The 57,671-nt window shown below is 71.8% G+C and carries 45 protein-coding genes and 1 tRNA gene (1 of these 46 only partly in view); 30 read left to right on the top strand and 16 right to left on the bottom strand.

Annotation, left to right across the window (positions count from 1 at the left end; all coding sequences use genetic code 11):
• From eboE to ACIQFU_RS13025, 3 genes are all read left to right on the top strand, one after another.
• A protein-coding gene (gene eboE / locus ACIQFU_RS13035; RefSeq protein WP_402551058.1) for a metabolite traffic protein EboE crosses the window boundary here: on the top strand, positions 1 to 1,109 show its 3' portion. It extends 67 nt beyond the left edge of the window; 1,109 of the gene's 1,176 nt are visible here — the last part of the coding sequence; its start codon lies off the left edge, out of view; its stop codon occupies positions 1,107 to 1,109.
• Positions 1,106 to 2,503, top strand: coding sequence for a nucleotide pyrophosphatase/phosphodiesterase family protein (locus tag ACIQFU_RS13030; RefSeq protein WP_402551057.1), 1,398 nt, complete (start codon positions 1,106 to 1,108; stop codon positions 2,501 to 2,503). The genes eboE and ACIQFU_RS13030 overlap by 4 nt, the downstream gene beginning before the upstream one ends.
• Before the next feature lie 114 nt (positions 2,504 to 2,617).
• On the top strand, positions 2,618 to 3,838 hold the full coding sequence (locus tag ACIQFU_RS13025; RefSeq protein ID WP_402551055.1) for a sugar phosphate isomerase/epimerase family protein: 1,221 nt from the start codon (positions 2,618 to 2,620) through the stop codon (positions 3,836 to 3,838).
• A 79-nt stretch (positions 3,839 to 3,917) separates the two neighbouring features.
• On the opposite strand, the gene ACIQFU_RS13020 is transcribed toward ACIQFU_RS13025, so the two are convergent.
• From ACIQFU_RS13020 to ACIQFU_RS13005, 4 genes are all read right to left on the bottom strand, one after another.
• Positions 3,918 to 5,297: an OFA family MFS transporter gene (locus tag ACIQFU_RS13020; RefSeq protein WP_402551053.1), complete on the bottom strand. Its 1,380-nt coding sequence runs from the start codon at positions 5,295 to 5,297 to the stop codon at positions 3,918 to 3,920.
• A 123-nt stretch (positions 5,298 to 5,420) separates the two neighbouring features.
• A complete protein-coding gene (locus ACIQFU_RS13015; RefSeq protein WP_402551051.1) occupies positions 5,421 to 7,616 on the bottom strand; it encodes an acetate--CoA ligase family protein in 2,196 nt (731 codons plus the stop codon).
• A 4-nt stretch (positions 7,617 to 7,620) separates the two neighbouring features.
• On the bottom strand, positions 7,621 to 8,871 hold the full coding sequence (gene frc, locus ACIQFU_RS13010; RefSeq protein ID WP_402551049.1) for a formyl-CoA transferase: 1,251 nt from the start codon (positions 8,869 to 8,871) through the stop codon (positions 7,621 to 7,623).
• A gap of 10 nt (positions 8,872 to 8,881) precedes the next feature.
• On the bottom strand, positions 8,882 to 10,564 hold the full coding sequence (locus tag ACIQFU_RS13005) for a thiamine pyrophosphate-binding protein (RefSeq protein ID WP_402551047.1): 1,683 nt from the start codon (positions 10,562 to 10,564) through the stop codon (positions 8,882 to 8,884).
• A gap of 143 nt (positions 10,565 to 10,707) precedes the next feature.
• Between ACIQFU_RS13005 and sucC the strand changes: the two genes are divergently transcribed.
• The 3 genes from sucC to ACIQFU_RS12990 are packed head-to-tail and all read left to right on the top strand — an operon-like array spanning position 10,708 to position 14,341.
• Entirely contained in the window at positions 10,708 to 11,850 is a 1,143-nt protein-coding gene (sucC, locus tag ACIQFU_RS13000; protein WP_402551045.1) for an ADP-forming succinate--CoA ligase subunit beta, read from the top strand.
• A gap of 14 nt (positions 11,851 to 11,864) precedes the next feature.
• Complete coding sequence (gene sucD, locus ACIQFU_RS12995) at positions 11,865 to 12,782, top strand: succinate--CoA ligase subunit alpha (protein WP_402551043.1); 918 nt, start codon at positions 11,865 to 11,867, stop codon at positions 12,780 to 12,782.
• Positions 12,779 to 14,341 carry an aldehyde dehydrogenase family protein gene (locus ACIQFU_RS12990; RefSeq protein WP_402551042.1) on the top strand — a complete coding sequence of 521 codons (1,563 nt, stop codon included), beginning with the start codon at positions 12,779 to 12,781 and terminating at the stop codon, positions 14,339 to 14,341. Before sucD ends, ACIQFU_RS12990 begins: the two co-directional genes overlap by 4 nt.
• Before the next feature lie 24 nt (positions 14,342 to 14,365).
• Here the strand turns inward: ACIQFU_RS12990 and ACIQFU_RS12985 are convergent, their stop codons facing one another.
• A complete protein-coding gene (locus ACIQFU_RS12985; protein ID WP_402551040.1) occupies positions 14,366 to 15,697 on the bottom strand; it encodes a DUF2254 domain-containing protein in 1,332 nt (443 codons plus the stop codon).
• A gap of 151 nt (positions 15,698 to 15,848) precedes the next feature.
• Here ACIQFU_RS12985 and ACIQFU_RS12980 point away from each other — a divergent pair.
• Positions 15,849 to 15,933 (top strand) — tRNA-Leu (locus tag ACIQFU_RS12980).
• A gap of 408 nt (positions 15,934 to 16,341) precedes the next feature.
• Positions 16,342 to 18,426: an elongation factor G gene (gene fusA / locus ACIQFU_RS12975; protein WP_402551038.1), complete on the top strand. Its 2,085-nt coding sequence runs from the start codon at positions 16,342 to 16,344 to the stop codon at positions 18,424 to 18,426.
• A gap of 59 nt (positions 18,427 to 18,485) precedes the next feature.
• Here fusA and ACIQFU_RS12970 read toward each other — a convergent pair whose 3' ends face one another.
• Positions 18,486 to 20,306, bottom strand: a complete 1,821-nt coding sequence (locus ACIQFU_RS12970; protein WP_402551037.1) for a coagulation factor 5/8 type domain-containing protein — start codon at positions 20,304 to 20,306, stop codon at positions 18,486 to 18,488.
• 267 nt (positions 20,307 to 20,573) lie between these two features.
• Here ACIQFU_RS12970 and ACIQFU_RS12965 point away from each other — a divergent pair, with 267 nt between their 5' ends.
• From ACIQFU_RS12965 to ACIQFU_RS12950, 4 genes are all read left to right on the top strand, one after another.
• The gene (locus tag ACIQFU_RS12965; RefSeq protein ID WP_402551035.1) at positions 20,574 to 21,650 is read left to right on the top strand and encodes a DUF1996 domain-containing protein; all 1,077 of its coding nucleotides are present in this window, start codon (positions 20,574 to 20,576) and stop codon (positions 21,648 to 21,650) included.
• A 109-nt stretch (positions 21,651 to 21,759) separates the two neighbouring features.
• Complete coding sequence (locus ACIQFU_RS12960; RefSeq protein WP_402551033.1) at positions 21,760 to 23,529, top strand: discoidin domain-containing protein; 1,770 nt, start codon at positions 21,760 to 21,762, stop codon at positions 23,527 to 23,529.
• A gap of 33 nt (positions 23,530 to 23,562) precedes the next feature.
• A complete protein-coding gene (locus ACIQFU_RS12955; RefSeq protein ID WP_402551032.1) occupies positions 23,563 to 26,331 on the top strand; it encodes a glycoside hydrolase family 3 C-terminal domain-containing protein in 2,769 nt (922 codons plus the stop codon).
• A gap of 53 nt (positions 26,332 to 26,384) precedes the next feature.
• Positions 26,385 to 27,425 (top strand): LacI family DNA-binding transcriptional regulator, encoded by a 1,041-nt coding sequence (locus tag ACIQFU_RS12950; protein ID WP_402551030.1) that lies wholly within the window; start codon positions 26,385 to 26,387, stop codon positions 27,423 to 27,425.
• Positions 27,426 to 27,441: 16 nt separating this feature from the next.
• Here the strand turns inward: ACIQFU_RS12950 and ACIQFU_RS12945 are convergent, their stop codons facing one another.
• Positions 27,442 to 28,095, bottom strand: coding sequence for a TetR/AcrR family transcriptional regulator (locus ACIQFU_RS12945; RefSeq protein ID WP_402551028.1), 654 nt, complete (start codon positions 28,093 to 28,095; stop codon positions 27,442 to 27,444).
• A gap of 127 nt (positions 28,096 to 28,222) precedes the next feature.
• On the opposite strand from ACIQFU_RS12945, the gene ACIQFU_RS12940 reads away from it, so the two are divergent.
• The 3 genes from ACIQFU_RS12940 to ACIQFU_RS12930 are packed head-to-tail and all read left to right on the top strand — an operon-like array spanning position 28,223 to position 30,484.
• Positions 28,223 to 29,185, top strand: a complete 963-nt coding sequence (locus tag ACIQFU_RS12940) for an alpha/beta hydrolase (RefSeq protein ID WP_402551026.1) — start codon at positions 28,223 to 28,225, stop codon at positions 29,183 to 29,185.
• Positions 29,186 to 29,237: 52 nt separating this feature from the next.
• A complete protein-coding gene (locus ACIQFU_RS12935) occupies positions 29,238 to 29,687 on the top strand; it encodes a hypothetical protein (RefSeq protein WP_402551025.1) in 450 nt (149 codons plus the stop codon).
• Positions 29,684 to 30,484 (top strand): NAD(P)-binding domain-containing protein, encoded by an 801-nt coding sequence (locus tag ACIQFU_RS12930; protein ID WP_402551023.1) that lies wholly within the window; start codon positions 29,684 to 29,686, stop codon positions 30,482 to 30,484. The genes ACIQFU_RS12935 and ACIQFU_RS12930 overlap by 4 nt, the downstream gene beginning before the upstream one ends.
• 364 nt (positions 30,485 to 30,848) lie before the next feature.
• Here ACIQFU_RS12930 and ACIQFU_RS12925 read toward each other — a convergent pair whose 3' ends face one another.
• Positions 30,849 to 32,219 carry an ROK family protein gene (locus ACIQFU_RS12925; protein WP_402551022.1) on the bottom strand — a complete coding sequence of 457 codons (1,371 nt, stop codon included), beginning with the start codon at positions 32,217 to 32,219 and terminating at the stop codon, positions 30,849 to 30,851.
• Between the two features lie 178 nt (positions 32,220 to 32,397).
• On the opposite strand from ACIQFU_RS12925, the gene ACIQFU_RS12920 reads away from it, so the two are divergent.
• From ACIQFU_RS12920 to ACIQFU_RS12900, 5 genes are all read left to right on the top strand, one after another.
• Entirely contained in the window at positions 32,398 to 33,714 is a 1,317-nt protein-coding gene (locus ACIQFU_RS12920) for an ABC transporter substrate-binding protein (RefSeq protein WP_402551020.1), read from the top strand.
• A 55-nt stretch (positions 33,715 to 33,769) separates the two neighbouring features.
• Positions 33,770 to 34,807, top strand: a complete 1,038-nt coding sequence (locus tag ACIQFU_RS12915; RefSeq protein ID WP_402551019.1) for a carbohydrate ABC transporter permease — start codon at positions 33,770 to 33,772, stop codon at positions 34,805 to 34,807.
• Between the two features lie 7 nt (positions 34,808 to 34,814).
• The gene (locus ACIQFU_RS12910; protein WP_076977271.1) at positions 34,815 to 35,654 is read left to right on the top strand and encodes a carbohydrate ABC transporter permease; all 840 of its coding nucleotides are present in this window, start codon (positions 34,815 to 34,817) and stop codon (positions 35,652 to 35,654) included.
• A 44-nt stretch (positions 35,655 to 35,698) separates the two neighbouring features.
• Complete coding sequence (locus tag ACIQFU_RS12905; RefSeq protein ID WP_402551018.1) at positions 35,699 to 37,057, top strand: GH1 family beta-glucosidase; 1,359 nt, start codon at positions 35,699 to 35,701, stop codon at positions 37,055 to 37,057.
• Positions 37,058 to 37,167: 110 nt separating this feature from the next.
• Positions 37,168 to 39,063, top strand: a complete 1,896-nt coding sequence (locus ACIQFU_RS12900) for a discoidin domain-containing protein (protein ID WP_402551017.1) — start codon at positions 37,168 to 37,170, stop codon at positions 39,061 to 39,063.
• Between the two features lie 7 nt (positions 39,064 to 39,070).
• On the opposite strand, the gene ACIQFU_RS12895 is transcribed toward ACIQFU_RS12900, so the two are convergent.
• Positions 39,071 to 39,889 carry an SAM-dependent methyltransferase gene (locus ACIQFU_RS12895; protein ID WP_402551016.1) on the bottom strand — a complete coding sequence of 273 codons (819 nt, stop codon included), beginning with the start codon at positions 39,887 to 39,889 and terminating at the stop codon, positions 39,071 to 39,073.
• A gap of 234 nt (positions 39,890 to 40,123) precedes the next feature.
• On the opposite strand from ACIQFU_RS12895, the gene ACIQFU_RS12890 reads away from it, so the two are divergent.
• The 5 genes from ACIQFU_RS12890 (at position 40,124) to ACIQFU_RS12870 (ending at position 46,493) form a co-directional block, all read left to right on the top strand.
• Entirely contained in the window at positions 40,124 to 40,909 is a 786-nt protein-coding gene (locus ACIQFU_RS12890) for an SAM-dependent methyltransferase (RefSeq protein ID WP_402551015.1), read from the top strand.
• Between the two features lie 127 nt (positions 40,910 to 41,036).
• Positions 41,037 to 42,680 carry a phosphodiester glycosidase family protein gene (locus ACIQFU_RS12885; protein WP_402551014.1) on the top strand — a complete coding sequence of 548 codons (1,644 nt, stop codon included), beginning with the start codon at positions 41,037 to 41,039 and terminating at the stop codon, positions 42,678 to 42,680.
• An 86-nt stretch (positions 42,681 to 42,766) separates the two neighbouring features.
• Entirely contained in the window at positions 42,767 to 43,801 is a 1,035-nt protein-coding gene (locus ACIQFU_RS12880) for an alpha/beta hydrolase (RefSeq protein ID WP_402551012.1), read from the top strand.
• Between the two features lie 159 nt (positions 43,802 to 43,960).
• Positions 43,961 to 45,313, top strand: a complete 1,353-nt coding sequence (locus ACIQFU_RS12875; protein ID WP_402551011.1) for a M64 family metallopeptidase — start codon at positions 43,961 to 43,963, stop codon at positions 45,311 to 45,313.
• Between the two features lie 79 nt (positions 45,314 to 45,392).
• Positions 45,393 to 46,493, top strand: a complete 1,101-nt coding sequence (locus tag ACIQFU_RS12870; RefSeq protein WP_402551010.1) for an ADP-ribosylglycohydrolase family protein — start codon at positions 45,393 to 45,395, stop codon at positions 46,491 to 46,493.
• Between the two features lie 50 nt (positions 46,494 to 46,543).
• Here the strand turns inward: ACIQFU_RS12870 and ACIQFU_RS12865 are convergent, their stop codons facing one another.
• Positions 46,544 to 47,104: a pyridoxamine 5'-phosphate oxidase family protein gene (locus ACIQFU_RS12865; protein ID WP_402551008.1), complete on the bottom strand. Its 561-nt coding sequence runs from the start codon at positions 47,102 to 47,104 to the stop codon at positions 46,544 to 46,546.
• A gap of 254 nt (positions 47,105 to 47,358) precedes the next feature.
• On the opposite strand from ACIQFU_RS12865, the gene ACIQFU_RS12860 reads away from it, so the two are divergent.
• Entirely contained in the window at positions 47,359 to 48,105 is a 747-nt protein-coding gene (locus ACIQFU_RS12860; protein WP_402551007.1) for a Type 1 glutamine amidotransferase-like domain-containing protein, read from the top strand.
• On the opposite strand, the gene ACIQFU_RS12855 is transcribed toward ACIQFU_RS12860, so the two are convergent.
• Positions 48,080 to 48,580, bottom strand: a complete 501-nt coding sequence (locus ACIQFU_RS12855) for a hypothetical protein (protein ID WP_402551006.1) — start codon at positions 48,578 to 48,580, stop codon at positions 48,080 to 48,082. The two genes, ACIQFU_RS12860 and ACIQFU_RS12855, sit on opposite strands and share 26 nt — an antisense overlap.
• Before the next feature lie 169 nt (positions 48,581 to 48,749).
• Here ACIQFU_RS12855 and ACIQFU_RS12850 point away from each other — a divergent pair, with 169 nt between their 5' ends.
• Genes ACIQFU_RS12850 through ACIQFU_RS12840 form a run of 3 tightly spaced genes read left to right on the top strand, consistent with a single transcriptional unit; the run spans position 48,750 to position 52,222 of the window.
• A complete protein-coding gene (locus ACIQFU_RS12850; protein ID WP_402551004.1) occupies positions 48,750 to 50,153 on the top strand; it encodes a sporulation protein in 1,404 nt (467 codons plus the stop codon).
• A gap of 28 nt (positions 50,154 to 50,181) precedes the next feature.
• On the top strand, positions 50,182 to 51,231 hold the full coding sequence (locus tag ACIQFU_RS12845) for a sporulation protein (RefSeq protein ID WP_402551002.1): 1,050 nt from the start codon (positions 50,182 to 50,184) through the stop codon (positions 51,229 to 51,231).
• 46 nt (positions 51,232 to 51,277) lie between these two features.
• On the top strand, positions 51,278 to 52,222 hold the full coding sequence (locus tag ACIQFU_RS12840) for an alpha/beta fold hydrolase (RefSeq protein WP_402551000.1): 945 nt from the start codon (positions 51,278 to 51,280) through the stop codon (positions 52,220 to 52,222).
• On the opposite strand, the gene ACIQFU_RS12835 is transcribed toward ACIQFU_RS12840, so the two are convergent.
• The 5 genes from ACIQFU_RS12835 to ACIQFU_RS12815 all read right to left on the bottom strand — a co-directional run bounded on the left by ACIQFU_RS12835 (position 52,188) and on the right by ACIQFU_RS12815 (position 57,104).
• A complete protein-coding gene (locus ACIQFU_RS12835; RefSeq protein WP_402550999.1) occupies positions 52,188 to 53,588 on the bottom strand; it encodes an FAD-dependent oxidoreductase in 1,401 nt (466 codons plus the stop codon). The genes ACIQFU_RS12840 and ACIQFU_RS12835 overlap by 35 nt on opposite strands.
• Positions 53,581 to 54,777, bottom strand: coding sequence for an MAB_1171c family putative transporter (locus ACIQFU_RS12830; protein ID WP_402550997.1), 1,197 nt, complete (start codon positions 54,775 to 54,777; stop codon positions 53,581 to 53,583). The genes ACIQFU_RS12835 and ACIQFU_RS12830 overlap by 8 nt, the downstream gene beginning before the upstream one ends.
• Positions 54,774 to 55,394 carry a toxin gene (locus ACIQFU_RS12825; protein WP_402550995.1) on the bottom strand — a complete coding sequence of 207 codons (621 nt, stop codon included), beginning with the start codon at positions 55,392 to 55,394 and terminating at the stop codon, positions 54,774 to 54,776. The genes ACIQFU_RS12830 and ACIQFU_RS12825 overlap by 4 nt, the downstream gene beginning before the upstream one ends.
• The gene (locus ACIQFU_RS12820; protein ID WP_402550994.1) at positions 55,391 to 56,002 is read right to left on the bottom strand and encodes a hypothetical protein; all 612 of its coding nucleotides are present in this window, start codon (positions 56,000 to 56,002) and stop codon (positions 55,391 to 55,393) included. The genes ACIQFU_RS12825 and ACIQFU_RS12820 overlap by 4 nt, the downstream gene beginning before the upstream one ends.
• A 199-nt stretch (positions 56,003 to 56,201) precedes the next feature.
• Complete coding sequence (locus ACIQFU_RS12815; protein ID WP_402550992.1) at positions 56,202 to 57,104, bottom strand: alpha/beta fold hydrolase; 903 nt, start codon at positions 57,102 to 57,104, stop codon at positions 56,202 to 56,204.
• Positions 57,105 to 57,204: 100 nt separating this feature from the next.
• Between ACIQFU_RS12815 and ACIQFU_RS12810 the strand changes: the two genes are divergently transcribed.
• A complete protein-coding gene (locus ACIQFU_RS12810) occupies positions 57,205 to 57,609 on the top strand; it encodes a winged helix-turn-helix transcriptional regulator (protein ID WP_402550990.1) in 405 nt (134 codons plus the stop codon).
• Positions 57,610 to 57,671 lie beyond the last annotated feature (62 nt).

Genomic DNA, 57,671 nt, shown 5'->3' with positions numbered 1-57,671 from the left:
AGACCCTGGACGGCGTCCTCGCCCAGCTCCGTGACCACTGCGAACCGGTCCGCAAACGCCTGGGCCGCGACCGGCTCGGCATCGGGCTGTGGCTCGCGCGCGACGCGGCCCACGCCCTGGTCACCGACCCCGCCGCCCTGCGCGGCCTGCGCACCGAACTCGACCGGCGCGGCCTGGAGGTCGTCACCCTCAACGGGTTCCCCTACGAAGGCTTCGGCGCCGAAGAGGTCAAGTACCGCGTCTACAAGCCGGACTGGGCCGACCCCGAACGCCTCGACCACACCACCTCCCTGGCCCGTCTCCTCGCCGGACTGCTGCCCGACGACGTCACCGACGGCAGCATCTCCACGCTGCCGCTGGCCTGGCGCACCGCCTACGACGAGACCCGCGCCGACAAGGCCCGTACGGCTCTGGTCACCCTCGCCGAACGCCTCGACGCCCTCCACGAACTGACCGGCCGCTCCATCCGCATCGGCCTGGAACCCGAACCCGGCTGCGTCGTGGAGACCACCCACGACGCCCTCGCCCCACTGACCGCGATCGGCCACGAACGCATCGGCATCTGCGTCGACACCTGCCATCTCGCCACCTCCTTCGAAGACCCGGACACCGCCCTGGACGCCCTCACCGCCGCCGGTGTGCGGGTGGTCAAGTCCCAGCTGTCGGCCGCCCTGCACGCCGAACACCCCGCCGACCCCGCGGTCCGTGAGGCCCTGGCCGCGTTCGCCGAGCCGCGTTTCCTGCACCAGACCCGCACCACCACCCCCTCCGGCGGCCGGCAGGGCACCGACGACCTCGACGAGGCCCTCGCGGACGGCGGCCCGCTGCCCGCCACCGCGCCCTGGCGCGCCCACTTCCACGTCCCCCTGCACGCGGCCCCCGCCGCACCCCTCACCTCCACCCTTCCCGTACTCAAGGCCGCGCTGACCCGGCTCGTCGGCGGCCCGCACCCCCTCACCCGGCACCTGGAGGTGGAGACCTACACCTGGCAGGCCCTCCCGCCCGAGCTGCGGCCCCGCGGCCGTGCCCAGCTCACCGACGGCATCGCCGCCGAGCTGACCCTCGCCCGCGACCTGCTGACCGACCTCGGCCTGAAGGAACTGCCATGACCGCACCCACTCCTACCGGCAGGCCGACCCCGCTCCTCGTCCTGGACGTCGTCGGCCTCACCCCCCGTCTCCTGGACCACATGCCCCACCTCAAGCGGCTCGGCCAGTCCGGCTCCCGCGCGCCGCTGGGCACCGTCCTGCCCGCCGTCACCTGCGCCGCCCAGTCCACCTTCCTCACCGGCACCCACCCTGCCGAGCACGGCATCGTCGGCAACGGCTGGTACTTCCGCGAACTCGGCGACGTCCTCCTGTGGCGCCAGCACAACGGACTCGTCGCGGGCGACAAACTCTGGGACGCCGCCCGCCGCGCGCACCCCGGCTACACCGTCGCCAACATCTGCTGGTGGTACGCGATGGGCGCCGACACCGACATCACCGTCACCCCCCGTCCCGTCTACTACGCCGACGGCCGCAAGGAACCCGACTGCTACACCAGGCCCCCGGCCCTGCACGACGAACTCACCGACAAGCTCGGCACCTTCCCCCTCTTCCACTTCTGGGGACCCGGCGCGGACCTGGTCTCCAGCCAGTGGATCATCGACGCCACCCGGCACATCACGGCCACCCGCCATCCCGACCTGACGCTCTGCTACCTCCCTCACCTCGACTACGACCTGCAGCGCTTCGGTCCCGACGACCCGCGCTCCCTGAAGGCCGCCGCCGACCTGGACGCCGCCCTGGCCCCGCTGCTCGACGACGCCCGGGCCGAGGGCCGCACCGTCGTCGCGCTCTCCGAGTACGGCATCACCCCCGTCAGCCGGCCCGTGGACATCAACCGCGCCCTGCGCCGCGCCGGACTCCTCGAGGTGCACACCCAGGACGGCATGGAATACCTCGACCCGATGGCCTCACGCGCCTTCGCGGTCGCCGACCACCAGATCGCCCACGTGTACGTCCGGCGCCCCGAAGACCTCGACGCGACCCGTGCCGCCCTGGACGGGCTGCCCGGAATCGCCGAACTCCTCGACGACGAGGGCAAGAAGGCCCAGCACCTCGACCACCCCCGCGCTGGCGAGCTGGTCGCCGTGGCGGAGCCGGACGCCTGGTTCACGTACTACTACTGGCTCGACGACGACCGCGCGCCCGACTTCGCGCAGCTCGTCGAGATCCACCGCAAACCCGGCTACGACCCGGTCGAGCTGTTCATGGACCCGCTGGATCCCTACGTCAAGGTCAAGGCGGCCGGCGCCCTGGCCCGCAAGAAGCTCGGCATGCGCTACCGCATGGCGGTCGTGCCCCTGGACCCCTCACCTATTCGAGGCAGCCACGGCCGCCTGCCCGCGAGCGACGACGACGGTCCGCTCCTCATCTGCTCCACCCCCCGCGCTGTCGGAGACCGCGTCGCGGCCACCGACGTGAAACAACTCCTGCTCCGGCTGGCCGGACTCGGCTGACGCACCATCCTCGTACGCCCGCCGAAATCCGACTACTGAGAGTGAAACACACGGCACTGACAACGGCCCGCCCGAGCCGCATCGGCGCAGGCCACGACCCAGAAGGCAGGCACCGTGACCCCGTTCACCGACCCCTCCCGCACCGACGCCGGCACCGACCCGGCCGCCGACGGACCCGGCGAGAGCCTGCGCCGCACCCTCGGCGTGAGCCGGCGCCGCTTCCTCAGCACCTGCACCGCCGTGGCGGCCGGCGCCGTCGCGGCCCCCGTCTTCGGCGCCTCCCCGGCCCTCGCCCACGGCCGGGACAGAGACCACGACCACGGTCACGGCCATGGGCACGGCCACGACCACGGGCAGATCCTCGTCCCGGCGGACAAGCGCGGCATCATCCTCTACACCGTCCGTGACGCCACCGCCCGCGACCCCCTCGCCTCCGACCTGCCCTCGGGCTTTCGCGAGGTCTTCAGGCAACTGGCCCGCCACGGCTACCGCCAGGTCGAGTTCGCCGGATACAACCAGCACGCCAACGCGCCGGGCGGCGCGAGCCTGGAGTCCGTCAAGGGCGCCAGGCTGCTCCGCTCCTGGCTCGACGACTACGGCCTGCGCGCCCAGGGCAACCACGGCTTCATCCCGTCCTCCTGGCCGCTGACCAAGGAGGACAAGGACACCTTCAAGAAGCACCTGGAGATCGCCAACATCCTCGGCATGGACCACATGGGCACCGGCGGCGACCCCACCGGCAGCTCCTATCGCGCCGACTGGGACGTGGCCGCCGACAAGTGGAACGCCCTCGGTGCGATCGCCCACCGGGAGGGCATCAAGCTCTACACCCACAACCACGACGGCGCCTACGGCTTCCTGCTCGACGGCGGGCCGCTCGACGACCAGGGCCGGCCGACCCGCAGCTCGGGCATCCGGAAGCTGGAGTACTTCCTCAAGGTCACCGACCCGCGGGTCGTCTGGCTGGAGATGGACATCTTCTGGGCGCACGTCGCGCAGTACAAGTTCCACGAGTACACCGCCCACGACGGCAGCACCAGGAAGAACGTCTTCGACCCGGCCGGGCTGGTCGTCCGGTACAACCGGCGCTACCCGCTCTTCCACGCCAAGGACGGCGTCGTCGACACCACCAACGGCCAGGGCTACGACATGGTGCCCTTCGGGACGGGCGTCATCGACTACACGACGTTCTTCTCCCGGGTGGGGCAGCGCGACTACCACCACCCGATGATCGAGGACGACAACTCCCCGAGCGCCACCGACCCCGCGCAGTCACTGCGGGAGGCCAAGATCAGCTACGACAACCTGGCCGCCCTGCGCAAGCGGCGCCACTGACCCTGAGCACGGACCGGGCGGCCCCTCCCAAGTGCTGCGGGAGGGGCCGCCCGGTCCGTGCGGAGGAAGGCTCGGGTGATCACCCCTCCCCGAGCGGCTGGGGGTTGGGCGTGATGCGCTTGTCCTTCGAACGTCCCGGCGGGTGCAGGAACAGCGCCACGAACCCGGCGAAGATCGAGATGCTGCCCGCCAGGCTGAAGGCGCCGTTGTAGCCCCAGACGCCGACGACCACGGAACCCATGCCCGCGCCGAGACCGGAGACGAGCTTGGAGCTGTAGACCATCCCGTAGTTGGTGGCGTTGTTGTTCTCGCCGAAGTAGTCCGCCGTCAGCGCGGCGAACATCGGGAAGATGGCACCGCCGCCGAAGCCGGAGACGGCGGAGAAGATCAGGAACAACGGCAGGTTCTTGATCTCGGCCGACCAGATGATGCCGAACTGGGCGAGGCCCAGGATCGCGCACACGTAGAGCAGGCACTGCTTGCGGCCGTAGAGGTCGGAGAGCCAGCCGATGACGCCGCGGCCGGTGCCGTTGACGATCGCCTTCAGCGACATCGCGGCGGCCACGATCCCGGCCGCGAAGCCCGCCTCCTCGCCGATGTCGACCTGGAAGGCGATGCCGAAGATGTTCACACCGGAGGTGCAGGCGAGACAGAACCACATCAGCGCCACCCGACCGGTCCTCCAGGCCTCCATCGGGGAGTACTGCTTGACGGCCGGCGGGTTCTTCTCCAGCGAACGCCGGGCCCTCGGGTCGTCCGGCGGGTTCAGCGGGTCCACGGCCGCCGGCCACCAGTTCTTCGGCGGGTCGCGGAAGTAGAAGCCGGCGATCGCCACCATCGCGGCGAGGAGGAGACCGGCGGAGATGAGCACCCAGCGGAAGTTGGAGGTGTCCATGTAGCCGTGGAAGATGAAGACGAACGGCACCGAGCCGTAGGCGAAACCGCCGTTTACGAAGCCGGTCTTCCCGCCCCGGCGCTCCGGGTACCACTTGCCGACCATGTTGACGCACGTCGCGTACACCATGCCCGCGCCCATACCGCTGAACACGCCGAAGCCGATGAAGGCGAGTGAGACATGCGGCGCGAACGCCAGCGACAGATAGCCCAGCAGCGTGCCGGCCGACCCCAGCATCATCGCCCAGCGCGCCGGCAGCTTGCCGCTCTCACGCAGCCGCCCCGCCGGAAAGGCGACCGCGGCCTGGCAGAACACCCAGGCGGTCATCATCCAGTAGATGCTGCCGCTGGACCAGTGGTGGGCCTCGTGCAGCGTGTCCTCGGCGGACGCGAACGCGTACTCCGCGGAGGAGATGCCCATCATGCCGACCCAGGGCAGGATCACCATCCACTTGCGTTTGCGCCCCATGATGTCGATGTCGGACTCGCCCACGCGGTAGACGCGCCCGTTCCTGTCGGTCACCTCCCGGTAGGCGGCGACCCGTGTGACATCGGTGGTTGTCATGTCGTTTGCACCCCTAGCGTCGAAAGTTCTGGCCAGCGCCCCCTGTCCAATGCCTTTCGTGCGCGCGCGGGTCCCCGGGGCCGGCCGACGCGCACCCGTCGGCCGGCCCCTCGCCGTCTCACGTCATGAACCGCCCCCCGACTCCCGCCCGTCTCCCGCCACCGCCCCGACGGAGGGGCCTTCGGCCCCCAGCTTTGATGCGGCCCGCGCCCACCGGTACTTGGCGCCCAGCACCGCCACCGGCTTCTCGGTCGTGTACGGGTACGCCACGACGCCGCGCTCGAAGAGGTACTGGCACGCCTCCTCCACCTCCACGTCGCCCGCGAGGGATGCCACCACGGGCTTCTCGACGCCGCGTTCGCGGAACTCGGCCACCACGCGCGCGGTGAGTTCGGCGAACACCATGGGAGGTGTGACGATGGTGTGCCAGTAGCCGAGGACGAGCGCGTGGATGCGCGGGTCCTGAAGGCCGAGCCGGATCGTCGCCTCGTACGTCGACGGCGGCTCGCCCCCGGTGATGTCCACCGGGTTGCCCGCCGCACCGAAGGGCGGGATGAAGGCGCGGAAAGCCGTGTCCAGGTCGGGCGGTATCTCCATCAGCGACAGCCCGTTGTCCGTGACCGCGTCGGAGAGCAGCACCCCGCTGCCGCCGGCGCCGGTGATGACGACCACGTTGTCGCCCTGCGGAGCGGGAAGCACCGGCAACGCGCGCGCGTACTCCAGCATCTCGTTCAGCCCCGGCGCCCGGATGACGCCGGCCTGCCGCAGGACGTCGTCGTACACGGCGTCGTCCCCGGCGAGCGCCCCGGTGTGCGATCCGGCGGCCTTCGCGCCGGCCGCCGTACGTCCCGCCTTGAGCACCACGACCGGCTTCTTCGGCACGGTCGCCCGCGCGGCCTCCACGAAGGCACGGCCGTCCTTGAGGTCCTCCAGGTGCATGGCGATGCACTCGGTGTGCGGGTCCTCGCCGAACCAGGTCAGCAGGTCGTCCTCGTCCAGGTCCGACTTGTTGCCCAGGCCCACGATCGCCGACACGCCGGTCTTCGTCGTCCGCGCGAAGCCCAGGATGGCCATGCCGATGCCGCCCGACTGCGAGGTGAGCGCGACACCGCCCTTGACGTCGTACGGCGTGCAGAACGTGGCGCACAGGTCCTGCCAGGTGGAGTAGTAGCCGTAGATGTTCGGGCCGAGCAGCCGGATGCCGTGCCGTTCGGCGACCGCCACGACCTCGTCCTGGAGCGCCTGCTCACCGGTCTCCGCGAAGCCGGAGGGGATGAGGACGGCGTTGGGGATCCGCTTGCGCCCCACCTCCTCCAGGGCCGCCGCCACGAACCGCGCGGGGATCGCGAAGACCGCCACATCCACCTCACCGGGAACGTCGGTGACACTCTTGTACGCCTTGCGGCCCAAGATGTCATCGGCTTTGGGGTTCACCGGGTGGATCTCGCCCGCGAAACCGCCGTCGACGAGGTTGCGCATCACCGAGTTGCCGATCTTCCCCGGCTCGCCCGACGCGCCGATCACGGCCACCGAGGCGGGCTGCATCAGGCGGCGCATCGAGGTGAGGATCTCCTCGCGTGTGTACCGGCGCCGTTGCTTCGGCGTGCCGGTCGCCAGGATCACCCTGATGTCCGCGGCGACCGCGCCCCCGGGTGTGGCGATCACCGGGTTGAGGTCCACCTCCGCGATCTCCGGGAAGTCGGCGACCAGTTCGGAGACCCGGCGGATCTGCTCCGCCGCCGCCCACCGGTCCACGCCCGCCTGCCCGCGCACCCCGCGCAGCACCTCGGCCGCCCGGATCGAGTCCAGCATGGACAGCGCCTCGTCGGCGTCCACGGGCGCCAGCCGGAAGGTGACGTCCTTGAGGACCTCGACCAGCACCCCGCCGAGCCCGAACGCCACCACCTTCCCGAACGTCGGATCGGTGACCGCGCCGACGATGACCTCCTGCCCCTTCGGCAGCAGCTCCTGGATCTGCACGCCCTCGATCCGGGCGGAGGCGTCGTACGCGCGCGCGTTGTCGACGATCCGGCAGAACGCCGCCCGCACGTCCGCCGCGCCCTCCACCCCGACGACCACACCGCCGGCGTCGGTCTTGTGCAGGATGTCCGGCGAGACGATCTTCATCACGACGGGTCCGCCGAAGCGGGCGGCGCAGGCCACCGCCTCGTCGACGTCCCGCGCCAGCTCCTCGCCCGGTACTGCGATCCCGTAGGCGTCGGCCAGCACCTTGCCCTCGGGGGCGGTCAGCGCCGTGCGTCCCTCGCCCCGTACGGCGTCCAGGAGCCCGCGCACCCGCGCCCGGCGGTCCTCGGCCATCACGTCAGATCACCCCGTTCGACTTGAGCAGCCGCAGTTCCTCGTCGCCGAGACCCAGCTCGCCGACGTAGACCTCTTCGTTGTGCTCGCCGAGGAGCGGCGAACTGGTCACCCGCACGGGGGAGTCGGAGAGCTTGAGCGGGCTGCCCACGGTCACGAACTCGCCGCGCTCGGGGTGGGGGACGGTGACGACCATCTCGTTGGCGACCAGCGAGTCGTCCTCGATGATCTCCTTGGTGGACAGGATCGGCCCGCACGGGATGTTGTGGGCGTTGAGCCGTTCCAGCACCTCCCACTTGGGCAGGGTGGACGACCACTCCTCGATCAGCTGGAACATCTTGTTCAGCTTCGGCAGCCGGGCCCGCGGCGTCGCCCACTCGGGGTCGTCCGCGAGCTCGGGCCGGCCGATCAGCTCGCTCAGCGGCCGCCAGCCGACCGGCTGCACGATGACGTACACGTAGTCGTTGGGGCCGCCCGGCGCGCACTTGACCGCCCAGCCCGGCTGTCCGCCGCCGGACGCGTTGCCGGACCTGGGAACCTCGTCGCCGAAGTCCTCGTTGGGATATTCGGCGAGTGGACCGTGGCTCAGGCGCTGCTGGTCGCGCAGCTTCACCCGGCAGAGGTTGAGCACCGCGTGCTGCATGGCCACGTTCACCCGCTGACCGCGTCCGGTGTGCTCCCGCTGGTAGAGGGCGGCGAGGATGCCCGCCACGACGTGGACGCCCGTGCCCGAGTCCCCGATCTGGGCCCCCGTCGCCAACGGCGGCCCGTCCTCGAAACCGGTGGTGGACATCGATCCGCCCATGGCCTGCGCGACGACCTCGTACGCCTTGAACGCGGTGTACGGGCCCTCGCCGAACCCCTTGATGGAGGCGTAGACGATCCGTGGATTGATCTCCTTGATGCGGTCCCAGGTGAACCCCATCCGGTCGACCGCGCCCGGTCCGAAGTTCTCGACCATGACGTCCGAGCGCCGGATCAGCTCGGTGAGGATCTGCCTGCCGCGCTCGGTCTTGGTGTTGAGGGTGATGCTCCGCTTGTTGCAGTTGAGCATCGTGAAGTAGAGGGAGTCGACGTCCGGCAGATCGCGCAGCTGCCCGCGCGTGATGTCACCGCTCGGCGCCTCCAGCTTCACGACGTCGGCGCCGAGCCAGGCGAGCAGCTGGGTCGCCGAGGGCCCGGACTGCACATGCGTCATGTCCAGGACGCGGATGCCCTCAAGTGCCTTCGCCGACGTTCCCGTCGTGCCAGTCATGGGCGTCACCTCACTTGTACATCGTCTGGTTCATGGTTCCGGGGGCGTACGCGTCCGGGTCCACCCAGACGTTGATCAGGGACGGCTTGCCGGACTCGCGGGCCCGGCGCAGCGCGGGACCGATGTCGGCGGGGTCGCGGACCTCCTCGCCGTGGCCGCCCAGCATCCGCGCGAACTGGTCGTACGGGACGTCGCCGAGCGTGTTGCCGACCCGCTCGCGCTCCTTGCCGTACTTCACGGCCTGGCCGTAGCGGATCTGGTTCATCGAGGAGTTGTTGCCGACGATGCCGACGAAGGGGAGGCCGTAGCGGACCAGGGTCTCGAAGTCCCAGCCGGTGAGGGAGAAGGCGCCGTCGCCGAAGAGTGCGACGACCTCCTTGTCGGGCCGCGCCTGCTTGGCCGCCAGCACGAAGGGGACGCCGACGCCGAGCGTGCCGAGCGGCCCCGGATCCATCCAGTGGCCGGGCGACTTGGGCTGGACGACCTGCCCGGAGAAGGTGACGATGTCGCCGCCGTCGCCGATGTAGATCGAGTCCTCGGTGAGGAAGTCGTTGATCTCGCTGACCAGCCGGTACGGGTGGATGGGCGAGGCGTCCGACCTGAGCTGCGGCAGCCGCTTGTCCAGCGCCGTCTGCTCGGCGGCGCGCAGTTCGTCCAGCCACTCCTTGCGCTTCGACGCACCCCCGTTGATCCGCCCGGACGCCGCCTCGGTCACCGACTTCAGCACCAGCCCCGCGTCGCCGACGACGCCGAGGTCGATGTCGCGGTTCTTGCCGACGGTGCGGTAGTCGAGGTCGATCTGCACGACGGTCGCGTCCGGGGAGAGCCGCTTGCCGTAGCCCATGCGGAAGTCGAAGGGCGTGCCGACGATCACGATGACGTCGGCGTTGGAGAAGGCGTAGCGGCGCGAGAGCTGGAAGTGGTGCGGGTCGCCGGGCGGCAGGGTGCCGCGGCCGGCGCCGTTCATGTACGCCGGGACGTTGAGGGTGCGGACCAGTTCGACGGCGGCCTCGGTCGCGCGGGTCGTCCACACCTGGCTGCCGAGCAGGATGGCCGGCTTCTCGGCGTGCACCAGCAGGTCGGCGAGTTTCTCGACGGCCTCCGGGTCGCCGGCCGACCGGGTGGAGGCACGGTAGGCCCCGGCCCGCGGCACCCGCGCCTTGTCCGCCGGCACCTTGGCGTCCAGCACGTCGCGCGGGATCTCCAGGAAGGACGGCCCCGGAGCGCCGTGGTAGCACTCGCGGAACGCCATCGACACCATGTCGGCGGCGCGCGCGGTGTCCGGCACGGTCGCCGCGAACTTGGTGATCGGCGTCATCATGTCGACGTGCGGCAGGTCCTGCAGGGACCCCATCTTGTGCTGGCTGTGCGCGCCCTGACCGCCGATCAGCAGCATGGGCGACTCGGCGCGGAAGGCGTTGGCGACCCCGGTGACGGCGTCGGTGGTGCCCGGTCCCGCGGTGACCACCGCGCAGCCGGGCCTGCCGGTGATACGGGCGTATCCGTCGGCGGCGTGCGCGGCGACCTGCTCGTGGCGTACGTCGACGACCTCGATGCCCTCGTCGACGCAGCCGTCGTAGATGTCGATGATGTGGCCGCCGCACAGCGTGTAGATGCGGTCGACCCCCTCTGCCTTGAGTGCCTTGGCAACGAGGTGGCCGCCGGAGATGACGTCCTGGGTGTCGTCGGGCATGGCGAAGTCCTGTCCCTTCACGAGGGGTTGGGGCGCTCTCGCGGTACATTGCATACAGTCGACGAATACTGTATGAAGCTTGTTATCCCGCATCCGGTGGGTGGTGTCCAGGGGGCGTGCGGCACTTTCAGTCAGGAGCCGAGATGGACCTGTACGAACACCAGGCAAGGGAACTCTTCAAGGAACACGGCATCGTGGTCCCGAGGGCCGAGGTCACCGACTCGCCCGAACGGGCCCGGGAGATCGCCCGCGCACTCGGCGGACGCGCCGTCGTCAAGGCGCAGGTGAAGGCCGGCGGACGCGGCAAGGCGGGCGGCGTGCGGCTCGCCGCCGACCCCGCCGAGGCGGAGGAGGCGGCCCGGCGGATCCTCGGCATGGACATCAAGGGCCACACCGTCGACACCGTCATGCTCGCCGAACCCTGCGCGGTCGAGCGGGAGTTCTACGTCTCCTATGTCCTCGACCGGGCGTCCGGGGGCTTCCTCGCCATCGCCTCGGCGGAGGGCGGCATGGAGATCGAGGAGGTCGCCGCCCGGCGGCCCGAGGCCGTGGCACGCATCCCCGTCGACCCCGCGGTGGGCGTGCACACGGCCACCGCGGTGCGCATCGCCGACGCCGCGGGACTGCCCCCGCAGACCGTCGACACCCTGGTGCGGCTGTGGAAGGTACTGGTCCGCGAGGACGCCCTCCTCGTCGAGGTCAACCCGCTGGTCAGGACGGTCGAGGGCCGGATCGTGGCACTCGACGGCAAGGTCACCCTCGACGACAACGCCCGTTTCCGCCAGTCCCGTTGGGGGGAGGAGCGCCCGGCCTCCGCCGATTCCCCGGAGGCGCGCGCCGGCGCCAAGGGCCTCAACTACGTCAAGCTGGACGGCGAGGTCGGCGTCATCGGCAACGGCGCGGGCCTTGTCATGTCGACCCTCGACGTCGTCGCCGGCTGCGGCGCACACCCCGCCAACTTCCTCGACATCGGCGGTGGCGCCTCCGCCCGGGTCATGGCCGACGGGCTGTCGGTCGTCCTCTCCGACCCCGACGTGAAGTCCGTCCTCGTCAACGTCTTCGGCGGCATCACCGCCTGCGACGCGGTCGCCGACGGCATCGTCCGGGCCCTGGACGAGGTCCGGCTCACCAAACCCCTCGTCGTACGCCTCGACGGCAACAACGCCGCGCGGGGCCGGGCCCTGCTCGACGCACGCGCGCATCCCCTGGTCGAACAGGCCACCACCATGGACGGCGCCGCCCGCCGTGCCGCCCGACTCGCCACCGCGGCAGCCACCGCCGGATAAGGAGACAGGACGACATGGCGATCTACCTCACCAAGGAGAGCAAGGTCCTCGTCCAGGGCATGACCGGTGCCGAGGGCATGAAGCACACCCGCCGCATGCTGGCCGCCGGCACCGACGTCGTCGGCGGCGTCAACCCGCGCAAGGCCGGCCGCACCGTCGACCTCGACGACCGTGCCGTACCCGTCTTCGGGTCGGTCCGCGAGGGCATCGAGAGCACGGGCGCCGACGTCACCGTCGTCTTCGTGCCGCCCGCCTTCGCGAAGGCCGCGGTCGTCGAGGCCGCCGACGCCGGCATCGGCCTCGCGGTCGTCATCACCGAGGGCATCCCCGTCCACGACTCCGTCGCCCTCACCGCCCACGCCAGGGCCAAGGGCACCCGCGTCGTCGGCCCCAACTGCCCCGGTCTGATCACCCCCGGCCAGTCCAACGCGGGCATCATCCCGCCCGACATCACCAAACCGGGCCGCATCGGCCTGGTCTCCAAGTCGGGCACGCTCACGTACCAACTCATGTACGAGCTGCGCGACATCGGCTTCTCCACCTGCGTCGGCATCGGCGGCGACCCGGTCGTCGGCACCAGTCACATCGACTGCCTCAGCGCCTTCCAGGACGACCCCGACACCGAACTGATCGTCCTCATCGGCGAGATCGGCGGCGACGCGGAAGAGCGTGCGGCGGCACACATCCGCGAGCACGTCACCAAGCCGGTCATCGCCTACATCGCCGGTTTCACCGCGCCCGAGGGCAGGACCATGGGCCACGCCGGCGCGATCGTGTCCGGCTCCTCGGGCACGGCGCGGGCGAAGAAGGAGGCGCTGGAGGCGGTCGGCGTCCGGGTCGGGAGCACGCCGACCGAGACGGCACGGCACGTACTCGCCGTACTCGGAGGTGCCGCACCGGACGACGCGGCCCGCGACGGAGCCCGCGCATGACGGCGGCCGGCGCCCAGGGCACCGAGCCCCTCACCCTCAAGTCCGGCACCGCCTGGGCCGACGCCTGGCGCCGCTGCCGCACCGTCGCGCCCGAGGCGTTCCGCGACGACCGCGTCCTCAACCTCTGGGACGCCGGCTGGCGGGCGGACGGCCGGGTCCTGCCGGCCACCAGCCCGGTCGACGGCACCCCGATCGGCGGACCGCCCCGGCTCGACGCCGCCACCGCCCAGCACGCCGTACGCGCCTCGCTCGACCAGCACCGGGCCTGGCGCCACATCCCGCTGCCCGAACGCCGAGCCCGCGTCGCCGCCACCCTCGACGCCCTGACCCAGCACCGCGAACTCCTCGCGCTGCTGCTGGTCTGGGAGATCGGCAAACCCTGGGGGGCCGCCCGGGCCGACGTCGACCGGGCCGTCGACGGCGTGCGCTGGTACGTCGACGGCATCGACGGCATGCTCGACGGGCGTGCCCCGCTGGACGGACCGGTGTCCAACATCGCGAGCTGGAACTACCCCATGAGCGTGCTCGTTCACGCGATGCTGGTACAGGCGCTGGCGGGCAACGCGGTCATCGCCAAGACCCCGACCGACGGCGGTGTCGCCTGCCTGACGCTGGCCTGCGCGCTCGCCGCCCGTGAGGGGCTTCCCGTCACCCTCGTCAGCGGCAGCGGCGGCGAGCTGTCCCAGGCGCTGGTGCGGGCGCCCGAGACCGGCTGCGTCTCCTTCGTCGGCGGCCGGGACACGGGCGCCGCCGTCGCCACCGCCCTTGCCGACCTGGGCAAGCGGCACATCCTCGAACAGGAGGGACTCAACACCTGGGGCATCTGGAACTTCACGGACTGGGACGCGCTCACCCGAGTGATCCCGAAGCTCTTCGACTACGGCAAGCAGCGCTGCACCGCCTACCCGCGCTTCGTCGTCCAGCGGCAGCTGTTCGACGAATTCCTCGCGGCGTACCTCCCGGCGGTCCGCACCCTGCGCGTCGGCCACCCGCTCGGCGTCGCGGCACCGGACGACCCGTACCCCGCGCTCGACTTCGGCCCGGTGATCAACGCGGCCAAGGCCAAGGAACTCCAGGACCAGGTCGCCGAGGCCGTCGACCGCGGCGCCGTCCCGCTGCACCGCGGCAGTGCGGCCGACGCCCGGTTCCTGCCCGGCCAGGACACCTCGGCCTACGTCCAGCCGGTCACGCTGCTCAACCCGCCCCGCTCCTCACCGCTGCACCACGCCGAACCCTTCGGCCCGGTCGACACCATCGTCCTGGTCGACACCGAGGCCGAACTGCTCGCCGCGATGAACGCCTCCAACGGCGCGCTGGTGGCCACCCTGTCCACCGACGACCCGGCGACGTACGGCCGACTGGCCCCGCAGATCCGGGCGTTCAAGGTCGGCCACGGCGTCCCGCGTTCCCGCGGCGACCGCGACGAACTGTTCGGCGGGCACGGCGCGTCCTGGCGCGGCGCCTTCGTCGGCGGTGAGCTGCTGGTGCGGGCGGTGACGCGCGGCCCGGCGGCGGAGCGGCTGCCCGGGAACTTCCCGGAATACCACCTCATGCCGTGACGGTCCGAGCCGGGCCGGCCGGGCTCAGCCGATGCCCTGCCGGTCCGGCCGCAGCGCGAAGGCCCGGTCCGCCGGGGTCGGCGCGGTCCGCTCGACGGCCTGCCGCAACAGCTCGCGGTGGCGCAGCAGCGGCTCGCGCCGCTCCGGCGGCACGAGCCGCAGCAGGTCGTCGAAGCCGGCCAGCAGACGCCGCGTGACCTGCGGCGACCCGGCACCACAGGCCCGGACCTCGGCGAACCCGAGGTCCACCAGCTCCTCCCAGCCGGGCACGGGCTGCACCAGCCGGACCGCGCCGCGCCGGTCCCGGTGCGGCACGGCGTCGAGCGGCCGACGGGACAGCGTGGCCAGGATCTGCACGACCCGGTCCAGCGCCTGCACCGCGGTCGTGGGATCGTTCACCGCGGGGGACAGGGCGCGCAGCCCGATGTCGGACAGCTGGCGCAGCCCGAACGCCAGATCCTGGTGGAAGGTGCGCTCCACCCCCACGGACAGGGCGTACCGCAGCGCCCGGCGAGAGGGAGCCGGCCCGCCGTGCACCGCCAGGACGGGTGTGCCCGGCACCAGGAAGTCACCGGTCCGCGGGACCAGCCGCAGCACCACCCCGTGCCCCCGGGCCACCCGCACCAACCGGGCGACATGCACGTCCCGCAGCACACCGGCCTGCCCGTCGTGGGCGACCCACGCCGTCACCGGCCCGAGGCCGAGTGCGCCGTCCCCGCCCACCGGCACCGGCATCAGCGCCGCCACCCGGAAGGACTCGGCGGCGATCCGGGCGATCACATGACTGACCCGCATCAGCCGCAGCGTGGCGTTCACGTACATCACGAACAGCAGCAGGCTCAGCGCGACCATGCACAGCGTGAGCACCGACTGCACCAGCGGGACGGACGTGGCGGCACGCGGGTCGGGATTGCTGTCGTAGCTGGTCAGGACGAGCAGCGTCAGGACGAAGGTGGCGAGGAAGACGGCGAAGGTCGCCTTGGTGATCCGGCTGCGGACGAAGAGCCGCACCACCCGCGGGGAGAACTGTCCGCTCGCCATCTGCACCGCGACCAGCGAGATGCTGAACACCACGCCGATGAAGGTCATCATCGCCGAGCCGACCGCCGACACCACCGTCTTCGCGTCGTCGGCGAAGCGCAGCAGGTCGGCAAGCGTGTCGTAGTCACCGTCGTCCTGCAGCGAACGCACGAGGGCGGCATCGAGCTCCTGGGCCACCAGCCAGACCACGAAGACACCCACCATGGCTGCGGTGGGCGCGAACCAGAACGTGTCCCGCAGATGCTCCCTGAGAGGCGACAGCGCCCGCGGCCGACGACGAGGATGCGGGCCCTGCGTAACCGTCCAGTCACTCATGGTGCGACCCTAGGTGCACCGGAGCCGCCGCTCCCGGACCGCCGCTCAGGGAGTGCAGGGGGAAGGAAACGCAGGTGAAAGGCACCGCGAAACCTTGGTATGGTTGTCCATGTCGCCGCGGGGAACACCCCCGCACCGCGACAGGCACCTGGTCCGGGTGGCGGAATGGCAGACGCGCTAGCTTGAGGTGCTAGTGCCCTTTATCGGGCGTGGGGGTTCAAGTCCCCCCTCGGACACACGATCGGGCAGAGCGTGATGCCGGTCGGGAGAGATCCCGGCCGGCATTTCGCGTTCCGAGGGCTGCTGGAGAATGCGGGTCGCCGGAAAATGCGGTGCGCCTCCCGTCCCCGCCTCCCTACACTCACCACCACACCGAGATCGAGACCGAGTGAGGGGAGCCGGGCCGTGCGCATCCGCACCGCTGCCGTCGTTCCCCCGTCCCGGTACGAGGTGATCCTGGTGTCTTCGGCCGTCCGGTGTCCGCTGCGCGGCCGGCACCGGATGCCCGCGACCGGCATCTGACACCACGCCACTCCCGCCCCGCCCCCGTGGGGCCCGTGGCCCTGTCCCCGCACGTCCGGTCCCGGGAATCGCGCCGCCCTGTTCACAGATGAGCTCGACCGAGCAGCGAAAGGCCACAGGCCGTGCGCACCCACGTCAACACCCGCACCCGCACCAACCCGCTCACCGGCGTCCGCAACCTGGGCATCCTCGCCCACGTAGACGCGGGCAAGACCACCGTCACCGAGCGGATCCTCTACGCCACGGGCACCACGTACAAGCGCGGAGAGGTCCACGACGGCACCACCGTCACCGACTTCGACCCGCAGGAACGCGACCGCGGCATCACCATCTTCGCCGCGGCCGTCAGCTGCACCTGGGACGGTCACCGGATCAACCTCATCGACACCCCGGGACACGTCGACTTCGCCGACGAGGTCGAGCGCTCGCTGCGCGTACTGGACGGCGCGGTCGCCGTGTTCGACGCGGTCGCGGGAGTGGAGCCGCAGAGCGAGTCCGTGTGGCGGCAGGCCGACCGGCACGGCGTGCCCAGGATCGCGTTCGTCAACAAGATGGACCGGGCGGGCGCCGACCTCGACACCGCCGTCGCCTCCATCCGCGAACGGCTGCACCCCGTACCACTGGTCGTCCAGCTGCCCATCGGTACGGAGGAAGGCTTCACCGGCGTCGTCGACCTGCTGCGCATGCGTGCCCTCGTCCGGGCCGACGGCGCGGAGGCGGCCGAGGAGGGACCGGTGCCCGAGGCCCTGCGCGAGGAGGCGGTACGCAGGCGACGGCTGCTGGAGGAGGCGGTGGCCGAACGGCACCCGGCCGCGCTGGAGGAGTTCTGCGACCGGGAGACGCTCACCGCGGCCACCCTCGCCGCCGCCCTGCGCGACCTGACGCGCACCGGCGACGGCGTGGTCGTCCTGTGCGGCTCGGCCTACCGCGACCGCGGTGTCGAACCGCTGCTGGACGCCGTGGTGGCGTACCTGCCCTCGCCGCTCGACGTGCCCCCGGTGTGCGGCACCCACGACGGCACGGAGCAGGAACGGCACGCCGACCCGGCGGCACCGATGGCGGCACTGGCGTTCAAGGTGAACGCCACCCCGACGGGACGGCTGACGTACCTGAGGGTGTACTCGGGCACGATCGAGAGGGGAGACACCGTGTGGAACGCCGGCACCCGCCGCACCGAGCGCGTCGGCCGCATCCTGCGGGTACGGGCCGACCGGCACGACCCGCTGGAACGGGCGGTCGCCGGGGACATCGTCGCCGTGGTCGGGCTGAAGTCTGCCCGCGCCGGCTCGACCCTCTGCGCGCCGGGCGCCCCACTGCTCCTGGAACCCCCCGGCGTCGCCGAACCGGTCGTGCACGTGGCCGTGGAGGCCCGGCGCTCCACCGACACCGACCGGCTGGCCTCGGCGCTCGCCCGGCTGACCGAGGAGGACCCCTCACTGGTCGTGCGGACCGACCCGGAGAGCGGGCAGACCGTGCTGTCGGGCATGGGCGAACTCCACCTGGAGGTCGCCACCGAACGCGTCCGGCGCGAGCACGGGGTGGAGGTCACCGTCGGCCGGCCCGGCGTGGCGTACCGCGAGACGGTCGGCGAGGGAGTGACCGGCTTCGTCCACCGGCACGTCAAACAGGACGGCGGTGCCGGGCAGTTCGCCCACGTCGTGCTCGACGTGGAGCCGTGGGAGGAGGACACCGAAGGCGGCGGCGGCTTCGTGTTCCGTTCCGCCGTCGTCGGCGGACGCGTGCCGCAGGAGTACGTCCGGGCCGTCGAGGCGGGCTGCCGGGACGCCCTCGCCGAGGGGCCGCTCGGCGGCCACCCGGTGACCGGTCTCCGGGTCACGCTCACCGACGGCCGGACCCATGTGAAGGACTCCTCGGACACGGCCTTCCGCACCGCCGGCCGGTTCGGTCTCCGCGACGCCCTGCGCGCCTCGGCGATGGTCCTGCTCGAACCGGTCGTGGAGGTCACGGTCACCGTGCCCGAGGACGCGGTCGGCGGTGTGCTCGGCGACCTCGCCGCGCGCCGCGGCCGGGTCACCGGCTCCGACACGCGGGGCGGCGCGGCGACGCTCACCGCCACCGTGCCGCTGGCCGAGCTGTTCGGCTACGCGACCCGGCTGCGCAGCCGTACCCAGGGCCGCGGCACCTTCACCGCCCGGCCCACCGGCTACGCGCCGGCGCCGCCGACGGCCGTGACGCCCGCGCGATAGGCGCCCCGCCCCGTGCGCCGGGCTGCCCCCGCCCCAGCGGGCGGGGGCAGCCCCGGCACTCAGGGGTACTGCACCACCTGCGACGGCACGGTGTCCGTCCCCGACGTGGGCGAACCCGTGTCGTTGATGACGCACTCGTACTGTCCCTGACCGCCGAGCGACACCACGAGCAGTCCGTGGAAGCGCACCCCGGAACGGTTCGGTGCGGCGAAGCCGTGGTGCTGCACGATGGACGGGTTCACGTTGTAGTAGCAGTAGCTGCCCAGGCCCCAGCCCTCGTGCTCGGTGACGTCGTCCCCGACCTTGTAGGCGGCGTACCCCTTGATCGACCCGTTCTGGACGGCGGCCTGGTCGGGGGCGTCGTACGCCTTCTCGTTCTGGAAGAAGATCGTGCGGCCCCGCTCGCCGTTCCACTGCACGTCGTACTTGTTGAAGTGCTCGACGAACAGGCCGGTGATCAGTACGTCGTCGCCGTTCACGACCACGCCGTAGTCGGCGCGGTTGGTCTCCCAGCCGACGCCTTCGCCGTGGTCGGCGCGCCACACCCAGGTGTGGTCGACGATGGTGTGCCGGCTGTTGACCACCAGGCTGGTGGTCGCCTTCCCGGGGCCCGCCCCGCCGATGCGGACGAACACGTCCTGCACGGTGGTCGGGTTGGCCGAGTGGTCCGCGGACGCGCCCTCGGGCCCGATCTCCAGCAGGGCCGCCGAGTTGACCGGACCGGCGTCCACGAGGAAGCCGGCCAGTCGTACGCCGTCCACGTCGGCGACCTTGAGGGCGGTGACGCCGTTGTCGGGGATGAGGGTGGCGTAGCCGAGGCCGAGGACGACGGTGCCCGCGCGCTTCACGTCCACGGTCTGGCCGACGTGGTAGACGCCCGGCGTCAGCAGCAGGTGCAGGCCCTCCTCGAGTGCCTGGTTGAGGGTGGCCGCCGAGTCCTCCGGCTTGGCGACGTAGAACTGGGACAGCGGGAGCGAGGTGCCGCGCGGGGTGCCGTTGCCCCAGGAGACTCCTCGGGCGCCGGTGCGCTTCTCCGGCAGGAAGACCCGGTACTCGTCTCCGTCGAGGTACAGGAACGGCTTCTCGCGGGAGACGGGAGTCGTCTCCAGCGTGGTGTACGGCGGTTCGGGGAAGCTCTGCGCGGGCGCGCCCTCCACGCCGGAGAACACCATGTTCCACACGGCGTTGAGCCAGCCGCCGACCGAGCTGTCCCGGGTGTACCACTGCTGCTGGGAGTACGGGCCGACCTCGCCGTCGATCCGGCTGTCGGCGATGTAGCCGCCGCTGGCCCAGCCGTAGCCGTCGGGGGCGAGGTTGAGGCCGCCGCGCACGTGCATGCGCCGGAAGGGTGCCGCCTGCGAGACCGCCCAGCGGTTGGTGCCGCTGACCGGGACCAGGGCGAGGTTCTCCGCCGAACGCCAGAAGTTCTGCGTGGCGTTGCCGTCGAACCAGCCGGCGTCGACCGTGACGTCGCCGTTGATGGTGGTGTCGTCGGGGGAGAGGCCGAGGCCCGCGATCGAGGTGTAGAAGCCGAGCTGGGCGTTGAGCCCGTTGTAGGTGCCGGGCTTGAACAGCAGGGCGTAGCGGCCGGTGCCGAACTGGGCCGACTCCTGCTGCTTGAAGATCTCGTCCAGTCTGCCCTGGATGTTCGCCGTGGACGGTTCGAAGACGATGACGTTCGGCCCGAGGTCACCGCCGCCGGGCAGCGCACGAGGGCCGTCGGCGGAGTCGGAGGACGTGGACGCGGAGGCCGAGGCGACGGCCGGACCCGCGCCGGCCAGCGAGGCCAGCACCGGTGCCGCGGCGGCCGCTCCGAGGAGGCTGCGGCGCCGCACCCCGGAGGGTTCGGGCGTGGGGGAGTGCGTGGGGGAAGAGGGCATGCGGGCGGCTCTCCTTGTTCGGAAAATGAACGAAGTGGGGGTGGGGGAGCGCTCTCTGGGTGTGCATGCTTCATCTGCCCGCCACGGGACGTCAAGAGTTGCGACCGATTCCCGTGCGCTGTGTTCAACAAGTGGGGGCATAAAGCACGTTGGTCCCACCCGCCGCTTCTTCTGCCGCATCCCTTGACACCCTCCCCCCGCGCCCTCAACACTCCGAGTCGGGAGAGCGCTCTCCGAGAATTTCCCCGACCTTCCCAGGAGGTCTCCATGCCACGGAGATCGAAAGTTCTGTCCGGCGCCCTCGTCGCGAGCGCGTTACTGCTGACCTCGATCGGCATCGGCACGGTCGCCGCCAACGCGGACACCCCCGCCGCCCACGCCACGGCCGCGCACGCCGGGCACACCATGGCCGTCTCGACCGCCGCCTCGCCCGAGGACCCGGACGGCGACGGCTACATCCCCGCGAACCCGCCGGTCACCGGCGTCACCCCGTCCACGAAGGAGCCGCCGCACCGCTACTTCCACGAGTTCCAGGCCAACTGCGCGGTCAGCCACACGGCGCCCGACGACCCGATCGTCTTCCCGCAGCAGCCCGGCAAGTCGCACGACCACACGTTCATGGGCAACACGACGACCGACGCGAACAGCACCACGGCCTCGCTCGACGCCGGGGACACCACCTGTCTCGCACCCGGCGACCGCTCGGGCTACTGGATGCCGACCATGTTCGACGGCGACCGCCCGGTCCTCCCGGTCGGCGTGCAGACCATCTACTACAAGGCCGGCGTCACCGACTACACCAGCGTGCGGCCCTTCCCGAAGGGGCTGCGCTACGTCGTCGCCAGTCCGATGCAGAGCGCCCAGGACTTCCGCGACCATCCGGGCTTCGTCGAGGGCTGGGAGTGCGGCGACAGCTTCTTCAACGTCGACTTCCCGGCCGACTGCCCGGAGCGCCAGGACGTCCAGGTCAACATCCGCTTCCAGGCGCCCAGTTGCTGGGACGGCAAGAACCTGGACACGCCCGACCACCAGAGCCACATGGCGTATCCGGTGGTCAACCCGGGGACGAACAACAACGTCTGCCCCGCCGACCACCCCGTCGCGCTGCCGATGATCGAGTTCAAGATGGCCTTCCCGGTCAACGGCGACCTCTCCCAGGTGCGACTGGCCAGTGGCGCCGGCTACTCGTTCCACTACGACTTCTTCAACGCCTGGGACGAGGCGACGCTCGACGCCATGGTCGGCCACTGCATCGTCGGCGGACTGCAGTGCGACGCGCGCGGCTACGACCAGACCCACCCCGAGGCGGGAGCGGCACTGAACGAGGACTACGAACTGCCCTGACCCCGCCCCACGCCCGCTCCACCCCACCCCCACCGGACCGGCCCGGCCGTCCACGCCCCGCAACGGCCGGGCCTCTCCCACTCCCCCCCCAGACCGGAGACGCACCTTCATGAGCCGACCCCGCACCCCCACCCGCCGACTCGCACCGGCCCGCAGACTCACCGCCCCCCTGACCGCCGGCCTGCTCACCGTCGGCGCCCTCACCGCCCTGCCCGCGGCACAGGCACACGCCGCCGGCAGCGTCGTGAAAGTGAGCGGAAGCCAGGGCGACTGGCAGCTGACCGTGGACGGCAGCCCGTACACGGTCAAGGGCCTGACCTGGGGGCCGTCCCCCGCCGACGCCGACCGGTACATGCCCGACCTGGCATCCATGGGCGTCAACACCATCCGCACCTGGGGCACCGACGCGAGCAGCCGCCCGCTCCTCGACTCCGCCGCCGCCCACGGCGTCAAGGTCATCGCCGGCTTCTGGCTCCAGCCCGGCGGCGGTCCGGGCAGCGGCGGCTGCGTCGACTACCTGACCGACACGGCGTACAAGGACCAGATGCTCGCCGAGTTCCCGCGCTGGGTACAGGAGTACAAGGACCACCCGGGCGTCCTGATGTGGAACGTCGGGAACGAGTCGGTGCTCGGCCTCCAGAACTGCTACGGCGGCGACGAACTGGAGCGCCAGCGCGACGCCTACACCACCTTCGTCAACGACATCACCAAGAAGATCCACACCGTCGACCCGAACCATCCCGTCACCTCGACCGACGCCTGGGTCGGCGCCTGGCCCTACTACAAGAAGAACGCCCCCGACCTGGACCTGTACGCCGTCAACTCCTACGACGCCGTCTGCGACGTGCGCTCCGCCTGGGAACAGGGCGGCTACACCAAGCCGTACATCGTCACCGAGTCGGGACCGGCCGGCGAGTGGGAGGTGCCGGACGACGCCAACGGCGTCCCCGAGGAACCCACCGACCGGGCCAAGGCGCAGGGTTACACCGACGCCTGGAACTGCGTCACGGGGCACCGCGGCGTCGCCCTTGGCGCGACCCTGTTCCACTACGGCACCGAGTACGACTTCGGCGGCATCTGGTTCAACCTGCTGCCCGCCGGGCAGAAGCGGCTGTCGTACTACGCCGTGAAGGAGGCCTACGGCGGTGACACCTCCGCGGACAACACCCCGCCCGTCATCAGCGGCTTCGGCGTCGCGGGCGACGCGGGCGACGTGCAGGCGGGCAAGGACCTCGAACTGAGCGTGAACGCGACCGACCCCGACGGCGACCCGATCGCCTACGAGGTGCTGTCCAACAGCAACTACATCGACGAGAACAAGCAGTTGACCACGCTGCCCGCGACCGACCTCGGCGGCGGACGCCTCAAGGTGACCGCCCCCGACCGGCCCGGCGTCTGGAAGCTGTACGTGAAGGCCACCGACGGCAAGGGCAACGTCGGCGTCGAGACCCGCTCCGTGCGGGTCGTGCCGCCCGCCGTCGACGGCACGAACGTCGCCCTCGGCAAGCCGGCCACCGCGTCCTCCTTCCAGCCCAGCTACGGCGACTGCCCCTGCACCGCGGCCAACGCCGTGGACGGCAACCCGGACACCCGGTGGGCCAGCGACTGGAGCGACCCGCAGTGGCTCCAGGTGGACCTGGGCGCGCGCACCACGTTCCGGCACGTCCAGCTGTACTGGGAGTCCTCCTACGCCAGGGCCTACACCGTCCAGACCTCCGACGACGGGCAGAACTGGCAGACCGTGTCCACGGTGACCGACGGCAACGGCGGCGTCGACACCCTCGACGTGTCCGGTGCCGGCCGCTACGTGCGCGTCAACGGCACCGCACGCGGCACGGGCTACGGCTACTCGCTGTACGAGTTCGGCGTCTACAGCTGACGTCGCGGGACGAGAAGGAGGAGGGACGCCCGGGTGGGGACGAGTGACGAAGAGATCGACCGGCTGCTCGGCAAACTGACACCTCGCGCCCGCGCGCTGCTGCTGACCGGCGCCACGACCTGGCGCACGCAGGCTGAACCGGCCGTGGGACTGCGGGAGTTGGTCATGTCGGACGGTCCGGCGGGCGTACGGGGCGAGGCCTGGGACGAGCGGATCACCTCCGTGCTGCTCCCCTCGGCCTCGGCGCTCGCCGCCACCTGGGACGAGGCCCTTGTCGAACGCCTCGGTGGTCTGCTCGCCGCCGAGGCCCGGCGCAAGGGCGTGGACGTCCTCCTCGCCCCGACCCTGAACCTGCACCGCAGTCCGCTGGGCGGCCGGCACTTCGAGTGCCTCTCCGAGGACCCCGAGCTGACCGGCCGCACCGGTGCCGCGCTCGTCCGCGGGGTCCAGGCCCACGGTGTGGCCGCCACCGCCAAGCACTACGTGGCCAACGACTCCGAGACCGACCGCCTCACCGTCGACGTGAGGGTGGGCGAGCGGGCGCTGCGGGAGGTCTACCTCGCCCCCTTCGAGGCGGCGGTGGCCGCCGGGGTCCGGCTCGTCATGGCGGGGTACAACGCGGTCAACGGCACCAGCATGTCCGCGAACGCCCTGCTCACCGACCCGCTGAAGAGCGAGTGGGGCTTCGACGGCGTCGTCGTCTCCGACTGGGGCGCGGTGCGCGGCACCCTCGACACCGCCCGAGCCGGTCTCGACCTCGCCATGCCGGGACCCGGCGGCCCCTGGGGCGAGGCGCTGGCACAGGCGGTCACCGACGGCGACGTGCCCGAGGCGGCCGTCGACGACAAGGCACGTCGACTCCTGCGACTCGCGGCCTGGCTGGGCGCGCTGGGTGGGCACGACGCGCCCCGATCGGGGGCCCCGGGCGCGTCGCCTCGCCGGGCGGCCCCGGGCACGCCGTCCCGGGCGGAGGCTGCTTCGGGCCTGCCCCTGCCGGCCGGGACGGGGGTCTCGTCGGGGCCGGTTCCGTCGTGCGGCCAGGACCCGTCGTGCCGCCCGGTTCCGTCGTGCGGCCTGGAGGGTTCTTCGGCCCGGGATGTGCTGTCCGGCGCCGGGGGGTCGCCGGCTTCTGCCCCCTCGCCCGGTGCGGAGGGTGCGCCGGGCCCGGATCCCTCGATCCGCGCGGAGGGCACCCGGGGCCGGGACACGGTGTCCGGCACGGAACCGTCCGGCCCGGATCCCTCGCGCGTCGGCGACGTCCGTGCCCTGGCCCGCCGTGCCGTCGCCGCCGGTGCCGTCCTGCTGGCCAACAGGGACGTGCTGCCGCTCGACCCCGAAGGCGTCGGGACCGTCGCCGTGATCGGTGCGCATGCCGCGCGGACCCGTACCCAGGGCGGTGGCAGCGCGGGCGTGTTCCCGCAGGACGAGGTGTCAGTCCTCGACGGGATCCGGGCCGCCCTGCGTGGCCGCGCCCGCGTCGTCCACGTCCCGGGCCCCCGACCGGACGGCCCCGCACCCCCGCTGGACCAGGACGCCTGCACCGACCCGCGCTCCGGCCTGCCGGGGGTGCTGCTGCGGATGCTCGACGCGGACGGCCACGAGCTGTACGCCGAACGGCGGCGCGGCGGACGTCTGCTGGAGCCCCGCCTGGTGCCGGGCGCGCACACCGTCGAGATCGGCGCCCGGCTGCGCCCCCGCACCGCGGGCCGCTGGAACCTGGGCGTGGCCGGCTTCGGCCGGATGAGCCTGACCCTGGACGGACGCACCCTGCTGGAGGGCGACTTCCCGCCCCTCACCGACGACCCGGCGGTGGTGCACGTCAACCCGCCCGCCCAGTACGCCACCGCAGACCTCGCGGTCGGCCAGGACGCCCTGCTGGTGGCCCGCCGGGAGCTTGCGCCCGGCACCGGCCGGGCGACCGTCGTGGTCGCGGCCCCACCGGCTCCGGACGACGCCGCGTCGCTCTCCGAGGCCGCCCGCGCGGCGGGTGCGGCGGACGCGGCGATCGTGGTCGTCGGCACCACCGAGCACGGGGAGTCGGAGGGTTACGACCGTACGGGCCTGGCGCTCGGCGGCCCCCAGGACGCCCTGGTCCGCGCCGTCGCGGCCGCCAACCCGCGCACCGTCGCCGTCGTCAACAGCGGTGGCCCGGTGGAGATGCCCTGGCGAGAGGAGGCGGGCGCGGTGCTTCTGGCCTGGTTCCCCGGGCAGGAGGCCGGCGGCGGCCTCGCCGACGTGCTCTTCGGCCGCGCCGAGCCCGGCGGGCGGCTGCCCACCACCTGGCCGGCCGCCCTGGCCGACGCCCCGGTCACCCGTACCCGCCCGGCCGCCGGCCGTCTCGACTACGACGAGGGCCTGCACCTCGGTTACCGGGGCTGGCTGCGCCACCACCGCACGCCCGCCTACTGGTTCGGCCACGGACTCGGCTACACCACCTGGTCCTACGAGGAGCTGACCGTCCCGCCCGCGACCCGCGCGGGCGACGACCTCGCCGTGCAGGTGCGGGTCCGCAACACCGGTGCGCGGGCGGGCCGGGAGGTCGTGCAGGTGTACCTCGCCCGGCCCGCGTCGGCGCTCGACCGTCCCGTACGGTGGCTGGCCGGGTACGCGGCGGTGCGGGCGGACCCGGGGGAGACGGTGACGGCGACGGTGCGGGTACCGGCGCGGGCGCTGTGCCACTGGTCGGTGGCGGAGCACGCCTGGCGCACGGAGGAGGGGCGCTGGCGGGTGCTGGCCGGGAGATCGGCGGGGGACGTGCCGCTGGTCGCGGACCTGGAGGTGGTGCAGCCGGCCTCCGCGTGACGGCGGGGAGAGCGCTCTACCGTGCGCCGCACCCGGCCGGTTAGGGTGCGGGCATGAGCAGACAGGCCCCGACCCTGGAGGACGTGGCCCGGGAGGCCGGCGTCTCCCGGGCCACCGTCTCGCGGGTGGTCAACGGCGTCCGCAACGTGGACCCGGCCATCCAGGACCTGGTCCGCCGGGCCATCGAACGGACCGGGTACGCGCCCAACCAGGCCGCCAGGCAACTGGTCACCCGGCGCACCACGACCGTCGCCCTGGTCGTCTCGGGCGCGGGCGACGCCTCGGACACGGAGCAGAACGCGTTCGCCACACGGGTGTTCGCCGACCCGTTCTTCGGCCGCGTCGTCGGCGGCGTGGTCGGTCACCTCCGGCCGCGCAGGATGCATCCGGTGCTGATGTTCGCCGAGACGCCCGAGGCCCGCCAGGAGGTCGTGGCGTACCTCAGACAGGGCGGCGCCGACGGTGCGCTGGTGGTGTCCACCCACCCCGACGACCCGTTGCCCGCCCTGCTCGCCGGCGCCGGACTGCCGGCGGTGCTGTTCGCCCGTCCGGGCCGTCCGGTGCCGCTCAGCTACGTCGACCTCGCCCACCGCGACGGCGGCCGGCTCGCCGCCGAGCACCTGCTGGAGCGGGGCTGCCGGAGGATGGCCACCGTCGCCGGTCCGCTGGCCGTCGCGGCCAGCCAGGAGCGGCTGGCCGGTTTCCGCGACACCCTGGCCCGCCACGGGCATCCCCACGTGCCGGTGGCCGAGGGCGGCTTCACGGTGGACAGCGGCATGGCCGCCATGACCTCCCTGCTCGCCGAACACCCCGAAACCGACGGCGTGTTCACCGCCAACGACCTGATGGCCCAGGGCGCCGTCCAGGTGCTGCGCGACCACGGACGCCGGGTGCCGCAGGACGTCGCGGTCGTCGGCTTCGACGACTCCAGCGTGGCCGTGACCTGCCGGCCCCGGCTGACCACCGTCCGGCAGCCGGTGGAGGAGATGGCGGCCACGATGGCACGTCTCCTCGACGACCACATCAAGGGCGCCCGCACCGAACCCACGTCGGTGATCTTCGACCCGGAACTGGTGGTACGGGACTCGGCGTAGCGGCTCGGGGCCCGCGTCAGGGGGTCGCGGCCTCGACGTGTGCGAGGTGGGCCGCGAGGATCTCCTCGAACGCGGCGCGGCGGTCCGCACCGAGGGGGCGGATCTCCCGGGCGAAGTGGGCCAGGGTGGGGAAGCGGTCGGGATCGGCGCCCAGCACCGCGACCCGGAACTGCTCCATGCCCTGCTCGTACTCCTCGGCGCCGACGGCGCCGAAGCCGCCCTCGGCGGTGATCAGCGAGGCGATCAGGACCACGAGCCGGTGGTAGTGCGCCGGGATCCCGTCATCGGGCAGGCCCGAGGCGCGCAGGGCCCGCAGCACCTCCTCCATCACCAGCCGGGAACCGGCGCCGCCCGATCCGTGGCGACCCCAGACCGCGGCGAGCTGGGGCTGCTGCCCGAAAGCCTCGCGCAGGCGCAGGGCCACAGCGGTGAGGCGCTGCTTCCAGTCGCCCTCGGGCCGGTAGCCGTCCATGGCGGACAGCAGGATCCGGTCGGCGACCGCGCGCAGCAGCTCGGTTTTGTTGCGGAAGTGCCGGTAGAGACTGGAGGAGTCGGTCCCCAGCGCCGCGGCGAGCTTGCGCACGCTGAACGTCTCGGCGTCGCCCGTCAGCAGCAGCTCCGCCGCCGCGTCCAGGATCTGCTCGGTCGACCAACGCCTTCGGCCTGCCATCTCGCCCCTCTCGTCCGGGTCAGTCTAACCCATGCACTTGCCATTGCACGCACCGCGTGCATACTGAGTGCACATGCTTGCCGGGGAGAAGGACGCGGCAGGGGCGATGAAGGGGAGCGACGCGGACATGAGCGAGAACACCGCTGCGAAACGGCCACCGCTGCCGGACTTCGAGACGATCACGACCGGGGAACTGATCGCCTACCGCGAGGCGGAGAACCGCTACCGGGCTTCCGGCGCGGCGCGGGCGATCCTCGGGGAACCGGACCCCGGCGCCGCTGTCGAGTGGCGGAACGTCGCGCTGCCGGGCCGCGACCTCCCGGTGAGGGTGTACCGGCCGCTGCCGACGGAAGACGGAGGAGCCGCCGACCGGACCGGCCTGCCGCTCGTGGTCCACGTCCACGGAGGCGGCTTCGTGGGCACGGCGGTGCAGTGCGACTGGGCCAACAGTCACCTCGCCGCCCGACTGCCCGCGGTCGTCGTCTCGGTCGAGCACCGCCTCGTCGCCCCGGGCAGCCCGCTCGCGGACGCCGCCGACGACGGCTGGGACGTACTGCGGCACGTGCTGCGACACGCCGCGCGGTGGGGCGTCGACCGGGCGCGCACGGCGGTCTTCGGCGAGAGCCTCGGTGCACTGATCAGCGCCCTGACCGCGATCCGCGCCCGGGAGGCCGGCCTGCGACTGAAGGCTCAGGTGCTGGTCAACCCGGCCGTCGACATGACCGCGGCGATGTACGACTACCCGTCGGTCGCCGAGCACGTGGACACCCCGACCCTCGCCATGCCGCAACTCCGGCTGCTGGAACGGCTCGCCTTCCCGCCGGGAACCGACGCCCGTGCCTTCTCGCCGCTGTACGCCGACGACCTGGGCGGGCTCGCCCCCGCGCTGATCGTGGTGCCGGCCCACGACCCGCTCGCCGATCACGGACGCCGGTACGCCGAGCGGCTGCGAGCGAGCGGGACGTTGGTGCGGCTGGACGAACACCCGGGAGCGGGCCACGCGTTCCTCACCCTGCCCGGTGTGGAACCGCGGGCCGAGGCGGCCCGGTCCGAGATCCGGGAGTTCCTCCGCGCGGCCCTGACGGCGTGACGCCGAAAGCACCTTCGACCGTCTTCGACATGAGACAACGGAGAGCAGACCCGTGACCACGACAACCCATGGCCGAGGGGCACTCGGAGCGATGTACGCCGGGCTCGGGCTGACCGTCCTGGCGACGGCGGCCCCCTACGCGGACCTGGCCGACAGCCGTCTGCTGGCCGATCACATCAGGGCCGGTTATCCCGCGTACTCCCAGACGCGGATCGACTCGGCCGTCACCACCTACCTGGTCCTGCTGTCCGTCGTCGGAGCACTCGGCGTGCTCGCCTGGCTCTGGTCGATATGGAGCGTACGGGCGGACAAGCGGTGGGCCCGGCCCGTCGCGACCGTACTGTGCGCGCTCGGCGCGGGTACCGGTTTGACCGGACTGCTCATCAAGGACACCTCCGGGGCGACCGGCCTGCCGTCGGCGCTCGGCTGGGCCGGGACGGCACCCTGCCTGGCAGGCGTCCTGGCCGTCACCCTGTTGTGGAGAAGACCGCGACCGGCATGACATCGGAGGAGGACATGGTGAAGCACATCGGCATCATCGGGGTGGGCGAGATCGGCGGGGCCCTCGTGACGGGACTGCGTCACGGGGGCGGCGCCGCGCCGGAGGTGTTCCTCTCGCCGCGGGGAGCCCGCACGGCCGCGGAGCTGTCCGATCGCCACGAGGGCGTGCGGGTGTGCGCCGACAACCAGGAAGTGGTGGACCGCTCCGGGATCGTGATCCTCGCGATGCGCCGCGAGCAGTGCCGTGAGGCGATGACCGGAGTGCACGTGGGCGACGACAGGATCCTGGTCAACGTGATGGCCGGCATGGGCAACGACGAGCTGCGCCAGACGCTCGGCACCAGGGCCCCACTGGTCCGGGCCATTCCCCTGCCGACCGTCCGCGAACGCCGTTCCGTCACGGTGGTGCACCCCTCGCACCCGGAGGTGGACGCCCTCTTCGCACGGCTGGGCGGAGCGCTCCCCGTCACGGACGAGGCCGCCTTCGACGTCCTGTCCGCGCTGACCGGCACGCTCACCACCCACTACGCCTACCTCGCCACGCTCGCTTCGTGGGCCGTCGGCCACGGCATCGCCCCGGACGACGCGGACCACTACGTCCGCGGCCTCTTCCAGGGCGTCGGCCGCTCCCTGGGCGACGAGTCCCGCTCCCTGGACCGGCTCGCCGCCGACCACGAGACGCCGAACGGGAACAACGAACGCATCCGCACCACCTGGTTCGACCCGGCCAACGCGGAGGCTCTCGCGAAGGCCCTGGACGGCCTCCTCGCCGACCTCGGGCAGTCGCGCCGACGGTGACCGCGTGCGCCGGCGTCATGTCCGGCCGCCGGACCGGTGGTCCCGTCGGGTTCGGTGTCCAGTGCGGTCGCTCTGGCGGTGGCGGTGGCGGATGGCCGTGGACGGCCTTGCCGTTGGTCTCGGGTAGTCGCGTCGGTGGTGACGGTGTGCGTCGGTGTCATGTCCGGTCTTGGGGGGGGGCCGGGTGGCGGGCCGGTCGTCTTGTCGGGTTCGGTGTTCAGTGCGGTGGCTCTGTTGATGCCGATGCCGATGCCGATGCCGATGCCGGTGCCGGTGCCGGTGCCGGTGGCGGTGGCGGATGGCCGTGGACGGCCTTGCCGTCGGTCTCGGGTGGCTGCGTCGGCGGTGACGGTGTGCGCCGGTGTCATGTCCGGTCGCCGGAGGCAACGGGCGGCGGGCCGGTCGCGCCGTCGAGACCGGTGCCCTCACCCCGCTGTCCCGCCAGCCTTCCCCCGAGCGCCGCCCGCCACGCCGGCACCGGCGCGGGCGAGTCGACCGGCACCCGCCGGCCGCCGCGGGCGAAGAACGCCGCCAGGGGCAGGATCGCGGCGCCCACCGTCACCGCGTCGGGGCCGAGACGGCCCAGCGCGATGCCCACGCGGGCGGCGGGGTGGCGCAGGGCGTGGGCCAGGGTGTGGGCCCGCACGGACTCCAGGAAGGGCGGGCCGAGCTGGAGCCCGGCCCAGCCGCCCACCAGGATCCGCTCGGGCTGGAAGAGGTTGACGAGGTCGGCCAGCCCGGCGCCCAGGTACTCGGCGGTTTCGGCGAGGACCTCCGCCGCCACCGGATCGGGCTCGCCCCCGTCCGCGGGCCGGGCGGCGGACAGCAGGGCGGTGAGCGCGGCCTCCTCGTCGGCCCCGGGCGGCGGCTGACCGCCCGCCTCCCGCCACCGCGCGAGCAGCGCCTCCGCGCCGGCGTACGCCTCCAGGCACCCCCGCGCCCCGCACCGGCACCGGCGCCCCCGCACCTGCACGGTCAGGTGCCCCCACTCCACCGCACGTCCCTGCTCCACCTCGTCGGTGACGACGCACGCGCCGACCCCGGAGCCGAAGAGCACGACCACGGCGTTGTGCGCGCCGCGTCCGCCGCCGAACCACATCTCGGCCTGCCCCAGCGTCCGGGCGCCGTTCTCGATGAACAGCGGCACGTGCGCGGGCAGCCGGCCCGAGCCGCGCAGCAGGGCCTCCAGCGGGACCGCGTCCCAGCCGACGGTCTGGCCGTGCACCAGGGTGCCCGCGGCGGTGCGTTCGACGATGCCGGGGACGCCGATGCCGACGCCCAGCAGCTCACCGGGGCCCTGGGCGGGACCGTCGGCGCCGAGCACCTCCGCGACGCCGTCGAGGATGTGCCCGGCGACGACGCCGACGTCGTAGGAGCGCGAGCCGTGCCCGGGCAACACGCGCTCCGTCCGCGCCAGTTCGGACATCGACAGGTCGAACAGCTCGACGCGTACGCGGGTCTCGCCGACGTCGACGCCGACGAGGCGTCCCCGGCCGGCCGCGACGCGGACCAGGGTGCGCGGGCGGCCGCCGTCCGCGCCGAGGCTGCCCGCCTCCTCCACCAGTCCGTCGGCCAACAGCTCGGCGACCACGTTGCTGACGGATCCCGAACTCAGGCCCGCCGCCGAGCCCAGCGCGAGCCTGCTCATCGGCCCGTCGAAATACAACCGTTGCAGAACGGCGCTGCGGCTCTCTCGCCGCAGGTCACGGACCGTGCGCCCGCCGTGCCTGGCCATCAGGACCCTTCCTTTCCTGCTCCCGCGCGTCCCCGGAACGTGCGCGAGACCTTGACGAGTCTTTCTCTCGGGGTTTAACTCACGTCCTAAATTAAGCCATGAGGGGCTTCGGGAAGGAAACAACCGAGGCCGCCGTCGGGAAACTTCCCGACCGACTCCCGGAAGGAACCCAGGAGCCATGCGCAGCATCCGAGCCGCGGCCGTAGGCGCCGTCACCCTGTCTCTCGCACTCGCCGCCACGGCCTGCGGAGGAGGCTCCTCCTCGGGCGGCGGATCCAACGACTCGCCGAAGGAACTCACCTACTGGGCCTCCAACCAGGGCGCCAGCGTCGAGGTCGACAAGAAGGTCCTCCAGCCCGAACTCGACAAGTTCGAGAAGGAGACCGGCATCAAGGTGAAGCTGGAGGTCGTGCCCTGGTCCGACCTGTTGAACCGGATCCTCACCGCCACCACCTCCGGCCAGGGCCCGGACGTCCTGAACATCGGCAACACCTGGAGCGCCTCCCTCCAGGCCACCGGCGCACTGCTGCCCTGGGACGCGAAGAACTTCGAGAAGATCGGCGGCAAGGACCGCTTCGTCGACTCCGCGCTGGGCTCGACCGGCGTCAAGGACCAGGACCCGGCCGCGGTCCCGCTGTACTCGATGGCCTACGCGCTCTACTACAACAAGCAGATGTTCGCCGACGCCGGCATCACCAAGCCCCCGGCCACCTGGGACGAGCTGGTGGAGACGGGCAAGAAGATCTCCGAGGGCGGCAAGTGGGGCCTGGGCGCCGAGGGTTCCAACCTGTCCAACAACATCCACCAGGTCTTCGTCCTCGCCAAGCAGCACGGCGCCGACTTCTTCACCGCCGACGGCAAGCCCGACTTCACCTCCGACGGAGCCGTCGCGGCCGTCAAGCAGTACGTCGACCTGATGGCCAAGGACAAGGTCGTCGCGCCCGGCAACGCGGAGTACGCGCAGAACCAGTCCCTCAGCGACTTCGCCAAGGGCAAGACCGCGATGGTGCTGTGGCAGACCGCCTCCGCCACCTTCAAGACCATGGGCATGAAGGACGACGAGTGGGGCGTCGCGCCCGCCCCCGTCGCGTCCGGCACCCCCGGCGCCGACAAGGCGACCAACTCCATGGTCGCCGGCATCAACATGGCCGTCTTCAAGAACAGCGACAACATCGACGGCGCCACGAAGTTCGTGAAGTTCATGACCAGTGACGCCGAGCAGAAGCTCCTCAACAAGGCGTACGGCTCCATCCCGCCGGTCAAGGCCGCCCAGTCCGACCCGGCGTTCAACACCCAGGGCACCGCCGTCCTGCGCGAGACCCTCGCCACCAGCGCCGCGGCCCTGCCCCAGGTGCCCGACGAGTCGCAGTTCGAGACCGCGGTGGGCACCGCCGTCAAGGAGCTGTTCGCCGACGCCGCGAACGGACGCGAGGTGACCACCGAGTCCGTCAAGGAGAAGCTCGCCAAGGCCCAGCAGCAGATGCCCAACAAGTGAGCGCCCCGACCCCCGACACAGCCCCACCGACTCCGACACGGACACGGACCTCGCCATGACCACCACGACCGCCTCGGCGCAGCCCGGCGAGCGGACGGTCGGCAAGAGCTCCCCCGGGACGGCGCGCGGACCCCGCCGCCGTCCCGGGCGGATCCGCCGCATCGGCCTGCCCTACCTGCTGCTCCTGCTGGCCCTGATCCTCGAACTCCTCGTCCACCTGGTGCCGATGGCCATCGGCATCGTGATGAGCTTCAAGGAACTCACCCAGTTCTACATCCGCGACTGGACCACCGCCCCGTGGACCGGCCTCGACAACTTCACCATGTCGGTGGACTTCGACGCCCCCGTCGGCGAGGCGCTCCTCCACTCCTTCCTCGTCACCTGCGCGTTCACGATCCTCTCCGTCGGCCTGTGCTGGCTGATCGGCACCGCCGCCGCGATCTCCATGCAGGACGCCTTCCGCGGCCGGGGCCTGCTCCGCGCGATCTTCCTGGTGCCGTACGCCCTGCCGGTCTACGCGGCCGTCATCACCTGGGCGTTCATGTTCCAGCACGACAACGGTCTGGTGAACCACGTTCTGCACGACCAGCTCGGCCTCACCGACAAGCCCTCCTTCTGGCTCATCGGCGACAACAGCTTCGTCGCGCTGCTCGTGGTGTCGGTGTGGAAGGGCTGGCCGTTCGCCTTCCTCATCGTCATGGCCGGACTCCAGAACATCCCCAAGGAGCTGTACGAGGCCGCCGCCCTGGACGGCGCCGGCGTCTGGCAGCAGATCCGCCGCATCACCCTGCCGTCGCTGCGCCCCGTCAACCAGGTCCTCGTCCTGGTGCTCTTCCTGTGGACGTTCAACGACTTCAACACGCCGTTCGTCCTGTTCGGCAAGGCGGCGCCGGAGGCCGCCGACCTGATCTCCATCCACATCTACCAGTCGTCGTTCGTCACCTGGAACTTCGGCACCGGCTCCGCGATGTCGGTCCTGCTGCTGCTCTTCCTGCTGCTGGTGACGGGCGTGTACCTGTTCCTGACCTCGCGGGCCGGCCGGACCCCGCGGACCCCACGGAACGCCCGGGAAAGGAAGACGGCCGATGTCTAGGTCCCCGATGGCGGCGCCGCGCTCCTTCACCTGGACCCGCCGCGTCTTCCTCACCCTGCTGACCGGCTTCGTCCTGCTGCCGGTGTACGTCATGGTCTCCAGCTCGCTGAAGCCGCTCGAGGACGTCTCCAGCCAGTTCCACTGGCTGCCGAGCAACCTGACCGTCCGCCCGTACATCGACATCTGGTCGACGGTGCCGCTGGCGAAGTACTTCGTGAACTCGCTGATCGTGGCCGGCGCGGCGACCGTCTGCTCGGTCGTGATCGCGGTGTTCGCCGCCTACGCCGTCAGCCGCTACGAGTTCCGCGGCAAGCGCGTCTTCTCGGTGACCGTCCTGTCCACGCAGATGTTCCCGGGCATCCTCTTCCTGCTGCCCCTGTTCCTGATCTACGTGAACATCGGCAACGCCACCGGCATCGCCCTGTTCGGCTCCCGCGGCGGCCTCATCCTCACCTACCTGACCTTCTCGCTGCCCTTCTCCATCTGGATGCTGATCGGGTACTTCGACTCGGTACCCCGCGACCTGGACGAAGCGGCCCTCGTGGACGGCTGCGGACCGCTGCGCGCCCTGTTCAAGGTCGTGGTGCCCGCCGCGATCCCCGGCATCGTCGCGGTCGCCGTCTACGCCTTCATGACCGCCTGGGGCGAGGTCCTGTTCGCCTCCGTCATGACCAACGACGCCACCCGCACCCTCGCCGTCGGACTCCAGGGCTACTCCACGCAGAACGACGTGTACTGGAACCAGATCATGGCCGCCTCGCTGGTCGTGAGCGTGCCCGTGGTCGCGGGCTTCCTGCTCCTGCAGCGCTACCTGGTGGCGGGCCTGACGGCGGGAGCCGTCAAGTGACCGGCACGCCCCAGCACCTTCACCCCCACCCCGAAAGGACCTTCGTGACCATCGACTTCGCCGCACTCCCGGACGACTTCCTGTGGGGCACGGCCACATCGGCGTACCAGATCGAGGGAGCCGTGGCGGAGGACGGACGTTCGCCGTCGATCTGGGACACCTTCTCGCACACCCCCGGGAAGATCGACAACAACGACCACGGCGACGTCGCCTGCGACCACTACCACCGCACGCACGAGGACATCGAGCTGATGCGGCGGCTCGGCACCAACGCCTACCGCCTCTCCGTCGCCTGGCCGCGGGTCGTGCCGGGCGGCGACGGCCCGGTCAACGCGAAGGGCCTGGCCTTCTACGACCGGCTCGTCGACGACCTGCTGGCGGCCGGCATCACCCCGTCCGTCACCCTCTACCACTGGGACCTGCCCCAGGTGCTCCAGGACCGCGGCGGCTGGCCCGAGCGCGCCACCGCCGAGCACTTCGCGTCGTACGCGTCCGCAGTCGCCGAACGCCTCGGCGACCGCGTCGACCACTGGGCCACCCTCAACGAGCCGCTGTGCTCGGCCTGGATCGGCCATCTGGAAGGCAAGATGGCCCCCGGCTGGACCGACCTGACCGCGGCGGTGCGCGCGTCCTACCACCTGCTCCTCGGCCACGGCCTGGCGATGGAGGTCATCCGCGCGGCGGCCCCGAACGCCCAGGTGGGCATCGTCAACAACCTCTCCACCATCCACGCCGCCACCGACCGCGACGAGGACCTGGCCGCCGCCCGCCGCATGGACGGCCACACCAACCGCTGGTGGCTGGACCCGATCCACGGCCGCGGCTTCCCCGAGGACATGCGGGAGCTCTACGGCGTCGAACTCCCCGAACGCCCCGGCGACATGCAGCTCATCGGCGCCGAACTGGACTGGCTGGGCCTGAACTACTACTTCCCCCAGACCGTCGCCGACGACCCCGCCGGACCCGCCCCGCACGTGCGCACCGTCCGCCGCGTCGGCGTCCCGCGCACCGGCATGGACTGGGAGATCGACGCCGGCGGCATCGAGGATCTGCTGCTGCGCCTCACCGAGGAGTACGGGGCGCGCAAGCTGTACGTCACCGAGAACGGCTCCGCCTTCCCGGACGTGATCCGTCCCGACGGCACGATCGACGACCCCGAGCGCCAGGAGTACCTGACGGCCCACCTCGCGGCCTGCGCCTCCGCCGCCCGCAGGGGAGCCCCGCTGGCCGGCTACTTCGCCTGGTCGCTGCTGGACAACTTCGAGTGGGCGTACGGCTACGACAAGCGCTTCGGTCTGGTCCACGTCGACTACGCCACGCAGGCCCGCACCATCAAGGGCAGCGGACACCACTACGCGGACATCATCGGCCGGGCACGGGGGAGGGAGCGCAGGGCCGCCTGAGACTCCGTGGTGGGTGCGGATGCGGGAGTCCGCGCCCACCACGGTCCGCACGCACGAACGGTTCTGTCAGGTTCATGACATTGTCGAGTCGTCCCAAGGAGAAGAACCGCATGTCGTCCCGTACCCCCCGCACACTCCTGACCGCCCTGACCGCCCTCGCCCTGCTGGCCGCGGTCCCGTCCCTCACCTCCGCCACCCCGGCCGCCGCCCGGCCGGCGGCCGCCGCCGCAGCGGCAGCGGCCTGGGACACCGACCGCGCGGCCTCTGCCCACGCCGCAGACCCGGCCGCGGTCACCGCCTCGGCCAGTGAGAACGCCGGCACCGCACCGGGCCTGGCCTTCGACGGCGACGGCGGCACCCGCTGGTCCAGCGACTTCACCGACAGCGCCTGGATCCGCGTCGACCTCGGGACGACGATCCGCGTCGACCGGGTGACCCTGGACTGGGAGGCGGCCTACGGCAAGAGATACGTCCTGGAGGCGTCCACCAACGGCACCGACTGGACGCCCTTCTACACGGAGACGGCCGGCACCGGAGGATCGGTCACCGCGCACACCTACCCCCAGGAGGTGCGGGCCCGCTACGTCCGCATGCGCGGCGTCGAACGCGCCACCCCCTACGGCTACTCCCTCTTCTCCTTCAAGGTCTACGGCGGCGAACCGGCCCCCGCCGCCACCACCCGCACCAACCTCGCCCTGAACCACCCGGCGTACTCGAACGTCTACCAGCACGCCGGCAACTCACCGGCCTTCGTCACCGACGGCGGCCACCCCGCCGACCTCAAGGCCGACGCCACCCGCTGGTCCAGCGACTGGAACGCCGACCGCTGGGTCTCCGTCGACCTCGGCGCCACCTCCACCATCGACACCGTCGACCTGTACTGGGAGGCGGCCTACGCAGTCGACTACGAACTCCAGGTCTCCGACGACAACCGCACCTGGCGCACCGTGTACCGGCCCTCCGCCGCCGAGGTCACCGCCCGCCGCGCGGATGTCAAGTCCCCGGGCGAGGCCACCGGCCGCCACGACAACGTCCGCCTCACCCAGCCCGCGACCGGCCGCTACGTCCGCATGCTCGGCAAGGAGCGCCGCTCCTTCTACAACCCCGCCCCGGCCACCGCCCAGTTCGGCTACTCCCTCTACGAGTTCGAAGTCTGGGGCACCGGCGGCAGCGCGTCCGCCGCCTACCCGAGACTGCCCGGCGAACAGTCCGGCGCCTACCGGACCACGTTCTTCGACGACTTCACCTCGGCCGCACTGGACCGCGGCAAGTGGCGTGTCGTACGCACCGGCACCGAGATGGGCTCCGTCAACGGCGAGTCGCAGGCCTACGTCGACTCGGCCGACAACATCCGCCTGGAGAACGGCGCCCTGGTCCTGCGCGCCGAGCACTGCAAGGGCTGCACGAAGGCAGGCGGCGGCACCTACGACTTCACGTCCGGCCGCATCGACACCAACACCAAGTTCGACTTCACCTACGGCCGGGTCAGCGCCCGCATGAAGCTCCCCGTCGGCGACGGCTTCTGGCCCGCCTTCTGGCTGCTCGGCAGCAACGTCGACGACCCCTCCGTGTCCTGGCCGGCCTCCGGCGAGACCGACATCATGGAGAACATCGGCTACGGCGACTGGACCAGCAGCGCCCTGCACGGCCCCGGCTACTCCGCCGACGGCAACATCGGCGCACGCCAGGTGTATCCGGACGGCGGAAGGGTCGACCAGTGGCACACCTACGCGGTGGAGTGGACGCCGACCGGCATGAAGTTCTCCGTCGACGACCGTGTGGTCCAGGAGACGACCCGCAACAAGCTGGAGTCGACGCGCGGCGCCTGGGTCTTCGACCACGACCAGTACGTCATCCTGAACCTCGCGCTCGGCGGCGCGTACCCGGCCGGCTGGAACCAGGTCACCAGCCCGTACTGGGGGCTGCCGCAGTCCAGCGTGGACCGGATCGCGGCCGGGGGAGTGCAGGCGGAGGTGGACTGGGTGCGGGTGGAGCAGAAGGGGTAGCCGCTCCTCAGGCCCCCTTCCGTGCCACTCCGCCGTAGATGCCGATCGGCGGGGCGTCGGGGCGCCGCGCCTCTTCGGGACGCCAGTCGGTGACCCGGACCAGGCCCGGCTCCACCATGGCGAAGTCGCCGAACAGGTCGAGGACCTCGCCGTGCGAACGCAGGTTGAGGGACGCGGTGGCACCGTTGTAGACGGCCGCCGCGTCCTCGCGCCGGTCCTCGTGGACGTCGCCCGTCGCGTGCGACAGGACGAGGTAGGAGCCGGCCGGCAGCGCGTCGCGCAGCGTGGCGACGATGCCCGCCGGGTCCTCCGCCTCGGCGACGAAGTGCACGACGGCCACCAGCAGCAGCGCCACCGGCCGGTCGAAGTCGATGACCGCTCGCACCTCGGGATGGTCGAGGATCGCGCGGGGGTCGCGCAGGTCCGCCAGGACCACGGCGGTGTCCGGGTCGTCCGACAGGGCCCTCGAATGGGTGGCGACGATCGGATCGTTGTCGATGTAGGCGACCCGGGTCTCCGGGGCGAGAGACCGCGCGACCTGGTGCACGTTGGGTTCGGTGGGCAGACCCGTGCCCACGTCGAGTATCTGTCGGACCCCGCCCTCGGCCACCACGTGACGCACCGCCCGGTGCATGAAGTGCCGGTTGGCGAGGACGCCCTCGCGCACCTCGGGGGCCGCCTTCATGAACTCCTCGGCGGCCCTCTGGTCGACCTCGTAGTTGTCCTTCCCGCCGAGGAAGTAGTCGTACATGCGGGCGGGATGGGGCCTGCTCGTGTCGATCCGGTCGGGGTGGGCGGCGCTCTCACCACTGCTCAGGGAGGTCATGCGGCCTGACTCCGTCCTCAACTCGTGTGCCACACACGGCACATGCCTGGCATACGCGCGGTGAGCACCTGCGTGAGTGCCTGTCGGAACGTCATCTTGGCACGAGAACGAGCCGCGGCGGGCCCCGCCCGCCCCTCACCTGCCGGCGCCCACCGCCAACACCTCGTGACCTGCGCCGGACACGGGCTAGGGTGACGACCCGACGGTGCCGTTCCGCGTACGGAGGAGTGTCCTGTGACCGCCGGTGTACCCAGACCCCACATCGACACCAGCAAGCCCCACCCCGCCAGGGTGTACGACTGGCTGCTGGGCGGCAAGGACAACTACCCCGTCGACCAGCGGGTCGGCGAGACCCTCCCGGCCCAGGCACGGGGCAACGCGGCCCGGAACCGGGCCTTCATGCACCGCGCGGCGGCCTGGCTGGCGAAGGCCGGCGTCGACCAGTTCCTGGACATCGGCACCGGCATTCCCACCGAACCCAACCTGCACCAGATCGTGCAGGCGATCAGGCCGGACGCCCGGATCGTCTACGCGGACAACGACCCGATCGTCCTCCGGCACGCTGAAGCGCTGCTGACCAGCACCCCCGAAGGCGCCACCGACTTCCTCCACGCCGACGTCCGACAGCCCGCGACGATCCTCGAACGCGCCCGCGAGGTACTGGACTTCGAGCGTCCGATCGCCCTCTCCCTGATCGCACTGCTGCACTTCCTGCCCGACGACGAGGACCCGTACCGCCTCCTGCACACCCTGGTCGAAGCACTGCCCTCCGGCAGCTACCTGCTCCTCTCGCACGGCACCGCCGACCAGCACCCGGAGCTGAAGCGGGAGACCGAGGCCGCGTACAAGAAGGGCGCGATCCCGCTGCGGATGCGCACCCGCAGCGAGGTCGAGCCCTTCTTCGCCGGACTCGAACTCGTCGATCCCGGCCTGGTGTTCGCCACCGAGTGGTACCAGGAGGAACCGGCACCGGCGCGGGAACGCAGCGGCTTCTACGTGGGCGTCGCGCGGATCCCCTGAGGAGTCGCCGGGGCGGCACGGAGAGGGCCCGATGCCCACCGGGCCGCCTTGACGTGAGCCGGAACCGGCCGATACTTGTGCGCAGCATGGGTCGGTCGGTGTCCGTGGTCGGTGCGAGGCGGGGCAGATGAGGAAGAGACTGTGTGCCACGGGTGCCGTCCTGGGCGTCCTCACCGCGCTGGCCGCCCTCCCACCGGCCGCCGGGGCGTCCCCGCACCCGGGGGCGCGTCCACCGGCGCCGCCCCGGCAGGCGCTTCCGCTGGGCCCCGCCGGCCTCCCCGAGACGCGCACCACGACCACCCTCCAGCCGGGCGTCACCCTGACCCGGATCGTGCGCGGGAACACCGAAGACCCCGCACTCCACTGGACGGTGGAGGTCTCCATCCCCGGCGGCGACACCTCCCCTGACCCCGACGCACCGCCGACGGCGCTCAAGGACCGGGTGAGCGCCGGCGAACTGGCCGCCGATCTGCGGCGGGACGGCTTCCGGGCCCGGGTGGAGGAAGTGCGGACCCCGGAGACGGCCGACCATCCAGGCGGCACCCTCGGCTGGCGGGTCCGCATCGGAACCTTCGGCTCGCAGACCACCGCGACGGCCGAACGCACCCGCCTGAGTGCCGCCGGCTACTCGGGCTCGGCGGTGTACACCGGCTGGGACGGAGAGGCCACGGACCGCGGCCCGTGGCACGTCGACGTACTGACCGTCGACCCGCGCGGGTTCCGCGGCACCCTGGACGCGTCGTACGGCCCCGACCTGGAGAGGCGCGAGACGACCAGCGAACTCTCGGCGTCCGCGGCCGCGACCGCCGCGGTCAACGCCGGCTTCTTCGTCCTCGACCCCGAGGCGGGCGCACCGGGCGACCCGGCCGGAGTGGGCGTCTACGACGGACGCCTGCTGAGCGAACCGGTGGCCGGACGCCCGAGCCTCGTCATCCACGACGACGCCCGCCGCACGGAGATCACCCGCCTCACCTGGCAGGGCCGGGTCACCACCCCCACCGCCTCCCTCCGCCTGAACGGCATCAACCGCGTTCCCGGCCTGATCAGGAACTGCGGCGGCACCGAGGGCGACGCCCCGACCTCCCTGCCGCTGCACGACGTGACCTGCACCAACCCCGACGAGCTGGTCACCTTCACCCCGGACTACGGCGCCCGCACCCCCGAGGGCGAGGGCGTGGAAGCCGTACTGGACGCCCACGACCGGGTCGTGGAACTCCGCTCACCACGAGGAGGGACACTGCCCCCGGGCGGCAGCTCCGTCCAGGCGACCGGCGAACGCGTCACGGACCTGACGGCCCTGGCCCGCACTGGGCACCGCCTGCGGGTCACCACGACCCTGCTGGACGCCCGAGGCCGCCGAGTCACCCCGTCCCCCCGCACCGACATCGTGAACGCCGGGCCCGAACTGGTCCGCGACGGCCGTATCCACGTCACCCCCGCCACCGACGGCATGGTGCACCCCGACGACCCGAGCTGGTACTACGGCTGGGTCCACAAACGAAACCCCCGCACCCTGGCAGGCGTGGACGCCGCGGGCCGCACCGTCCTCGTCACCGCCGACGGGCGCGGCACGGACTCGCTCGGACTCAGCATCGGCGAGAGCGCCGAGGTCGCGAGGTCACTCGGTCTGCGCGACGCGGTCAACCTGGACGGCGGAGGCTCGACGACGATGGTCGCCGACGGAGCCGTGCTCAACAGCCCGTCGGACGCCACGGGTGAACGCCCGGTCGGGGACGCGCTGTTGATCCTGCCGCGCGGGCACCGGCCCTGACCCGCACGCGGGCCACCGCCTGCCGCGAGCACCACCGCGCCGACGCACCACCGCACCACGATCAGCAACCCACCCAGGGAGCCGCCGTGTTCGCGAACGTGCCCACCGTCCGGAACCCATTGCGGGCCAGAGTCCTCCTGGTCCTCGCCGTCCTGCTGGCCGTGCTCACGCCGACCGCCCCCAAAGCGCCGGCCGCGGAGCAGCCGGACACCACCCGGCACACCGGTGCGGAAGTCGTCGGCGTCACCCGGGTCGCGGACCGGCAGGTCGACCTGTCGGTCCGTTCGACGGCCCTGGGCGGCCGCACGGTCGCAGTCCGCCTCCTCACCCCCGACGGCTGGACCGTGAACGACCGGCACGGCCGCGATCACCGGCAGCACTGGCCCACCCTCTGGCTCCTGCACGGCTGCTGCGGCGACTACACGTCGTGGACGAGCATGACGGACGTGGCGGAGACCGACAGCCTGCGCGACGTCCTCGTCGTCATGCCCGAGGCCGGCTGGAACGGCTGGTACAGCGACTGGTGGAACCACGGGCAGGGCGGCGACCCGGCATGGGAGACGTTCCACACGAAGGAACTGCGCCGGCTCCTGGAACACGACTGGGGCGCGAGCGGCAACCGCGTGGTCGCCGGCCTGTCCATGGGCGGCCAGGGCGCCCTGCTGTACGCCGCGAGGCACCCCGGGATGTTCAAGGCGACGGCCGCATACTCCGGTTCCGCGCATCCCCTCCTGAACGACGAGTCGATCGACCGCATCATGGGCTTCTTCGCCGGCCAGGACAACGACCCGCTCCGCGTCTGGGGCGACCCGGTCGCCCAACGCCGCATCTGGCAGGCCCACGACCCGTACCACCTCGCCAAGCGCCTGAGGTCGATCCCCGTCTACCTGTCCTGCGGCGACGGAACCACAGGACCCCTGGACCCGCCGGGCAGCACGAGCGCCCTGGAAGCCGACTTCAACCGCCAGAACCACGCGCTCGCGGCCGAGTTGAAACGCGTGGGCGCGAGGCACCTGACAACCGACTTCTACGGCCCGGGGACCCACGGCTGGGCCTACTGGGAGCGGGAGCTGCACGCATCGCTGCCGATGCTGCTGGGGGCGCTGCGGGTCGGCGGCTGACCCGGACTAGGTCGGGCAACTCCTGAAGGGCGCCGTGTGCGTGCACGGGCCTCCGCGCGTCCCAACGGCCCTTGCCAGAAGCTTCGTCGCCCCCTAGCTTAATCGCCGACTTAACTTCACTTATGCATCCAGTTATGTCGATCGGTCGGGGAGAGCTCCGTGCACACAGGCATTCGCAGGTCGGTGCTGGCGACCGCTCTGGTCCTCGCCCTCTCCGCCCCCCTGGCCGAGGCCGAGGCCGCCGGCGCGGTGGACGCGCCGATGTCGGACACCGGCTCGCACGTCGACGTGGAGTACTTCCCCGAGCCGGCCGGCGAGGGCGCGCGCACCCGGGTACCGGCGAGCAGTCCGCACGTCCAGCGGGTCCCGGCCGACGCCCGCCGACGCACCTCCACCGCGGTCCGGGACGGCGAGGTCGTCCCGCTCGCCGAGACCGGCCCGACCGCCGACCGCCTCGACGTGACGATCATCGGCGACGGCTACACCGCCGCCGAGCAGGACGACTTCCTCGCGGACGCCCGCACGAAGTGGGACGAGGTCACCGACATCGACCCGTACAAGAGCTACGAGGGCCTCTTCAACGTCTGGGCCGTGAAGGCCGTCTCCCAGGACTTCGGCGTCACCGGCGACCCGGCCCAGGACGTCGTGAAGAACACCGCGCTCGGCTCGTACTTCTGGTGCGGCGACACGGAGCGCCTGATCTGCGTCGACCTCGACAAGACGAAGACCTACGCGGACAAGGCACCGGCGACCGACCTGGTGATCGTGGTCTCCAACTCCGCCAAGTACGGCGGTGCCGGTTACTCCGGACTCGCGGCGGACTACGGCTACGACGGCGTCTCCACGCTCTCCTCCGACAACGACCGGTCCACCCTGATAGCCGCCCACGAAATGGCCCACTCCATAGGCCTCCTGGCCGACGAGTACCAGTACGAGGGCTACGGCGACTACCCCTACCCCGAGCCCGCCCAGCCCAACGCCTCGACCCTGACGGCGGACGACATGGCGAGGCAGCGCACCAAGTGGGCGCCGTGGCTGGGCGAAACCGACCCGAGCGGCGGCGTCGTCGGCATCTTCGAGGGCGCCGACTACTACGAGTACGGGGTCTACCGTCCCACGGAGAACTCCATCATGCGCTCACTGGACACGGACCGGTTCAACCTCCCCGGCCGGGAGGCGATGATCGCCGGTTTCTACCGCTCGGCCAACGCCCTCACCGCACTGCGGGACACGACCGTCAAGACCTCCCGCTTCACCCGCCTCTCCGTGGAACTCGCCGGCCTGGGCCCCGGCACGGGCCTCTCCCGCCCGCAGCTGCGCTGGTACGTCGACGGACGCGAGGCCAGGCACGCCCGCGGCAGGACCTCCGTCCTCCCGGCTGCCCTGGGTGTCCCGGCGGGCAGGCGCACCCACAAGGTGACCGCCACGGTGACCGACACGACGACCGCCGTCCGCAGTCACGCCGTCCGGGACCTCACGTCCAACTCCGTGACCTGGACGGTCGGCCGCTGACACGTCGGACCACCGCCCCCTGCGAGGATGACAGCAGAGCCGACCGGCTCCTGACCGACACGCGAGGGGGCAGGTCGAGATGACCGACGAGAACGGCCGGCGCGACAGGGCGCTCAGGAGGGAATCCCGGGTCCGGGGAATGATGCTCGGGACGGCAGTCGGCGACACGCTGGGGTCGCTGCGGGGGAAGGCCCCGGCGAGCGGACCCCTGCGAGCCGGCGTCAGTACGCAGCTGGCCTGCTTCACCGTGGAGGGGATCATCCGGGCGATGGTGCGGGGGAAGCACAAGGGGATGTGCCATCCACCCTCGGTGGTCCTGCACGCCTATTGCCGGTGGGCGGCCCTGCAGGGCGTCGAGGTCGAACTGATGCGCCGCCGCTGGGCTTCCGGCGTTGTCGACGGCGCGTGGCCCGACGGCTGGCTGGCGGGTGTGCCCGCCCTGGCCGAGCGGCGTGGCAGCGCTCCGGCAACGGTGGCGGCCCTGTCCCGGATCGGCGGCCCCGTCGACCGGATGGCCACCGCCAGCCGCGGCTGCCACGGCCTGACCCGATCACTGCCGGTGGCGGTCGCCGGAACGAGGTGGGCCGGGCAGGCCGGAGAAATCGCCGCACTCACCCACGGGGATCCGGCCGCACGGTCCGCCTCCATCCACGCGGCCCTGCTGGTCCATCACTGCCTCACTCACGCCGCACCCGACGACGCGGACCACTTCGTCCGCGAGGCGATGGAGGCGGGGATCGCCGCGCTCGCCACCACGGACGAAGCGGCGACCGGCGCTCAGCCCCCACCCCTCGCGGAAGTACTCCAACACGCCCTCGACCAGCCCGCACAGCCCCGGGACCTGGCCCGGTTGGCGCCGGACGCCACCGCACCGTCGGCCCTGCGCGGCGGCGTCTACGCCGCGGCCTCGTTCCCCGGCCGTGCCCAGTTCCGGACCGCGCTGGAGTTCGCGGCGGGTGCACCGGACGGCAGTTCGGTGGCATGCGTGACCGGCGCACTGCTGGGCGCCGCGCACGGCGTCGAGGCGTTGCCCGTGGACCTGGTGAGCCGCCACGAACTGTCCTGGGTGATGGACACGCTGGCCCGCGACCTGCTGACCGAGGTGACGGACTCACCGAGCGGCAGCGAGTACGTCTCGGGCTGGGACCCGTACTGGTGGTCCCGCTACCCGGGTTGGTGAGCGGGGGCCGCGACACCGGCATGTCGTGCCCCCCGTCTCCCTGAGGTGCCTCAGAACGACCACCGCGTATGGCTGTAGACCCCGTCGTCCCGGCCGAACCCGTACGCGGTGACAGGAGCTACCGCGAACAGCACCGCGTCTCCGCTCCGCATGGCGTCCCCGATCCCGTGGAAGGTGCCCTCGGCCGACGTGATGTGCGCCCCGTACTTCGCCTCGTACGCCGCGATCACCTCCTCCAGCACCGCCGGATCCCCGACCGGTTCCGCCTCGCCCTCGACGACCAGGTCGAACCCCTCGGTGAGTGAGTTCGAGCCCGTGAGCAGCGCACAGTGCGCGTCATGGGCCAGGTTCCGGGCCTTCTGCTCACCCGGTCCGGTCGAGAAATACGGCACACCGGCATGCCACGCCGCGATCACCGGCGTGATGTGCGGCCCGCCGCCGGGCCGCACGGTGACCACCCAGAAGATCTCGGCGGCCGCCACGCGCCGTCGGGCCTCGGCCCACTCGGTGGCCGTCACCTCCGCGGCGCCCGGACGGGGATTCAGCGCGGAGCTGTAGCGGGCGTCGAGCTCGGTAGTGGGCTGCTGTACGAAGGGTCGTTCGACGGACATGACAGATCTCCTCGCTCTCGTCCCCACAACGACTGCCGGCCGGCCCGGACATCATCGGTACGCCCGGCGGGGGTACGCAGATCCGGCCGGCGCGGCGAGAATCGGGTGCCCGGCCGAGGCTGCCTCTGCGGCCGTGCTCGGTCAGGGAGTACAGCACACTGGTCGACCTCGGCTCCGACCCCGGGACTGCCGGGCACCCCGGCACACCTGGGCGAGGACGCGGGCGTCGAACCCTGCCCTGAGGAGGCACCCTCGTGACCGTCGATCCGCAACCGCGTGTGGCCCTCATCGGGGGCGGTTTCTCCGACGACGAAGACGGTCTGCTCGACGACTGGGTGCTCGGTCGGGTGCGGGCCTCCAGGCCCAAGGTGTGCTTCGTTCCGACGGCGAGCGGCGACGCCCCCGCCTACGTGGAGCGATTCCTCGCCGCCTTCCGGGAACGCCCCTGCGAGCCCAGTGTCCTGCCGCTGTTTCGCCGTGAACTCGACGACGAGGCTCTGCGCGCATTCGTGCTCGGCCAGGACGTCGTCTACGTGGGCGGAGGCAGCACCGTGAACCTGCTGGCCGTCTGGCGCGCGCACGGCGTGGATCGGCTCCTGCGCGAGGCCTACGGCCGCGGGACCCTGCTGTGCGGCATCAGCGCGGGCGCCAACTGCTGGGCCGAGGGCTCCCACACCGACTCCTTCGGCCCGCCGACCCACCTCGCCGACGGGCTGGGCCTGCTGCCCGGCTCGGTCTGTCCGCACTACATCAGTGAGCCGGGACGCCGGTCGTCCTACCTCGCTGCCGTGGCGAACCGCGCGCTTCCATCCGGCTGGGCCCTGGAGGACGGCGTCGGCGCCCTCTTCACCGACGGCCGGTTGACGGACGCCGTGACTCGCTCGCCCCGGGCCCGGCTCCATCGGGTGGAGCCGGACGGGGACGGCGGAGCCACGGAGCGAGCTGTCCCGTGCCGTCTGCTCGGACCGCACCGGGTCACTGGGCGCGCGAGCACGAGCTGACGGATGCCGGTCCACCCGGACCGCCGCCTCCCGGCGGCACCCGCCCGCCGGCGCAGTCGGTACGGACGCCGCGGCAGGGCAACCGCTCCGAGCGATGTGTACAGCGCGCCGCGGTCGCGCCGGGCCGCTTGCGGTCACGACGGTGCGCGACGGACCACGGGCTGCCGGCGGCACGCACCGGACGGCAGGTGTCGGCGGTCCGAACCCGGTGCGCGGAGCCGGAACGGCAGACCGGAGACGCGGGTTCACCCGTGGTGACCGCACGCGAGGTGCCGTCCAGCGGCAGGAGGGCGTGCAGCGCGGCCAGCAGGGCCAGGACGTTGAGGAGGGGAGCCGGCATCAGGGGCGGCAGCTCTTCCACCAAGGGCACGTAGGCGCACAGCAACGCGGCGGCCCATCGAGCCGTCAGTGCCGCCCAATGCCTGGCACGGCCATGGCAGCCGTGCACGGAATTCTTCTTTCCGTTCTTTCGCACGATCCTCTCCCTCCTGGGAACCGGGTTGTCTTTCATCAGGAGATCAGCCCCCGCGAAACCTCTGCAGGGCTCATGAGGGGGCTCATGAATCGCGGCCGACGCTCACGCCAACTGAGCGCCCCTATAGTGGCTTTAACGCGTAGTCGGCCCTCGGAGGAGGTGGGCGCACGTGACTGACGTGGCCGCGGAGAAGCAATCCCGACCGCAGCGAAACGTCCGGCTGGAGGCTCTGATCGAGGAATCCGGTATCAGTCACAAAAGACTTGCCCACCGCCTCAATCAGATCTGCCTGTCGCACGGAATCACCAGTGAATACACGCACACCTCCGTGGCCAACTGGTGCCGGCGCGGCGTTCGCCCGCGCTGGCCCGTACCGCAGCACATCTGCGCCGTGCTGGCCGAAGGGCTGGGCAGGCCGGTCGGCCTGGGGGAGACCGGCATGGAGCGGCCGGGACACCTGGACCGCGACGCCGGCCTGGAGTTCCCCAGGGGCCAACGCGACGCGATCAGCGAAGCATCGTCGTATTGGAGCACAGTGAACCGGCGGACCTTCCTCGCCAGCTCTCCCTTCGTGGTCTCGGTCTTCTCGGAACCGGTGACCCGGTGGCTCGTCAACCCGACCGAACCCCTGTCACCTCCCTCCGGCCGGATCACGGTCGACCGGACGCACATCCAGGAACTGCGGGAGGCCGCCGACTCGGCCCGCCTGTGGGACTCCCGGTTCGGCGGTGCGACATGGAAGTCACGATCACTCAGTGCCTATCTGTACGAACGGGTCACTCCGCTCCTGGACGGCCGGTACACCGAGCACGACGGACGCGACCTGTTCTCGGTGACCGCCGAGATGGCCAGGCTCGCCGGCTGGACCGCCTTCGACGCCGGCCAGCACCAGGCCGCCCAGCGGCACTTCATCCAGGCACTGCGGCTCGCCAAGGCGGGCAGCGACGTGCACCTCGGCTCGTACGTGCTCAGCACCATGGCCATGCAGGCACTGATGCGCGGCTTCACCTCCCAGGCCATCGACATGGCCCAGGGCGCCTACGAGCGGGTCCCCACCGCAGACCCGCGCGTGCTGGGGTTCGCCAAGCTCATCGAGGCACGCGCTCACGCCCGGCAGCGGGACGCCCGGGCTGCCGCCACCTGTCTCGCGACCGCCGAGCGGCTCCAGGAACGTGGCGCGGCCGAGGGAGTCGGTGAGCGTCCCTGGATCGAGTTCTTCTCCCGGCAGCGGATCGTCACCGACGCCACGGAGATCTTCCGCGACCTCGGCCATCCCCGGGCCACCTTCTCCTGGCACGCCCTGGGCTCGATGCCCGGCGACGCGTACGCGCGCTCCCGCGGCATCCGGCTGTCCGTCCTGGCGACCGCCCACGCCCAGTCGGGCGAACTGGAGCACTCGCTGCGGCTGGGAGGCGAGTCCCTGCGGCTGTTCGCCCGGCTCCAGAGCATCCGCGGACTCGACTACCTGAAGATCTACACCGAGTCGCTCACACCCTGGCGCCGCGAGCCGGCCGTGGCCGCCTACCTGAAAGACGTACGAGCCCTGGCCGGGCAGCTCGCGACCGCCGCCTGAGCCGACAGCCGACCGACGGAGAACGTCCATGAACCGACTGAACCGTCTCAACGGTCCGAACCGTCGAATACTGCTTTCCGCGACGGGCGGCGCCACCCTTGCCGCCGCCCTGCACCACCCCGGCCGATCCCCGGCGCAACCGTCCGGACCGCCGGACCGCCACCGGGTCCGCCGGGAGGAGATCGCGGCCCTGCACCGCGCCGCCGCGGCCGTCCGGCACGGGGACTCCAGGTACGGCGGCGGCAGCACCCAGGCCCAGGCCGCGGGCCATCTGCTCGACCAGTGGGCCCTGCCCCTCTTCGGCCGGCCCCTGTCGCCCACCCGCGAGCACGAACTGTGCGCGATCTGCGCCGAACTGGCCCGCCTGACCGGCTGGGCCGCACTCGACACCGGGCGGCACACCGCCGCCCGCCGGCACTTCGACCGTGCCCTGTACTGGGCACGCGCGGCGGAAGACCCCGACGCGACCACCTACGTCCTGGCCACCATGGCCCTGCACGCCGCCCTCTACAGCCGTCCCGCCACGGCCCTCGACATGATCCAAGGCGCGCTCGGCCCCGCCACCCACCACGCGAGCACCCGCGCACTGGCGTTCACCCGACTCGTCGAAGCCCGCGCTCACGCCCGCGCGAACGACGGCCGTTCGGCCGGTGCCTCCCTAGCGGCAGCAGAGCGTCTCCTCGACGCCGCACACCCCGACGGCGCACCGGAGTGGCTCGACTTCTTCACCCACCCCCGTCTCGCCGCCGACGCCGCCGAGATCCACCGCGACCTCGGCAACTCCCGGGCCTGCCTGGCCTGGCACGAGCAGGCGGAGGCGATGGCACCGAACGCCTTCACCCGATCGGTGGGCATGCGGCTCGCGGTCGTCGCCACCGCCCACCTCAACGCAGGAGACCTGGAACACAGCCTGGCAGTCGGACACCGCTCGGTGGACATCCTCAGGCAGGTCGACTCCCGCCGCGCCCGCGACTACGTTCTCCGGCTCGTCCACACCCTCACCCCGCACCGCGACCTGCGCGCGGTCGGCGCCTTCCTCACTCGGGTCCGACAGGAACTGAACGCCCCGGTGCCGTAGTCGAACACCGCACGAGCGCCGACCCCCCGCCCCCTACCCTCCTCCCATGAGCCGCCCCCCGAACCTCGCCCTCCCCCCACGGACCCGAGCGGGACTCCTGAAGACCGGCCGAGGGTCCTTCGCCGTCCTCGACTCCACCCCGCCCGCGGGCGTCCCACACCTCGGCACCGTGCTGCTCGTGCCCGGCTTCATCGGCAGCAAGGAGGACTTCCTGCCCCTGCTGCGGCCACTGAGCGACGCGGGCTACCGCACGGTGGCGGTCGACGGCCGAGGCCAGCACGAAACCCCCGGCCCGGCGGACGAGAAGGCGTACGCGCAACCCGAACTGGCCGCCGACGTACGCGCTCAGACGACGGCACTCGGCGAGGCACCGGGCACCCCGGTGCACCTCCTCGGCCACTCCCTGGGCGCCCTGACCGCCCGTGAGGCCGTCCTCACCGCGTCCGCTCCCCGCCCCTGGGCTTCCCTGACCCTGATGGGATCGGGTCCGGCCGCCGTTCGGCCCGAGCAGCAGGAGCGCGTACGGCTGCTCGTCGAGTGGCTGCCGACGCTGGGCAAGGAGATCCTGTGGCGGGAGATGCAGAAGTCACCGCGGTCGGAGCAGACGGCGGCCGAAACCCCGCCCGACGTCGCGGAGTTCCTCCACCGGCGCTGGCTGAACACCGCCCCCGAGCAACTCGCCACGACGGGCCGCCAACTCCTCACGGAACCGGACCGGGTCGCCGAACTGGCCGCCGTACCGATCCCCAAACTGGTCCTCTCCGGCAGCAGCGACTACGCCTGGCCGGTCCCGTGGCAGGACGACATGGCCACCCGCCTCGCCGCCGACCGGACGATCGTCGAAGGCGCCGACCACTCTCCCAACGTGGAACGCCCCACCGAGACGGCCCGCGCACTGATCGCCTTCTGGCAGCGGCTCGACGCGGGCGAAAGCACGGTACTGCGGCACCACGGCGCTACGGCGCAGCGCTCTTCCGCTCCGCGTCGGTGAGCGGCGGCCCTTGCAGGTGCGGCCTTCTGGGGCCGACGAGCATGGGGACGAGCATGTCGGGGGAGAACAGGCGGGTCGCGGGCCGCTCCAGGCTCATGACGTCCAGCAGGGCCGCCATGGCGCGCGGATTGCGCGCGCCGGTCTCCACGGCTTTGTCGACGAAACGCGCCAAAAGACGTTCGACGCTGTTGGGCCGGGTGCCGGTGGCTCCCGGATACAGGGCGTCCTGGCCGACGGCCAGGTCCCAGGCGGCGGCCACCGGCCGTGCGGCGGCGCGCTGCAGACGGCGTGCCAGGCCCGGGCTCCCCACCCCCGTGACACCGAGCGAGTCGCGGACGGCGAGGGCGCACTGGGCGGCGACGGTCAGGCCGTGGCCGTAGACGGGGTTGTAGCCGGCGACGGCGTCCCCGAGGACGAGGAAGCCGTCCGGCCAGTGTTTGACCTGCTCGTAATAGCGACGGCGGTTGGCCGTGGCACGGGTGGTGGTGACGTCCCCGAGCGGCTCGAGATCCTTGACGAGTTCGCCGATCACGGGATCGTCGAGACCGAGTGCGAAGTCGACGAACGCCCCCGGGTCGTCGCCGGGTTCGCCGCCCCGGGTGCCGCTCAGCGTGACGATCCAGCGGTTCCCCTCGACGGGCAGGATGATGCCTCCGCGCCCAGGTGCCTTGGCCGGGTTGGCCTGCACGTTGACGAGGGGGAAGTCGGTGCCCCGGGTCGCCTCGGGGGCGCGGTAGAGGCGGGTGGCGTAGACGAGACCGGCGTTGACCTCCCGCTCCGGGACGCGAGGCGCTCCCAGCGCGGTGAGCCATTGCGGCGCGCGCGACCCTCGGCCCGAGGCGTCGACGACCAGGTCCGCACCCAGAGTGCTTTCCTCGCCGCCGGAACGCAGGCGGACGCCGGTGACGGCGGCGGCTTCGCCTTCCAGGCCGAGCGCGGTGGTCTCCTGACGGAGTGCGATGCGGTCGTCGGCCAGGACGCGGTCGCGCAGTACGGAGTCGAGGAGGTCGCGGGAGCACACCAGGTTGCGGTGGTGGGTGGCGGTGAAACGGCGGAACCACACCTCGTTGGGGGCCCGGGAGACCATGTCGCCCATGATGTGGACCAGACGGCCGCCGTGGGCGACGATCTCCCCGGTGAGACCGGGGAGGAGGTCGTCGAAGGCCTTGACTCCTCCGCTCCACACCAGGTGCGCGTGGCGGGCCTGCGGTACGCCCCTGCGCGGTTCCGGCCCGTCGGGCAGGCGGTCGCGTTCGACGACGGTGACGTCGGCGAAGTCCGCGAGGGCCGCCGCGGCGAGCAGACCGGTGGCGCTGGCGCCGATGACCACTGCGGTGGGCCGGCGGGTGAAGCTTCCTTCAGCCATGGTGTTGGGCGCTTTCTGTGCGGGGCATGCGTCGGCGGACGTCCTGGAGAAGTCGGGGTCGATGCAGGGCGGACGCGATGTCTTCGATACGACCGCCCACGACCACGCCCGACTGCGGCTCCCGGAGGTGGGTGAGCGGAGGCCCGCCCTGCTGGTAGGCGCTGATGGCGGCACCGATCGCGATGGCTCCGGCGACACCGTCCGCGTCCGAGTCCGGGACGCCGTCCCCGGCCCGTGCGGCTTCGCGGGCCCGCTGGTAGAGGACCGGGTCGACGTACGGGCCGAGCATGCGCAGGGCGTCGTGGATGCGCTGCCGGCGTTGCAGCAGGCGCAGGTCGAGCGGGGTCCACGGGCCGAAGCGGGCTTCGGCCGCCGCTGGGGTGAGGATGCGGAGCGCGTGCCACAGCGGCGCGAGCCGACGGTATTCGCGCCGGTCCCGGATCCACTTCTGGAGGAAAGGCCCTGTCTGGGGGACGATGAAGCCGAGCGCGACGAGGGCGGCCTCCATGAGCGCGAACGGAGGCGCGGCCTGCGTGCTCAGTACGTCCCAGTCGTGCCCCGACCAGCGGGCGCCGATCGCGGCCAGTTTCGCCCCGTCGAAGACGAGCCCCGAAGCGAACCCCAGTTGCAGGAAGACCACTCCTGCCTTCAGCCAGCGGTTGGCGACTTCGGGGAACCACCGCCACAGCATCGAGACCGCCACGAGGGACGAGACGGTGTGCGCGGCGATGTAGAGGAGGATGTGCTCGCGCATCCAGGGTGTGCCGGCGTAGTAGGTGTCCAGGTCGTAGACGCGCGCGGTGGGGACGTCGGCCAGGAAGAACGTCAGCCACAGGAAGACGACGACGCCTGCGTAGAGCCAGTAGATGCGGCGGATCGCGCGCCGCCGTCCGGCCGAAGGCTCCTCCCGCCAGCGCATGATCATGGTCAGGCCGGTGGCGCAGAATGCGGTGAGGAACGAATAGGCCCACGGGGAGGCGATGTTCGGTATTCCCGTGAGGACGTTGAGCCGCTCTATGTTGACCGGCGTGATCACCACCAGGACGGCGGTGGCCCAGGTCAGCAGGAGCATGGTCGCCCTGACCTCGGGGTCGCGCGAGGCCCGCAGGAACGTGGGGAGCTTCAGCACGAGGGCCAGCGCCAGCAGCACGGTGGGCACGATGTAGGGGACGTGGAAGGACGGGCTCATGACAGCATGTGCCCGGCGCGGTTGCTCAGGGACAGATTGATACGGCCCTCCACGGTGTCCGCGCTGACCGGACCCTGCGCGTAGCGGCCTTTCGTCCAGGTGCGGACTTCCCGGCCGAAGAGCAGCCCGAACGTCTCGGCGTCCGCCTCGTGGTCATCACGGTCGTCACGCGATTCGGTACGGGCCGCGACGGCAAGCAGCGCGTCCGGGGGCACCTCGTGTGCCGCCAGGATCTGTTCGACGGCCCGCTCGATCACTTCCCCGGCCCGCTCGGTGGGCAGGGCACGGGCGGCGGTGGGCATCCCCGCGACGTGGTGTCCGCAGTCCCCCTGCTCCTCGTGCCACAGCTCATGGCCGAGAATGACCAACTGGGCTTCGGGGACCGTGTGTTCCTCCACGACGACGATGGAGTGGTCCCCGCAGTCCAGACGCATGCCGGAGACCGGAATGTCCGGCGGGAACCCCCGGAACACGAGGCGGATCGGCCTGCCGGTCCGTGCGCTCATCGCCTCGCAGAAGGCCTCCATGACCTCCCGCGGCTCGGCCGGCCGCTGAACGGCCCCTGCGGCGTGCCGCCCCAGGACCGTGAGTAAGGTCTTCATCGCCTTGGTGCTCACGGCTGCTCCCGACCTCCGTCCGGAGGCACGACGGACCGCAGGACCCCTTCGAGAAGGCGTTCCAACTGCTCGCGGGTCAGGGAACCGTGCACGCGCAGGTCGGCGGACCGCACACCGTACCGGTCCATCAGGGCGAGCACGGGGTCGCTCTCGGGGTGTTCCAGCTTGTCCAGGAGAGGAAGCAGGGCCCGGTTGAGCGCGTCGGCGGCCGACGCGGTGAAGTACGCCTCCCCCTCCTCGACCCCGAAGTACTCGACGAGCCCGTGGAGCAGCTCGACGCTGGGCACCTTCTTGCCGTCGCATACCTGACGGGCCCAGTACGCCGAGACTCCCAGCCGCTCGGAGATGTCCGAGGCCAGGTCGGACATACGTTTGCCGGTGACGGCCATCTCGGCTTCGGCGAGCGCCGCGATCCGCGCCCGGACCCGGTCGTTGACGGAGTCGTCCGGCGGCGCACCGCCGCGGAGCAGGGTGCGGACGGTGGACACGGGAAGGGCCGTCCTGGCGGCGAGGTCGGCTACGTCCAGCAGCTCGGAACGGACTGCCTTCTCCTGGACGACCTTGTCGAGACGCCGCAAGGTCTCGGAGAGGGGAGAGGGTGATGCCACCGTCGCACTCCTGGGTCGTGGACTGACGCCTGGGTCATGGCCGTGGTGTCGTTGGCGGGACCCTATGTGATGAACACGCCGATGAGCAACGGTCGTTGAGTCGGGATCATCGATGCTTGTCCGGATCGAGCGCCCGGCGACGTCTTCACCGGTCCGGACGACGGGGCAGGCTCAGGCACGTGGCCGGGGCCGGTTCCCTTCAGCCCCTGGGAGGCAAGCCCCGAGGGCCCGAGGCGAGGAACGGTTCGAGAAGGCGTAGCAACCTTTCGGGACGATGCAGCGGGATGATGTGCCCGCAGTCCTCGATCACGTGGCCGACCAGGCGATCGGCGACCGGACGCAGCTGCCGTTCGAGAGCCCGGCCCACCGGATGCGCGCCGACGGCCATGGTGGGGACGGTCAACCGCCCACCGTCGACGGCCTCGGCGATCTGCACGCTGCTCGTGGGCAGGGCCCGGTAGTACGAGAAGGCGCAGCGCAAGGCCTCGGCCCCCGTGTACGCGCGCACGAAGGAGTTCCGGACGGCGGCATCGACACCCTCCCCGAGGGAACCGGCGTCCAGGAACCAGTCGACGTACTCGGCCTCGTGCCCGGCCAGCACCGTCTCCGCGAGACCCGGCACCGCATGGAACCCGAACCACCAGGGCACTCCCCGCGCGAGAAACTCCTCGGCCCCCGGCAGCCTGCCCAGCAGCGATTCCATGACCACGAGCCGCCCGACGAGGTCGGGCCGACGCATCGCGAGCAGAAACGCCGGTGGAGTTCCGGCATCGATGCCGACGACAGCGGCCGAACGTACATCGAGAGCGTCCAGCAGCGATTCGGCATCGCAAGCGAGGGTGCCGGCGTCGTAACCGCCCGTCGCACGCGTACTCGCTCCCGCTCCTCGCATGTCCGGTGCGATGACCCTGTGGTGTTCCGCCAGGGGGCCCATGACACGGGTCCACAGCTGCCAGGTGTGCGGGAAGCCGTGCAGCAGCAGCACGGCGGGACCCTCGCCGTGGAGGGCCACGTTGATTTCGACGCCGTTGACCGCGAGGCGCCGGAGTTCGACGCCTTGAGGCTGGAGATCGGAGGGGTGGTGAGGTGAGTCGATGGACACGGCTACTCCTGCAGGTGGTTACCAATGGTGACAAGAAAACGATAGGTAACTAGGCTGGGCGATCCCAGACCGCACTTCTGCCACAGGTGGTGAGCTCCAGGTGACCTCCTCCACGTCACGCGCTCCGAAGGTCCCCCGGGGAGACCTGTTCGACCCCCAGTGCCCCACCCGCCGACTCCTCGACCGGATCGGCACCAAGTGGACGTCCATGGCCGTCAAGGTGCTCGCGGAGGCATCCCCGGAGGAGGTGCGCTTCGCGGAACTGCAGCGCAGGATGGCCGGCATCTCGCAGAAGATGCTGTCGGTCACCCTCCAGAGCCTCACCCGCGACGGCCTGGTCGACCGCCGAGTCGAGGCGACCGTCCCGCCCCGCGTCCACTACCGGCTGACCCCGCTCGGCCTGACGCTGGAGGAACCGCTGGCCGCACTCCGTGAGTGGGCCGAGGCACACATGCCCGAGGTGGACCGGGCCAACCGGCGCAGTCAGGAAGACACGGCCGACTGAGAGGAGACCGTTCCCGCCCCGTTCAAAGATTGTCTCGATTGCTTCACGGTGCTGTCGCGGTT

This window comes from Streptomyces sp. NPDC093065, from assembly GCF_044754585.1.
Lineage (GTDB): Bacteria > Actinomycetota > Actinomycetes > Streptomycetales > Streptomycetaceae > Streptomyces.
Note: the sequence above shows the minus strand (reverse complement) of the source record. Positions and strands in the feature narration are given on the sequence as shown.

Coding starts and splice junctions, on each gene's coding strand:
- ACIQFU_RS12970 (WP_402551037.1), bottom strand. CDS start 20,306: ATGCCCTCTTCCCCCACGCACTCCCCCACGCCCGAACCCTCCGGGGTG.
- ACIQFU_RS12945 (WP_402551028.1), bottom strand. CDS start 28,095: ATGGCAGGCCGAAGGCGTTGGTCGACCGAGCAGATCCTGGACGCGGCG.
- ACIQFU_RS12950 (WP_402551030.1), top strand. CDS start 26,385: ATGAGCAGACAGGCCCCGACCCTGGAGGACGTGGCCCGGGAGGCCGGC.
- ACIQFU_RS12865 (WP_402551008.1), bottom strand. CDS start 47,104: ATGTCCGTCGAACGACCCTTCGTACAGCAGCCCACTACCGAGCTCGAC.
- frc (WP_402551049.1), bottom strand. CDS start 8,871: ATGACTGGCACGACGGGAACGTCGGCGAAGGCACTTGAGGGCATCCGC.
- ACIQFU_RS13030 (WP_402551057.1), top strand. CDS start 1,106: ATGACCGCACCCACTCCTACCGGCAGGCCGACCCCGCTCCTCGTCCTG.
- ACIQFU_RS12985 (WP_402551040.1), bottom strand. CDS start 15,697: ATGAGTGACTGGACGGTTACGCAGGGCCCGCATCCTCGTCGTCGGCCG.
- ACIQFU_RS12940 (WP_402551026.1), top strand. CDS start 28,223: ATGAGCGAGAACACCGCTGCGAAACGGCCACCGCTGCCGGACTTCGAG.
- ACIQFU_RS12845 (WP_402551002.1), top strand. CDS start 50,182: ATGAACCGACTGAACCGTCTCAACGGTCCGAACCGTCGAATACTGCTT.
- ACIQFU_RS12990 (WP_402551042.1), top strand. CDS start 12,779: ATGACGGCGGCCGGCGCCCAGGGCACCGAGCCCCTCACCCTCAAGTCC.
- ACIQFU_RS12885 (WP_402551014.1), top strand. CDS start 41,037: ATGAGGAAGAGACTGTGTGCCACGGGTGCCGTCCTGGGCGTCCTCACC.
- ACIQFU_RS12920 (WP_402551020.1), top strand. CDS start 32,398: ATGCGCAGCATCCGAGCCGCGGCCGTAGGCGCCGTCACCCTGTCTCTC.
- ACIQFU_RS13015 (WP_402551051.1), bottom strand. CDS start 7,616: ATGGCCGAGGACCGCCGGGCGCGGGTGCGCGGGCTCCTGGACGCCGTA.
- ACIQFU_RS12900 (WP_402551017.1), top strand. CDS start 37,168: ATGTCGTCCCGTACCCCCCGCACACTCCTGACCGCCCTGACCGCCCTC.
- ACIQFU_RS12910 (WP_076977271.1), top strand. CDS start 34,815: ATGGCGGCGCCGCGCTCCTTCACCTGGACCCGCCGCGTCTTCCTCACC.
- ACIQFU_RS12870 (WP_402551010.1), top strand. CDS start 45,393: ATGACCGACGAGAACGGCCGGCGCGACAGGGCGCTCAGGAGGGAATCC.
- ACIQFU_RS12925 (WP_402551022.1), bottom strand. CDS start 32,219: ATGGCCAGGCACGGCGGGCGCACGGTCCGTGACCTGCGGCGAGAGAGC.
- ACIQFU_RS13005 (WP_402551047.1), bottom strand. CDS start 10,564: ATGCCCGACGACACCCAGGACGTCATCTCCGGCGGCCACCTCGTTGCC.
- ACIQFU_RS12965 (WP_402551035.1), top strand. CDS start 20,574: ATGCCACGGAGATCGAAAGTTCTGTCCGGCGCCCTCGTCGCGAGCGCG.
- ACIQFU_RS12895 (WP_402551016.1), bottom strand. CDS start 39,889: ATGACCTCCCTGAGCAGTGGTGAGAGCGCCGCCCACCCCGACCGGATC.
- ACIQFU_RS12840 (WP_402551000.1), top strand. CDS start 51,278: ATGAGCCGCCCCCCGAACCTCGCCCTCCCCCCACGGACCCGAGCGGGA.
- ACIQFU_RS12830 (WP_402550997.1), bottom strand. CDS start 54,777: ATGAGCCCGTCCTTCCACGTCCCCTACATCGTGCCCACCGTGCTGCTG.
- sucC (WP_402551045.1), top strand. CDS start 10,708: ATGGACCTGTACGAACACCAGGCAAGGGAACTCTTCAAGGAACACGGC.
- ACIQFU_RS13020 (WP_402551053.1), bottom strand. CDS start 5,297: ATGACAACCACCGATGTCACACGGGTCGCCGCCTACCGGGAGGTGACC.
- ACIQFU_RS12930 (WP_402551023.1), top strand. CDS start 29,684: ATGACATCGGAGGAGGACATGGTGAAGCACATCGGCATCATCGGGGTG.
- ACIQFU_RS12915 (WP_402551019.1), top strand. CDS start 33,770: ATGACCACCACGACCGCCTCGGCGCAGCCCGGCGAGCGGACGGTCGGC.
- ACIQFU_RS12835 (WP_402550999.1), bottom strand. CDS start 53,588: ATGGCTGAAGGAAGCTTCACCCGCCGGCCCACCGCAGTGGTCATCGGC.
- sucD (WP_402551043.1), top strand. CDS start 11,865: ATGGCGATCTACCTCACCAAGGAGAGCAAGGTCCTCGTCCAGGGCATG.
- ACIQFU_RS12960 (WP_402551033.1), top strand. CDS start 21,760: ATGAGCCGACCCCGCACCCCCACCCGCCGACTCGCACCGGCCCGCAGA.